Raw genomic sequence first — 56,394 nt, 5'->3', positions numbered from 1 at the left:
GGGCGCGCTGGGCCCGGCGGAGGCGGTTCAGGGCTGCGACGGGGACGCTGGCCATTGGTCCCGTATGCCCAGGAGTGGGGTCGGGTATGCGGGGCGGTGGGCTCTGGCCGGGATCGTGGGCGGTGGGCTGCGGCCGGGTTCTCGGGAGCGGGGTCAGCCCCAGCCGAGTTCGTGGAGGCGTTCGTCGTCGATGCCGAAGTGGTGGGCGACTTCGTGCACCACGGTGACGGCGACCTCGTGGACGACGTCCTCGGTGGTCGCGCAGTGGCGCAGGGTCGGGCCCATGTAGATGGAGATCCGGTCGGGGAGGACCCCGGCGTACCACTCGCCGCGTTCGGTGAGGGGTGTGCCTTCGTAGAGGCCGAGGAGTTCGGGGTCGGAGGGGTCGGGTTCGTCCTCGACGAAGACGGCCACGTTGTCCATGACCCGCGTCAGTTCGGGCGGAATCCGGTCCAGGGCCTCGCTCACCAGCTCTTCGAACGTCTCGCGTGTCATTTCCAGCACATGCCTATTGTCCGGGACGAACGCGGGTTCGGGGCGGTGACGGGGTCGGCAGGTCGGGGATCAGCGCGGCGACGCGTTCCAGCTGCTCGCGCTGGGTGCGTAGGTTCAGGGCGGCGGGGCGCGTGACGAGGTGGCGGGCGCCCGCGGCGACGTACTGGTGGAGGCGTTGTGCCACCTGCTCCGCGGTGCCTGCGGCGACGGCCTGGATCTTCTCCAGTTCGGGGAGGGGCATGCCGTAGGTGGCTCGGACGTAGTCGTCGAGTGCGGCTCGCGCGGTGCGGGGGTCGTCGTCGATTCGTACGGTGACGAAGAGCGCCGGGGTGATGGCCTCCGGGCTGCGGTCCGCCGCTTTCGCCGCCTCGTGGATGTCGTGCAGGCCCCTCGTGTAGTGGGCGGGGTCGGGCGGGTAGGGGAGCCAGCCGTCGTAGAGGCGGCCGGTGCGGGCCAGGGCGGTGGGGGTGGCGCCGGCGAGCCAGACGGGTGGGCCGGTGGGGCGGGTGGGGCGCAGGGCGGGCGGGAGGTCGGTGAAGTGGTGGAACTCGCCGTGGAAGCTGTCGGCGCCCTGCCAAAGGGCCCGCCAGAGCCGGACCGTCTCGTCGAGGCGGGCGAAGCGGCGGGGCCAGGGGACTTCGGAGAGGTCGTAGAGGGGGCGTCCGAAGCGGCCGGGGAAGCCGGCGCCGACGGCGAGGGTGAGGCGGCCGTGGGAGAGGAGGTCGATGGAGGCGAGGGTCTGCGCGGTCTGGACGGGGCGGCGCAGGAACGGGAGCAGGGCGCCGGTGCCGAGGGTGGCTGTCTCGGTGGTGGGGGCGAGGGCGGCGAGCAGGGTGAGGGCTTCGATGCGGGGGGTGATGAGGGAGTCGTTGACGAAGAGGGAGGTGAAGCCGAGGTGTTCGGCGGTGCGGCCGAGGGCGATGAGGTCGCGCGGGTCGTCGTCCTTGGCCCATTGGGCGGTTCCGGTGGGGAGCAGTACGCCGATGTCGAGGGGCTTGTTCATGGGCCCGATGGTCGTCGGCTGCGGGTATGGCCTCAATTCCCTGCACGGAATGGCCGGTTGGGGCGGGGCGTCGTAGAACTGGGGCGTGGACTTTTCCCAGGTGCTGCGTGAGCGTCGTACGAGTCGTCGGCTGAGCCAGCTGGAGGTGGCGTCGCGGGCCGGTACCACTCAGCGGCATGTCAGTTTCATCGAGTCGGGGCGGTCGGTGCCGGGGCGGAACATGGTCGTGCGGCTCGCCGAGTCGCTCGAACTGCCGTTGCGGGAGCGGAACGAGCTGTTGTTGGCGGCCGGGTTCGCGCCGGTGTACGCGGAGAGTTCGTTGGCGGGGCCGGTGCTGGCTCCGGTGCGGACGGCGATCGGGCACATCCTGCGCGGGCATCTGCCGTATCCGGCAGTCGTGGTGGACCGGGAGGGCCGACTGGTCGACGCCAACAGCGCGTTCGGGGTGATCACGGAGGGCGCGGCGGCGGAGCTGGTGGGGCCGGGGGCGAATGTGTACCGGCTGGCGTTGCATCCGGACGGGGTGGCGCCGCGGATCCTCAACCTGGCCGAGTGGGCACGGCACATCGTGGCGCGGCTGGGCGGGTTGCCGGAGTTGCGGGCCGAGTTGGCCGGCTATGTGCCGGAACTGGGTTCGTCGGAGGGGCAGTTGGGGTTCGCGGTGCCGTTGCGGCTGCGGTCGGCGTACGGGGAGTTGCGGCTGATGACGACGGTGACGACGTTCGCGACGGCGGTGGATGTGACCCTGGCGGAGCTGAAGTTGGAGGCGTTCCTGCCGGCGGACGCGGCGACGGCGGAGGCGTTGGCCGCTGCCGCCAGGCCGGCTGGGGATCAGGCTCCGGGGAACATGTAGTCGGTATGGATGCGGCCGTCGGTGTCGAGTGAGAGCAACTCCAGTCCGCCGCCGACCACTTCGCCGTCGGCGACGGTGATCGTGTCCCAGTGGAAGCGGACCAGGTCGTCGAGGCGTACGGCGTCGGTGCGCGCCCGGAAGGTGAACTCGCCGTTCTCGACGAAGCGTTGGTAGCTGCGGGTGACGCGGGTCTCGATGGCGTCGTATCCCTGGGCCCGCAGGGTGGGGTGGTCGAAGCCGAGGTCGGCGGAGAGTTCGCGGATCTCGGCGGGCGGCTGGAGGACGTGGGTGGCGTCCTCGGCCCAGAGGCTCTCGATCGCCGTCCGGCGGCGGGCGGGGTCGGGTTCCGTCCACTGGGCGATGTAGCGGGCGGCGAGGTCTTGGGGGTCGGTCATCCGTGGCTCCTTGGGGCGCTGCGGTCGCTTCGGGGCCGATCGTGCTGCGGGCGGGTTCGGGGGGCAATTCCCGGCCAGGAATGGGCGACGGCGGTGGGGCGCGTGTCTTCCGGTGGGCGGCGGGAGTTGAGAGGGCGACTCCTTTTTCCGCCCTCGGAGGTGGCCCCGTGCGCCCCATGTACGTACCCGTCCGTCTGGCCGCAGCGGTCGCCGTCGTCGCCGCTGCCGCCGGCTGTATGAGCGTGGGCGACGACGCGGGCGGCGGTGCCAAGCCCTCGCACTCGGCCGGGCGGCACGCCGGTGAGGTGCCCGACGGCGGTTCGGGGGCGCCGGGGGGCGGGCTCGGGTACGGCGGGTCGGCGGGGGACGGGAAGCGCGGGCACGGGAAGCCCAAGCCCGGTGAGTCGGCGTCGGGTTCGGCCTCGCCGTCGGCGCCGGGCGCGGTGAGCCCGTCCGCGTCCGCCCCGCCGAGACCGGGTACGAGCGCCAAGCCGGGCGCGCCGACCACGGCCGCGCCGCAGCCGACCCCGTCGCGGACACCGCCGCCCCCGGACCCGACGCCGAGCCAGCAGCAGCCGTCCCCGGACCCGACCGTCGCGGAGCCCTCGTCCTCGGCGCACGAGGACCCGGCTCCGCAGCTGGTGGACCGTGAGCCGGCGCCGGCGGCCGGGTCACCGGCCTAGGCCCTGTCGTCAAATTCCCGTCTGCCTCGCGACGCCATGCACGCTCCCCCACTGCCTAAAGGGCGTGGGAGGTGCCCCCACTCGCCGCACCGGGCGCAGACCCAGGTACGTCCAGTACGAGGGTCCACGCCCGGCACGGCGAGAGCACGCACCCGACGCCGCGAGGCCGCCCTCCGGGCGGCGACGGGAATTTGACGACAGGGCCTAGGGGCGGGTGTGACGCACGTCAAGGAGAGCTGGTTTGCGTTGGGGGGTGGTAGGTGCGTAAGGTGGTAGATCGTTTGATCCCATTGCCCGGCGCCACTGTAGAGCGCGCCGTGTGGCGCGTACTCTCCCTTGCCGTGGCGGACCGCATTGAGGCGGTCGATAGCGAATCACGGAGTTGACGGGCGCGTGCCGACGGAGACTCCGGAAGGTTTCGCATTCGCATGTCCATTTCCAGTACTGATCACGTCGTCATGCCCGAGAACGAGGGCACCGAGACGGCCGTAGACGCTGCCGCGGAGGCTCCCGAGGTGACGTTCGCGTCCCTCGGTCTCCCCGAGGGCATCGTGCGCAAGCTCGCGCAGAACGGCGTGACAGCCCCCTTCCCGATCCAGGCGGCGACCATCCCGGACGCCCTGGCCGGCAAGGACATCCTCGGCCGTGGCCGCACCGGCTCCGGCAAGACCCTCTCGTTCGGTCTGCCGCTGCTGGCGACGCTGTCCGGCGGCCGCACCGAGCGCAAGCGCCCCCGCGGCATCATCCTCACCCCGACCCGCGAGCTGGCGATGCAGGTCGCCGACGCGCTCCAGCCCTACGGCGACGTCCTCGGCCTGAAGATGAAGGTCGTCTGCGGCGGCACGTCCATGGGCAACCAGATCTACGCCCTTGAGCGCGGCGTCGACGTCCTCGTCGCCACGCCGGGCCGCCTCCGGGACATCATCAACCGCGGCGCCTGCTCCCTGGAGGACGTGCAGATCGCGGTCCTCGACGAGGCCGACCAGATGTCCGACCTGGGCTTCCTGCCCGAGGTCACCGAGCTGCTCGACCAGATCCCGGCCGGCGGCCAGCGCATGCTGTTCTCGGCGACCATGGAGAACGAGATCTCCACGCTGGTCAAGCGCTACCTCAAGGACGAGGTCACGCACGAGGTCGACAGCGCGCAGGGCAACGTCACGACGATGTCCCACCACATCCTCATCGTGAAGCCCAAGGACAAGGCGCCGGTCACCGCCGCGATCGCCTCCCGCAAGGGCCGCACGATCATCTTCGTCCGCACCCAGCTGGGCGCCGACCGCATCGCCGAGCAACTGCGCGAGTCCGGCGTGAAGGCCGACGCGCTGCACGGCGGCATGACGCAGGGCGCCCGCACGCGGACGCTGGCGGACTTCAAGGAGGGCTACGTCAACGCGCTCGTCGCGACCGACGTCGCCGCCCGCGGTATCCACGTCGACGGCATCGACCTGGTCCTGAACGTGGACCCGGCCGGCGACCACAAGGACTACCTGCACCGCGCGGGCCGCACCGCGCGTGCCGGCCGTACGGGCACCGTCGTCTCCCTCTCCCTGCCGCACCAGCGCCGCCAGATCTTCCGGCTGATGGAGGACGCGGGCGTCGACGCCGGCCGTCACATCATCAACTCCGGTACGGCCTTCGAGCCCGAGGTCGCCGAGATCACCGGCGCCCGTTCGATGACCGAGGTCCAGGCCCAGTCGGCGGGCGACGCCGCGCAGCAGGCCGAGCGCGAGGTCATTCAGCTCACCAAGGAGCTGGAGAGGGCCACCCGCCGTGCCGCCGAACTCCGTGAGGAGTCCGACCGGTTGGTCGCCCGCGCCGCGCGCGAGCGGGGCGAGGACCCGGAGGTCGCGGTGGCCGAGGCCGCCGCGGCCGTCGTCGAGGCGGCGGCCGCCGAGCCGGTCGCCGAGGCGCCGGTGCGCGAGGAGTCGTCGTACGACCGTCCGCGCCAGCAGCGCGACGAGCGGGGCAACTATGAGCGCCGTGACCGTCGTGACGACCGTCCGTCGGGTGGTTTCCGTCGTGACGACCGTGGCGGCAACGACCGCAGTGGCCGTTCTTTCGAGCGTCGTGACGAGCGCCCCTCCGGTGGGTTCCGCCGCGACGACCGTGGCGGCAACGACCGCGGTGGTGACCGTGGCGGTCGTTCTTTCGACCGTCGTGACGAGCGCCCCTCGGGTGGTTTCCGTCGGGACGACCGTCCCTCGGGCGGCGACCGCGGTGGCCGTTCTTTCGACCGTCGTGACGAGCGCCCCTCGGGTGGTTTCCGTCGGGACGACCGCCCCTCGGGCGGCGACCGCGGTGGCCGTTCCTTCGAGCGTCGTGACGACCGTCCGTCCGGTGGTTTCCGTCGGGACGACCGCCCCTCGGGCGGCGACCGGGGCGGCTTCCGTCGCGACGACCGTCCCGCGACCGGTCACCGGGGCAGCGACCGTCCCTTCAACCGCGACCGCCAGGGCGACCGCCCGGGCTTCCGCACCGGCGGCCACGACCGTCCGTCCGGCCACCGGGGCACGACCGGCACGGGTACCGGCACCGGAACCTTCGGCCGCCGCGACGACAAGCCGCGCTGGAAGCGCAACGGCTGAGGTCGTGCGACCTGAAGCCGGCTGACGTGAGCTGACGTAGTGGAGTGGCCCCCACCCGGAGATCGGGTGGGGGCCACTTCGCTCTGTGCGGGGATGTTTTTTGGCCACTTCGAGTCCTTATCGAGTCCTTAAGTGATGCATGTCACGTCCCCGCCGGGGGAATCGCTGGGGGCATGACAGATGACGCCATAGCGAGTGGGCTGTCAAAGGGAGATGCCCCCGGTCTCTCCGACGAGGAACGGCTTGCCCAGCTCGGCTACACGCAGGTTCTCGCCCGCCGCATGTCGGCGTTCTCCAACTACGCGGTCTCCTTCACGATCATCTCGGTCCTGTCGGGCTGCCTGACGCTTTACCTCTTCGGCATGAACACGGGCGGCCCTGCCGTGATCACCTGGGGCTGGGTGGCCGTAGGCCTGATGACGCTGTTCGTCGGCCTGTCGATGGCCGAGATCTGCTCGGCCTACCCCACGTCGGCGGGCCTCTACTTCTGGGCCCACCGCCTGGCGCCCCCGCGCAGCGCGGCGGCCTGGGCATGGTTCACGGGCTGGTTCAACGTCCTCGGCCAGGTCGCGGTGACCGCGGGCATCGACTTCGGCGCCGCGTCCTTCCTGGGCGCGTACCTGAACCTCCAGTTCGACTTCAAGGTGACACCGGGCAGGACGGTGCTCCTGTTCGCGGCCATCCTGATCCTGCACGGCCTGCTGAACACGTTCGGCGTGAAGATCGTCGCGCTTCTCAACGACATCAGCGTGTGGTGGCACGTGGTGGGCGTCGGCGTGATCGTCGGCGCGCTGGCGTTCGTCCCCGACCACCACCAGTCCACGACCTTCGTCTTCACGAAGTTCGTGAACAACACGGGCTGGGGCAGCGGCGTGTACGTCGTCCTGCTGGGCCTGCTGATGGCGCAGTACACCTTCACCGGCTACGACGCCTCCGCCCACATGACGGAGGAGACCCACGACGCGTCGACGGCGGGCCCCAAGGGCATCGTCCGCTCCATCTGGACGTCGTGGATAGCGGGCTTCGTGCTGTTGCTGGGCTTCACGTACGCGATCCAGTCCTACAACGCGGAACTGAAGTCGCCCACGGGCGCGCCCCCGGCCCAGATCCTCCTGGACGCGCTGGGAGCGACGAGCGGGAAGCTGCTGCTCCTGGTGGTGATCGGCGCGCAGCTCTTCTGCGGCATGGCGTCGGTGACGGCCAACAGCCGCATGATCTACGCCTTCTCGCGCGACGGCGCCCTGCCGTTCTCCCGCGTCTGGCACACGGTGAGCCCGCGCACCCGGACCCCCGTCGCGGCGGTCTGGCTGGCGGCGGCGGGCGCACTGCTCATGGGCCTGCCGTACCTGATCAACTACACGGCCTACGCGGCGGTGACATCAGTCGCCGTCATCGGCCTCTACATCGCCTACGTCATCCCGACCCTGCTGCGGCTCGCGAAAGGCGACGACTTCCAGCGCGGACCGTGGCACCTGGGCCGTTGGTCGCGGCCGATCGGTTTGGTGTCGGTGATCTGGGTGGCCGTGATCACGATCCTCTTCATGCTGCCCCAGGTCTCCCCGGTCACCTGGGAGTCCTTCAACTACGCACCGGTCGCGGTCCTGGTCGTACTGGGCTTCGCGGCGGCCTGGTGGGCGGCATCGGCCCGGCACTGGTTCCTGAACCCGGAACACGTGCGCACGAGGGCGCGGGAGGCGGCGCGGGCGGGGGCGCCCGAACCGGTAGATCCGTAACACTCCGGACCCGCCCGCCCGCCTTCCCCCATCCGGCACGGCCGTGTCCCCGATACCCGATCGGAGACACGGCCACGTCCCGCTATGCTCGGGGAGGCAACATCGCCTGGGCCCTTAGCTCAATTGGCAGAGCAGTGGACTTTTAATCCATTGGTTGTGGGTTCGAGTCCCACAGGGCCTACCGGTGGTGGGCGGGGGTCGTGGCCTCTGGCCTGCTGTGCAGCGTCCGTTTCGGCTTCGGTCGGGGCGGGCGCTGCTTTGGGTTCGGGGGCTCGGGCGGGCAGCTCCAGCACTTCCTCCCAGCGGTAGCGGTCCGCTCCGCCGTCGGCCTTCGGCCGGTGAGGGGTGGGTGGTCCGCGCCTGGACCGGTGAGCAGGGTCTTGGTGTTCGGTGATCCTGGTCCAGAGCCCGCCTGCCTGGATCTTCGTCACCGGATACCCGTCACGCCCGCTACAGCACGCACTTCGAGTGGTTGCCAGCGCTCGACGCGGCGGGCGAACTGCTGCGCGCGCCGACCGGCGGCCGGCGTGCCGAGGAACGGACCGTGTTCGTCGGCGACAGGGGCCGGGACATGAAGGCGGTCGTACGGGACTGGGTCACCCCCGTGGCGCGGCTGTCGGACGGGATGCCTCGCGGACCCAGAGGCCACGGGCGCCCAGGGTGCACCAGGGTCCCGCCGACCTCCTCGGACACTTGGACATCTGCGTCTTCGCCGACCGGGAGCAGCGGCTGCGCACCGGCGCGGTCAGCTGGTGGTGAGCATGCCTGCGCGGAGTTTGGCGAGGGTGCGGCTGAGCAGGCGGGAGACGTGCATCTGGGAGACGCCGAGGTGTTCGCCGATCTGGGACTGGGTGAGTTCGTCGACGAACCGCATGTGGATGATGCGCCGTTCGCGGTCGTCGAGTTCGGCGATCAGGGGGGCCAGGGCGTTGAAGTCCTCGACGAGTTCGAGGGCGCCGTCGTCGAGGCCGATGAAGTCGGCCAGCGCGGTCTCGCCGTCGTCGCTGGAGCCGATGGCGGCGTCGAGGGAGGTGGAGTTGTAGCCGTTGGAGGCGAGACGTGCTTCGTTGACCTCTTCCTCGCTGAGGCACATCAGCTGGGAGAGTTCCTTGACGGTGGGCGTGCGGCCGAGCCGGCTGCGGAGCTCTTCGGTGGCTTTGGCGAGCTGGACGCGGGCTTCCTGGAGGCGTCGGGGGACGTGGACGGCCCAGGAGGTGTCGCGGAAGAAGCGCTTGATCTCGCCGGTGATGTAGGGGATGGCGAAGGAGGTGAACTCGACTTCGCGGGTGAGTTCGAACCGGTCGATGGCCTTGATCAGCCCGATCGTGCCGACCTGGACGATGTCCTCCATCTCGTCCTGGCTGCGGCTGCGGAACCGCCCAGCCGCGTACCGGACGAGCGTGATGTTCATTTCGATGAGGGTGTTGCGCGCGTACTGGTACTCGTGCGTGCCCTCTTCGAGGACGGCGAGCTGGTCGAGGAACAGCCTGGTCAGCTGACGGGCGTCCTTGGGGGCGACCTGCGAAGGGTCAGCGATCTCCGGCAGCACCCGGGTCTGTGCGTCTGCCGTCTTCGTCACCGTCATGTCAGGCCCCTCCCACGTGATCCGGACTCGGTACCGCCAGTTCGTTGTCTGGCGACAATGATTGGCCTACCCGGGTTCGTGGAATGCATGCCAGGTGATTTCGGAGCGGGTCCGCCGACTGCCGTCGGACCGGGTGCTCCGGCCGCCCGGGTCGCGTCCCTGACGCTCCCTCGTGGATGTGGACTTCGGTGCTGCCGTCGCCCGGACTGCAGAAGTGGGGCCGGCCGGAGTGTCTCCGGCCGGCCCCACTTCCGGGCTGCTGTGAGGTCAGACGACTCGCTGGGTCTGGTAGTAGTCGGCGACCTGCTCGTGGTAGCCGGCGTCGCCGACGTGCTCGTCCTTGTCGAACTCGGGGGACTCCCTGATCTGGTCCCTCGTGAGACCGACGTAGATCTTGCGCTCGGCCTGGTCGACCGTCTTCACGGTTCCGGCGGGCAGCAGGACGTGCTTGCCGAAGATCCACACACCGGTGTCGACGACGAGGTAGGAGGAGTTGACGTCGTCCGAGTGCTTGTCGACCTTGCCGATGCCACCGTCGGTGGCCTCGACCTTGTATCCGATCAGGTCCGTGCCTGTGGTGTGGCCGGTGGTCGGCTGGTAGCCCCAGATGTTGTCACTCATGGAGAACGGCTCCCTCATCGAGATTGTTTGTTGCTCTCGCATTTGAACTACGAAGTCGGGCAGGCGTCATCGAATTCGGTGACACCTCTTGGATGTCTCTTCGATGCCTCTTGAGATCTTCAGAAATCCGAATGCCCCGGCCGGCTGGTCCCACACATTCATATCGGGAAGAAATGGGAACGGAACAGGGGTGGGCCCGACACATCGGTGTCGGGCCCACCCCTGTCGGGTCTCAGGACGTGATGGGTGTCCGCCTACCAGCGGTACCAGCGGCCACGCTTGCCACCGCTTGCCGCAGGGCGGATCACGAAGCCGAGAACCCACACGATCAGCACGATGACGGCTATCCACCACAGGGCCTTGAGTGCGAAGCCGGCACCGAAGAGGATCAGGGCAAGCAGAAGAACAAGAAGAATAGGAACCATTGTTATCGACCTCCGGCCCTTCGTGTGCCCTGTGGAGCGATCTTCACTCCTGCGGATTTTATGTGTTCCTTGGGCGGCCCCGAAGCTGCTGGGATTCCGTTCGGCAATCGCCCGGTTTGAAGGTGGGACTCGTGCTGTCCGGCGTCCGCGACGCTCCACCGGCAGGCAATACGCGTGGCGTGCGTGACGAGTTCGGCTGCGGCTGGTCGAAGGCTTGCGCCGGTGGGGGCCGTGCCCGGGGGCGGTCACGCCGGTCGAGAGGAGCCGTGGGTGCGCAGCCTCACGCGGCGTCACTGGGGGTCGGCTTCCGCAACCCGCACCGTTTCCACGTGTCGGCGTTGCCGGGCGAGGAGGGCGCTTACGGTTTTGCCGCCGGCTGCCTGGCGGGTGACGGTGGTGGCGTCCGGGTGTGCGGTCAGGTCCCGGGTGTTTTCGCGTGTGTGGGCTACGGGTGCCGCGGAGCGGGCGGTTGCGACGTTGACGCTCATGGTGTTCATCGGGTCTCCCCGGTCTCTGGATCGTCGATGTCCGGTTCTGCCTGCCGTGTCTCGTTCCTCCCCGGCCTGTGACCCGTCCTGCGCCGGTCGCTGTTCGAGGTTGATTGCCTGTCTGTCGAACGCGCGGAAATCTGTGTTTGTCGGAGTAGACATTGGGGTGGGGGCGTGATTATGGTTCTCTCGTAGCCCAGAGAGACAGCAGGGCCTGGCAGACACGAACTGCCGGGCAGAGCAGTATCCGCAGGTGCAGTTCGCAGGACGGTGCGGTGGTGGAGTCGCGAAGCCAGAGCGGTTGCAGGACGGCGACGCGGCTGGCGACCGGACCGGGTGGCCCGCAGTGATCAGGGGCTGCCGTGAGCAGGACCGCAGTGCGCAGTACCCCGCTTGTCAGCAGTTGATCCCAGAGGGAAGAACGGAGGAAGCGAGCGCCATCAGGATCGCCCGGGCCGGATCTTGAACCCGGGTACCGCAGGACATCGATAGTGAGGTGGTCTCCGGTCAAGCAGTCGCGATCCCAGCAGCCCCGGCAGCATGCCGGTCGGGTCTGCGGAAACAGAAGGCCGGCGCCCTGTCAGGGTCGGCAGATGGTGTAGCAGTTCCTTCGGGGCCTTGGTGCCGTACGGCACCAAGGCCCCTCGACGCGTTCCACAGAGAGGTGCAAATGGCAACAGAGAGGTGCAAATGACAGCAGACGACTCGTTCGGCCGTATCGACGACGACGACTACCCCGCCTACACGATGGGCGGAGCCGCCGAGCTGCTCGGCGCCACGCAGGGCTTCCTGCGCGCTCTGGGCGAAGCCCGCCTGATCACTCCGCTCCGCTCCGCCGGCGGCCACCGCCGCTACTCCCGCTACCAGCTGCGCATCGCCGCCCGAGCCCGGGAACTCGTCGACCACGGGACCCCCATCGAGGCCGCCTGCCGCATCATCATCCTCGAAGACCAGCTCGAAGAAGCCAAGCGCATCAACGAAGAACACCGCAAAGCCGCCGACGCGCAGCGCGGGGCGGACGCCTGACCCGCCGGCGGGGAAGCCGACGGCAGGATTCCCCGGGCGGCCTCACACAGCGCTCGGCAGAATGGCGGCCTGTCCCGCCCGGCAGTACGAGCCGCCGGGCTCCGGCGATGTCGTCGGCCGAGCCCTGTCACGTTCCGACCGGCCGTCCGCGCGGCGGCCGACTCGCAACTCGCGCGGCCTTCTCCGCATCCCGCATCCCACATCCCTGACCGCTGAACCCGGGTACAGTGCCGTCCGCCGCCCGCCCCGCAGGTCCAGGAACGGGACGGGTCGGCGTGCGCATCGAGGCCGATGGACGGGTCAGAGGAAGCGCCGTATCGGCAGGACGGCCGTCTCCCTGACGCGTTGGAGCAGCGCGCGTCGCTTCCACCGTCCGGCACTGATGAGTTCGCTGTGCTCAAGGTCTTCCGTGAAGTGCCGGTCCAGCGTCGCGGTGAACGTGGGGTCCAGCACGGCGAGCATGACCTCTTCGTCGTGGTCGAGGGAGCGACGGTTGAAGTTCGTCGAGCCGATGAGTGCCGTGGCCCTGTCGACGGTGACGACCTTGGTGTGGAGCATGGTCGGCTGGTAGTGGTAGATCTTCACCCCGCATGCGGTGAGCTCCTCGTAGTAGCGCTGGCCCGCGAGTTGGCAGACCCGCTTGTCGGTGTACGGGCCCGGCAGCAGGATCTCCACCTCGACCCCTCGGCGGGCCGCGGCGCACAGCAGCCCGATGAAGTACGCGTCGGGTGCGAAGTAGGCGGTGGCCAGCCGGAGCCTCTCCTCCGCCGTCTCGATCATCACGCGGAACAGGGTCTGCATGTCCTGCCAGCCGAAACTGGCCGAACCCCGCACCACCTGCACCACGGCATCGCCCCGGGGGACGTGGTCGGTGAACCGGTCCCGGTCGTCGAAGAGTTCGTCATGGCACTCGGCCCAGTTCTGGGCGAAGGCGGCGGCCAGCCCGTCCACGGCGGGTCCGCGCACCTGGACGTGGGTGTCGCGCCATTCCTCCGGGCCGCGCGCGTCGCCGCACCATTCCTCGGCGATGCCGACGCCGCCGGTGAAGGCCGTCTCCTCGTCGACGACAAGCACCTTGCGGTGACAGCGATGGTTCTGCTTCAACGGAGACAGATACAGCGGCTTGCGGAACCAGGCCACCTGCACCCCGGCCCGCTCCATCGCCTCCAACTGGTCCTTCTCGATGAGCCGGCTCCCGAAGCCGTCCAGCAGCAGCCGTACTCGCACTCCTTCGCGCGCCCGCTCCGCGAGCGCGTCGGCGAACTGCCGGGCGATGTCCCCCTTCCAGTACACGAACGTCATCATGTCCACGGTGTGGCGGGCGGAACGGATCCCGCCCAGCATGGCGCCGAAGATCTCGTCCCCGTTGCGCAACGGGAACAGCGCGTTGCCTTCCGTGGCCGCGATCCCTATGAGCCGCTCCAGCCGGCGTCTGGTGCGCCGGGCCCGATCGTCGAGGACGCCACCGACGTCCGCCGCGCCGCCGGGCTCCTCGGAACTGACGGTTCCCGCCGTTTCGGCGGCTGCGGCGGCTGTGTTCTGCGTGTTCGGCATGGCTGCACCTTTCCTGGACACCGAGCCGGGAGACAGAACCCGGATGCCCTCGTACTTCGCGGGCATCCGGAACGGCATGGCTACTGGATCGGCAACGGCACGCGGGCAGGGACAGGCCCACCGTGCGGCGAACAGCAAGACGGTCGCGGCGGCGGCCCGCGCGGGCTTCGTCGCCCGCGGGGTCATCTACGTACTGATCGGCGTCCTCTCCCTGCGGATCGCCTTCTTCGGCGGGGGTGAGCAGGCCGACCGGGGTGGCGCGATCGCCGAGATCGCCCAAAAGCCCTTCGGCACGGTGCTGCTGTGGCTGCTGGGGATCGCTCTGGCCGGGATGTCCCTGTGGCGGCTGTCCGAGGCCGCCTTCGGGCAGGCGGGCCCCGACGGCGACAAACCGGGCAAGAGGGCGATGGCGGCGGGCCGTTTCGTCTTCTACGGATTCGTGTCGTACTCCGTTCTCTCCTACGCGGCCGGGGACAAGGGCAGCGGAAGCGGCAGTTCCGACAAGAACTCCCAGGACGTCACGGCGAAGGCGCTGGACTGGCCCGGCGGGCAGTGGATCGTCGGCATCGCCGGTGCCGCGGTGACCGCTGCCGGCCTGTGGATCGCCGTCCGGGCCCTCCTGCGCAAGTTCGAGAAGCACCTCAAGATGGCGGAGATGTCCCCGAAGACGCGTCAAGTCGTCACCTTCCTGGGCGTGTCCGGCGGCACGGCCCGCGGCATCGTATTCGCCACCGCGGGAGGCTTCGCCATCACCGCGGCCGTCCAGCACAAGCCCGGCAAGGCCAAGGGCATGGACAACACCCTGCGAACATTCGCCGACACCCCGGCGGGCCCCTGGCTGCTGACGGTCATAGCGATCGGCCTCATCGCCTTCGGGGTCTTCTCCTGGGCCAACGCACGCTGGCGCAAGATCTGACAGCAACAGAACACAGCCCGCACCGGGCGAGGGCGGCTGCGACGGCTTCGCCTACCTCGCCCGCGGCGTCCTCTCCAATCCGAGCGCCCTCGGCGAGGCAGCCGCCCGTTTCAAGTCGGCCGACGCGAGCACGTCCTGAGGGTCGGTGGAAGAAGCCGCCCTCTTCTACGAGGGCAGAAGAACCGACGGACAGACGGACGACGGCATACAGACCCCTGGTCGTCGCTCCACCGGCCGAAGGCCCGATTACGGACTACGAGACGATGAGCGATCATGTTGCGACGAAGGCCCACGCCTGGAAGCCTTCCGCACCGGCCCACCACAGGGGGTTGGCGGCGGTCCAGGCCCTGACGACGCGGCTGCGGGACGAGGTCGTCGGTGGCCTAAACCTCTTCCGCTCCGACGTCGGCCCCTTCGAGCCGGCAGGCACACTCATCGCCCAGGCCCTCGCCTACGCCCACAACCGCCGCCTGTCCGACCTGGCCCGCACCTTCATCGACGGCATCGAACCCCTCAACGGCCTGGTCGTCCGACCATCCGCGACCCATCCGCGACCGAACTCCGACGCACCCCGGTCCGCCGTCATCAGCAGGCCGTGCTGCGGGCGGCCGGTGGCACCGTCGCTCGGTCATCCGGTCATCACCGACTCGCGAACTGACGGCATCCACGGCGGAGTTCGGGAACTCCTTGTGCCACCTGCGGGTTCCGTACGGTGCGAGACGGCGCGGTCAGGCGATCCCGGTGCCGCGCACCAGCAGCAACGCCACGTCCACCGCCGCCACGGCGACCGCCGCCGCGAACGCCGCCCGCTCCCGGCGGCGGCCCAGCACCGTCCCCGCCACCGCCACCAGGCCGGCCACCGCCAGCGCCGCCACACCCCACCTGCCGGGTGGTCCGGCGGGCCCCAGTGCCAGCACCGCGGACGCGGCCACCAGCGGTACCGGCAGCAGCAACCGCGCGCCGTCCGGGCCCAGCCGTTGCGGCCAGCCCCGTACGCCCGTCGCCAGATCCCCGCGGATGTCCGGCAGCACATCGCCCAGATGCGCGCCGACCCCCAGCAACGCCCCGGCGGTGACGACCCACCAGGCCGGCCACGGCTGCCCGGCCAGCCCCAGCGCCACGAACGCCGGGAGTGCGGCGAAACCCACCGCGTACGGTGCCCAGGACCATGCCGTCGCCTTGAGCCGCAGGTCGTACGCCCACGCAGCCGCCACCCCGGCCAGGTGAACGGCGCCCGCCCACAGGCCACATGCGAACGACAGCGGCACGCACAGCGCCAGCGCGGCGTACGCGGCCACCCACACCTCCGTCACACCGACCGTGCCGTCGACGACGGGTTTGCCACGGCGGCCTGCGGCGATGTCCCGGCGCGCGTCGAACGCGTCGTTGCACCAGCCGACGGACAGCTGCCCGGTCAGTACGGCGGCGGCGGTCAGGACACAACGCGCGGCGCCCTGGCCGGCCGTGACGGCGAGCGCGGTCACCAGAGCGGTGACCGCCACGACGGGCCCGGGGTGGCACGATCCGGCCAGGCCGACCACGCGGCCGGCCCAACTCGCCCCGGGGCCGCCGGTCGTCAAGTGCTCGGGAGTGCCCACCCGGCCGATCGTAGGCGCCCCGGGGCCACCCGGCTGGAGCACGCGCGCTCCGGGGCGAACGGCCGGACGGGCGATCCGTGGTGTCGAAGTCCCGGTCCGGGGAACACGTGGGGAGCGACTCACTCCAGTCGCCAACCGGACGGGAACCACATGACGCGGATCGCCGCCGTTCACGGTGCCCTCGCACCACACCGTCGCAGCCAGCCCGAGATCACCGACATGGTGGCCCGCACCTGCCTGCCGGAGGGCACCGACCGCCGGGTACTGGACCGGCTCCACCGCAGCGCGAAGGTCGGCTCCCGTCACATGACGCTGCCACTCGAACGGTACGGAGAACTCGACGGATTCGGCGCCGCCAACGACGTCTACATCGCCGCCGCCACCGACCTGGGCGCCAAGGCCGTCCGGGACGCACTGCACCTGGCCGGTCTGTCCCCGGGCGACGTGGACCTGCTGGTCTTCACCTCGGTCACCGGTGTCGCCATCCCCTCGATCGACGCCCGCCTGGTCGGCCGCCTCGGACTGCGGCCGGACGTCAGACGGCTCCCCCTGTTCGGCCTGGGCTGTGCCGGAGGCGCCGCCGGCCTGTCCCGTGTGCACGACTACCTGCTGGGCCGGCCCGACGACGTGGCGGTGCTGCTGTCCGTCGAACTGTGCTCGCTCACCTTCCAGCGCGACGACGCCTCCATGGCCAACCTGGTCGCGACCGGACTGTTCGGCGACGGCGCCGCCGCGGTCGTCGCCTGCGGCGCGAACCGTCCGCGCCGCCCGGACGAGACCGCCGGCCCGACGATCGTGGACACCCGCAGCCATCTGTACCCGGACACCGGGCGTGTCATGGGCTGGGACATCAAGGACACCGGCTTCCAGATCGTCCTCGACCCGCAGGTGCCCGATGTCGTACGCCGTTATCTCGCCGACGACGTCGAGGGGTTCCTCGGCGACCACGGGATCAAGCAGAAGGACGTGACCGCCTGGGTCTGCCACCCCGGAGGCCCCAAGGTCCTCGATGCCGTCGCCGAGGCGCTCGACCTGCCCGACGACGCACTCGACGTGACCTGGCGTCACCTGGCCGACGTGGGCAACCTGTCCTCGTCGTCGGTGCTCCACGTACTGCGCGACACCCTGTCCGAACACCGCCCGCCACCGGGCACCCCGGGCGTGCTGCTGGCCATGGGGCCCGGCTTCGCCTGCGAACTGGTGCTGCTGCGCTGGTAGTTCGGCCGCTCGAAGACACGAAGGACACAAGGGACTCAAGGACACATGATCTGGTACGGACTGCTGGTGGCCGCCGTCGCCGCCGAGCGCGTCGCCGAACTCGTCGTCGCCCGCCGCAACGAACGGTGGAGCACCGCCCGCGGCGCGACCGTCGCCGGACAGGGCCACTACCCGGCGATGGTCGCCCTTCACACCGGCCTGCTGGTCGCCTGCCCGGCCGAGGTCTGGCTGGGCGACCGGCCCTTCGTACCCGCCCTGGCCTGGCCGATGCTGGCCGTGCTGGTGGGCGCGCAGGCACTGCGGTGGTGGTGCATCCGCACCCTGGGCCCCCGTTGGAACACCCGGGTGATCGTCGTGCCGGGGCTGCCGCTGGTGACGAGCGGCCCCTACCGGTGGCGGTGGCTGCGGCACCCGAACTACGTGGCGGTCGTCGCCGAGGGCGTGGCGCTGCCGCTCGTCCACACCGCCTGGGTCACCGCGGCCGCGTTCACGGTGCTCAACGCCGCCCTGCTCACCGTCCGCATCCGCTGCGAGAACCAGGCCCTGGCCGCCGCGACCGCCGCCGCGCCCGCGTGATCGACGTCCTGGTGGCCGGCGGCGGACCCGCCGGGCTGGCCGCCGCCGTCCACGCCGCGCTCGCCGGCCTGGAGGCTGTCGTCGTCGAACCCCGGACCACGCCCGTGGACAAGGCCTGCGGAGAAGGAGTCATGCCCGGCGGTGTCGCCGCGCTGCGCGCTCTGGGCGTCGAGGTCGGCGGCCGCGAACTGCGCGGCATCCGCTACGTGGACGGCCCCACCCGCGCCGAAGCGTCCTTCCGCGACGGCAGCGGACTGGGAATCCGCCGTACGACACTGCACTCCGCCCTGCACCGGCGCGCCCTCGACCTCGGCGTGCGCATGCTGCCGGGAAAGGTCGGCGAGGTGCGCCAGGCCGCGGACACGGTCACCGCCGCCGGAACCACGGCCCGCTGGCTGATCGCCGCCGACGGCCTGCACTCCCCGGTGCGCCGTGCGCTGGGCCTGGAACTGCCGGGCCGCCCCCACGGCCGCTACGGACTGCGCCGCCACTACCGCGTCGAACCGTGGACGGACTTCGTCGAGGTCCACTGGTCCCGGCACGGCGAGGCCTACGTCACACCGGTCGACGACGACCTGGTGGGCGTCGCCGTCCTCAGCCGGAACCGCCGCGGCTACGACGAACACCTGGCCGACTTCCCGACCCTCACCGCGTCCCTGCGCGGCCCGACCGCAACGGAGGTACGCGGCGCCGGGCCCCTGCGACAGCGGGTGCGGCGCAGAGTGGCAGGCCGCGTCCTGCTCGTCGGCGACGCCGCGGGCTACCTCGACGCCCTCACCGGCGAGGGCATCGCCCTCGCGCTGGCGACGGCCGGGGCAGCCGTCCGCTGCCTGGCCGCGGACCGCCCGGACGCGTACGAGCGCGCCTGGGCCCGGCTGACCCGACGCCACCGAGTGCTGACCGGAGCCCTGCTGTCCGCGAGCCGCCGTCCTGGCACCGCCCGCCTCATCGTCCCCGCGGCATCCCGGATGCCCCCGCTGTTCTCGGCCGCGGTCCACGCGCTGCAGTAGCGGACCGGCGTCGGCCTGTCGGTACACGACCGGCCCGTTCGAACTCCGGTTGCAGCACGGCCGGTTGACCGCGAGCAGCCGGTCGGCTGTCAGTCGGCCCGTCCCGCCCCGTAGTCGCAACTCCCCTTGGTGTCACGGCGGTCGGAACGATCCGTCCACTCACCAGGAGGGGGCGTCATGGTGGCGCGCAGCGGGAGCCCTCGATGCGCAGTGCGCCGAGTTCCCCGACGCGGGTGAGCGTGGCGCGGACGATCCGCTGAAGGGTGTCCGCGCCGACCGCCTCCGTCCCTCCCCCCGGCGAGAGCCGGGGCCAGTCGTCCGGATCCGCCATGAGGAAGCGCCGCAGGGCGGGGGCCTCCACCGACTGCGGCGGCTCGGACACGATCGTGGGCTCCCTTGCGGGGAGGAGAGGCGAACCGGACATCCGGCCGGCGCCGGTTTCCGTGGTGCGGCGGCCACATCATCACCGCCCGGCCGGGCATACGGCGTGCCCCAACGCCCCGCGGGAGCCGCTCTGTTGTCGTCCCCCGGTCAGCTCGCCGCCGGCTTCGTCGCGCGGACGACGGCCGAGTGCATGCCGTCCGCGACGGGGTGCGTCGGGGTGATGTCGACATCGGTGAAGCCGGCGGCTTCGAGTCCGGTGCGGTACTCGGTGAAGGACAGCGCGCCGGCGATGCAGCCGACGTAGTCGCCGCGTTCCGCGCGCTGTGCGGGGGTGAGGGTGTCGTCGGCGACGATGTCCGAGACGCCGATACGGCCGCCGGGCCGCAGGACGCGGAAGGTCTCGGCGAAGACGGCGGGCTTGTCGACGGACAGGTTGATCACGCAGTTGGAGATGACCACGTCGATCGTGTTCGCGGGCAGGGGGACGGCCTCGATGGTGCCCTTGAGGAACTCCACGTTGGTGGCGCCCGTCCGCTCCGCGTTGCCGATGGCGAGGGCGAGCATCTCCTCGGTCATGTCCAGCCCGTACGCCTTGCCGGTCGGACCGACGCGGCGGGCGGAGAGCAGGACGTCGATGCCGCCGCCGGAACCGAGGTCCAGGACGCGCTCGCCCTCGCGGAGTTCGGCTACGGCGGTGGGGTTGCCGCAGCCGAGGGAGGCGGCGACCGCTTCGGCGGGGAGGGCGTCCCGGTCGGCGGTGGGGTAGAGGGCGGAGCCGAAGCTCTCGTCGATCTCGACCGGCTCGGGTCCGCAGCAGGCCGTGCCGCCCTCGGTGACCTTGAGGGCCGAGGCGGCGTAGCGCTTGCGGACGGTTTCGCGCAGGTCGGTGGAGTGTTCGGTCGTCGTGTCGGCCATGACGTCGCTCCCGGTGGAGTTGGTGGGCCAGCTTGTATTGACGTTCGTTGATGCAAGCTTGCGCCTTGTATCGAAAGACGTCAACATAGAGGTATGTCGAAACAAGAGCTCGGGGCCCTTGAAGTGATCGGTCAAGGCGCCGCGTGCTGCCCGGGCCTGGCCACCGCGCCGCTGGACGACGAGCGCGCCACCGAGCTGGCGAAGGTGTTCAAGGCGCTCGGCGATCCCGTGCGACTGCGGCTGCTGTCGATGATCGCCTCGCGGGAGGGCGGCGAGGTCTGCGTGTGCGAGATGACGCCGTCCTTCGACCTGTCGCAGCCGACGATCTCCCACCACCTCAAGCTCCTGCGGCAGGCCGGCCTGATCGACTGCGAACGCCGTGGGACGTGGGTGTACTACTGGGCGCTGCCCGGCGTCCTGGACCGGCTCGCGGCGTTTCTGACGACGGCGCGGACTGCGGAAGGCACGCACGCGTGACCGCGTCCCTCGGTCGCCGTGTCGCCGCCGAGGCGATCGGAACCGGACTGCTGGTGACGGTCGTCGTGGGCTCCGGCATCCAGGCGACGGAACTGTCGCACGACGTCGGCGTGCAACTGCTGGCCAACTCGCTCGCCACCGTCTTCGGCCTGGGCGTACTGATCACGCTGCTCGGGCCGGTCTCCGGCGCGCACTTCAACCCCGTTGTCACCCTGGCCACTTGGGTCGCCGGCCGTCGTGACGGCACCGGGCCGGGGCCGTGGGAGGTCACCTCGTACGTTACGGCGCAGATCGGCGGGGCGATCGCGGGCGCGGTGCTGGCGGATGCCATGTTCGCCGAGCCGTTGGTGCGGTTCTCCGGCCACGACCGGTTCGCCGGCCATCTCTGGCTGGGGGAGGTCGTCGCCACGGGCGGGCTGATCCTGCTCGTCCTCGGACTGGAGCAGGTCGGCCGCGCCTCCGTCGCCCCGGCGGCCGTGGCCTCCTACATCGGGGCCGCCTACTGGTTCACCTCCTCGACCTCCTTCGCGAACCCCGCCGTCACCGTCGGCCGCGCCTTCACCGACACCTTCGCCGGGATCGCGCCCGGCTCCGTCGCACCGTTCGTCGGGGCCCAACTGCTGGGCACCGTAGTCGGGTTGGCCGCCGTGGCCGTCGTATGCGGGAGCTCTGTCCGTACGGCGGAAGCCGTCGTTCCGCACGGTGATCCCGAACCCGAACTCACCCCTTCCTGACCGCAAGGACACCTGCCATGCCCATGAGTTCCGCCGGCCCACGTCCGTCCGTGTTGTTCGTCTGTGTCCACAACGCCGGCCGTTCCCAGATGGGCGCGGCCTTCCTCACCCACCTCGCCGGTGACCGGGTCGAGGTGCGGTCGGCGGGCTCGGCACCCGCCGACGCGGTCAACCCGGCGGTGGTGGCGGCCATGGCGGAGGTGGGGATCGATGTCTCCGCCGAGACGCCGAAGGTGCTCACCGTCGAGGCCGTGCGGTCCTCGGACGTCGTGATCACGATGGGCTGCGGGGACGCCTGCCCCGTCTTCCCCGGCAAGCGGTACCTGGACTGGCAGTTGGACGATCCGGCGGGCCAAGGCGTGGACGCCGTACGGCCCGTCCGCGAGGAGATCGAGCGGCGGGTGCGCGTTCTGCTGGCCGAACTCGGAATCGCCGCATGACCCTTCTCGTCGCCGCCGTCATCGTCCACGACAGGGCCGAGGGCCGGGTCGTCCTCATCCAACGGGGTCCGAAGGCCAAGTTCGGCCGTGGCATGTGGGACCTCCCCGTCGGCAAGAACGAACCCGGCGAGCCCGTCACCGAGACCGCCGTGCGCGAGCTGTACGAGGAGACCGGGATCGTCGTGGCGCCGGAGACCCTGAAGGTCGTGCACCTCATCCATGCCGCCAGGGGAGTGGACGCACCGCACGGCTTCCTCACCGTCGTCTTCGTCGCCGACAAGTGGTCCGGCGAGCCCGAGAACCGCGAACCCCTCAAGCACGCGCAGGTCCGATGGGTCCAGGTCGACGCCGTACCCGAGGAGTTCGTACGAGGAAACGGGCAGGCCCTACGTCAGTACCTAAACGGCGTCGAACCGCAGGTGTCGCCGTACGAGTGGGAGTAGGCGGCGCGCCTCGCGGACTGTCGGTGGGGCCGGTTAGCCCTCAGGTGTGAACCGGACCGGCTCCGCCGTGGCTGAAACCGGACTCCGAGTCCCCGTACGGGCATCGGGCTCGTCGCGTGGAGAGGTGTCTCGTTGGGTGAGTCCGGCGCATCCCGGGCCCATCCGGCCATGTATTTCGGTCACATCCTGCGCGGTCGTCGGCACGGTCGCGTCTGCGGCGCCGGCCGGTCCGCTCAGTGACGTACTCGGCCTGCCATCTCGGTCTCGGACGCACTGCCCGGACCGGGCTGGGCTGTCGCGGCGCTGTTGCTGCCCGCGGCCGGACTGGCCGTCGGCACCCTCTTCGGCAGCCGCGAGGTCCTCCGCCGGGACCCTTGTCTCACGGCACGGGCGTACTAGGGGGCCTGTCCGGCGGATCCTGTCGCGGACGCGGGGTCTGGCACGCCCTCCCTCACTGCCCCAAAGGCGTGGGGGAGACCCCCAGCGGCGTTGTCGTCGGTCGCCGACGTCCCCCAGCCTTCGGCCGGGAGGTGCCCCCACGGCGTCGCCTCCCTCCTCCGCCTTGCAGTTGGACGCAGCAGCCCCCGCCCACCGGCGCTGATCAGGCGCTGTCCGGACAGGCCCTGTCCGACCTGCGCCGGTCGACGGCGCCTCCTACAGCGCCGACCGCACCGCCCGCAGCACCGCGTCCGCCATCCCCCGCTCCCCGCGCGCATTCGGATGCACCGGTGCCGCCGGATTCTCCGGTGCGAGCGGTTCGATCCAGCGGGTGTTCTTCGCGGTGCAGGCGTTGTGGCCGGTGGAGGGGGTGTATGTGTCGACGTAGCCGACCCCCGCCTCCGAAGCCCGTTGGCGCAGCGCGGTGTTGAGCTGTTGCTCCTTCTCGCGGAGGTAGGTCACGTCGCCCGGTGCGAGGGACATTCCGCGGCCGCAGTCGGCGCTGTCGGCCGGGAGGATCGCCGGGTAGGAGACGACGTAGACGCGGGCCTCGGGGGCGCGGCGTTTCACCTCGGTCAGGATTCGGGTGAGCCGGTCGCCTGCCGCGGTGGGTTGCTTTTCCACGGTGTCGGAGCCGGCGTCGGCGTCGCGTGCGCAGGGTGCGTTCTCGGTGAAGTACTTGCCGCTGCCGGTGAGTTGGTACAGGGCGCCCATGGTGACGCAGCGTTTGATCAACTTGCTGAAGCCGATGTCGTTGCCGCCGATACCGACCGTCACCAGGCGGGTGTCCGACGAAAGTGCCCTGAGCTGGGGCGGGTTGGTGCCGTTGTCGGTGTGCTGGGCTGCCGTGAGGTCGGCCGTGGTGGCGCCGCTGCAGCTCACATCGCGGAACTTGCCGCCCTTCAGGCCGAGTTCGGCGGCCACGAGGGCCGGGTAGTTGCCGGCGGAGCGGTCGCAGCCGGCGGGGGTTCCGGTGGGGTCGGTGATGCCGGGGCCCGCGGTGTAGGAGTCGCCGAGGGCGACGTACGGGCCCTTGGACGTGGTCGAGTAGGTGACGCCGGTGCGGTTGTCGTTGCCGTCGCGGGTGACCAGGACCACTGTGAGCAGCGTGCCGCAGGCGAGGAGCCCGGCCACCCCGGCCTGCACTGAGGTTTTCATCGAAGTGCCCTCTCTTGCTGTCTCTGGCTGGTGAGTTGTGGACTGTGGACGTCCGCGGGCCCGGCGGCGGGCGGGGGGAGTGCCCCGTCGCCGGGCCCGGGACTTGCGCCGGGTCCCCGTCCCCACGGGATCCGGGCGCCGCGGGGCCGCCTCCGCTCTCGGCGGCCCCGGTCTGCGCGGTCCCTGCGGCTACGGGACCGGTGTGAGGTGGACGGTCGGGGTGTCGGTGGGGCGGTCGGTCACCGGTGCCGGGACCTTGCGGCTCAGGGCCTCGCCCTCGACGTCCATGCGGGGCAGGATCCGGTCGAGCCAACTCGGCAGGTACCAGGCCTTGTCGCCGAGGAGGGACAGGACGGCCGGCACGATCGCCATCCGGACCACGAACGCGTCGAACAGGACCGCGATGGCCAGCCCGAAGCCGATCATCTTGATCATCGAGGCGCCCGCGCCGATGAAGCCCGAGAACACCGCCATCATGATCAGCGCGGCGGCCACGACCACCCGGGCGCTGTGCCGGAATCCCGACACCACCGCCTGGCCGGGCCCGTCCCCGTGGACGTACGCCTCGCGCATCCGGGAGACCAGGAACACCTCGTAGTCCATGGCGAGTCCGAAGACGATGCCCACCAGGAAGATCGGCATCAGGCTCATGATCGGGCCGGTCTGGTCGACGCCCAGCCAGGAGGCCAGGTGCCCTTCCTGGAAGACCGCGACGACCGCGCCGAGCGCCGCGAGGACCGAGAGGAGGAAGCCGAGCGCCGCCTTCAGCGGGACCAGGAGCGAGCGGAAGACCAGGAGGAGCAGCACGATCGCCAGGCCGACCACCAGGATCAGGTACGGGATCAGCGCGTCCTGGACCTTCTGCGCCACGTCGATGTTCAGCGCGGTCGTGCCGGTGACCTCGAAGCTCGCGCCGGAGGCCTGGGACTCGATGCCCGGCCGTTCGTCGCGGATGGTCTGGACGAGCTGCTTGGTCTTCTCGTCGGTGGGGCTGGTGGCGGGGGTCGCGGAGAACACCGCAGTGTCCCCGGCCGAGTTGAAGCGGGCCGGTGAGACGGAGACCACTCCGTCCGTGGCCGCTATCTCCTTCGAGATCGTGGCTACGGCGGTCTTCGCGTCCCCCGCCTTCTTCGCGTCCACGACGATGGTCAGCGGGCCGTTGAAGCCGGGGCCGAAGCCCTCGGCGAGGTCGTCGTAGGCGCGGCGTTCGGTGGTGGCGGTGGATTTGGCCTCGTCACCGGGCATGCCGAGCTGGAGGCTGAGGGCGGGCAGGGCCATCGCGCCGAGGCCCACGACGCCGAGCAGCAGGACGGGGATCGGGCGGCGTACGACGATCCGGGCCCAACGGCTGCCGCCGTTCTCGCCGTTGCCGCGCTTGGCCTTCTGCTTGCGGTCGCGGCGGGAGAGGACGGCGTTCGGCCAGAAGCCGAGGACCGCGGGGACCAGGGTCAGGCAGATCAGCACCGCCAACAGGACCGCGCCTGCCGCCGCCAGGCCCATCTTCGTCAGCATCGGGATGCCGACCACCGAGAGTCCGGCGAGCGCGATCACGACGGTCAGGCCGGCGAAGACGACCGCCGAACCCGCCGTACCGGCCGCGAGCCCGGCCGCTTCGCGAGGCGCGTGGCCCTTGGCCCGCTCCTCCCGGTAGCGGGAGACGACGAACAGGGCGTAGTCGATGCCGCAGGCGAGGCCGAGCATCGTGGCGAGGGTGCCGGTGGTCTCCGAGAGGCCGAAGGCGCTGCCCAGGGCGAGGATCGCGGACATGCTGATGCCGACACCGAGGATCGCGGTGAGGAGCGGAAGCCCCGCGGCGGCCAGTGAACCGAAGGTGATGAGCAGGACGATCGCGGCTATCGCGATGCCGATGGCCTCGGCGCTGCCGCCCGCCGCGGGCTGGGTGGCGAGCGCGTCGCCGCCGACCTCGACGGTCAGGCCCGAGTTCCGGGCCGTGTCGATGGCCCGCTCCAGATGGGTCTTGGCGGCGCCGGTGAGGTCGTCGGCCTTCACCTTGAAGGTGACGGTGGAGTACGCCGTCGACGCGTCCTCGCTCACCGCCTTCGCGGCGAACGGGTCGACGGCGGAGGCGACTTGGGAACCGTCGGCCGCCTCGGTCACCAGCTTCTCGATCGCCGCCCTGTTCTCGGTCGCGGTGACCTTCTCGCCGTTCGGGGCGACGAAGACGATCCGCGCGCTCGCGCCGTCGGCCGCCGTGCCCGGGAAGCGCTGCTCCAGCAGGTCGAACGCCTTCTGCGACTCGATGCCGGGCATCGTGAAGCCGTCGTCGGGGGCGGCGGGGGCCTTGGTGGCGGCGAATCCGACGGCGCCGAGGACCGCCACCCACAGGAGGGTGACGAACCAGCGCCACCGGAAGGCCACGCGGCCCAGGTGATAGAGGAGAGTAGCCATGGCTGGGGAAGGCCTCCACGTCGGCGGTCGGTCGAGATCCGGATCGAGTTCGTGATCGTGGTCTCAACACTTCCGCCGACGGCCCTCCGTCACGAGGGAGTGCCCTCCCGAATCGATGGTGTAGCCCGCTACACCATCCCCCTGACCATGAGGCTCAGCCCACGTTCAGTTCCGTCAGCCGCCCCAGCGGGAGCGTGTGGTGGGTCTGCAGGACCTTCGCGCGCAGGTACCGGACGTTGTGCGGGGTGGTGAACACCCCGGTCGGGACGCGGCCGTGGACATCGATGCCGAGGCCGCGCAACTGGTCGGCCTTGTCGGGGTTGTTGGAGAGCAGGTCCAGGGAGGTGATGCCCAGGGCCTGGAGCATCTGGGCGGCGGCCGTGTAGTCGCGGGCGTCCTCGGGGAGGCCGAGTGCGGCGTTGGCGGCGTAGGTGTCGAGGCCCTGGTCCTGGAGGGCGTACGCGTCGAGCTTGTTGTAGAGGCCGATGCCCCGGCCCTCCTGGCGCAGGTAGAGCAGGACACCGCCGCGGTCGGCGATGCGCTCGACGGCCTCGCGCAGCTGGGGTCCGCAGTCGCAGCGGGCGGAGCCGAAGACGTCTCCGGTCAGGCACTCGGAGTGCAGGCGGACCAGCGGGGTGGTGCCGGGGGCCGGATCGCCGAGGACGACGGCGAGATGTTCCTGGCCGTCGGTCAGGCCGTGGAAGGTGACGAGTTCGGCGTCGATGCTGTAGCCGTCGTGGAAGCGCAGCGGTACCCGGACGCGGGCACGCGGGGTGGCGGCGGGGAAGTCGGGCATGCGGGTCTCCCAGTCCGAAGGGTGAGGTATGGATGTGCTTCAAAACTGAAACACATCCACGATCACGGACACTACCGCATGCTTGAAATTTGAAGCAACAGATTTGTGTGACGAGTCACGAACACTGGGGCGTGGAGCGGCGGCGCCACGGCACGTCCTCCGGCGTCTCCAGCGCCCGCAGGATGCCCGTACTGATCTCCTCCAGCTGTCCCACCTGCTCCGGGGTGAGATGGTCGAAGATCGCGGCGCGGACGGTCTCGACATGGCCCGGCGCCGACGCCACCAGCACGGCCATCCCCTCGTCGGTCAGCACGGCCGTGCTGCCCCGCTTGTCCGACGGACAGCCCTCCCGCCGCACCAGCCCGTCCTTCTCCAGCCGGGTCACGGCGTACGTCAGCCGACTCCGGGTGATCTTCGACTTCTCGGCGAGGTCGGTCATCCGCAGCCGGTGGTCCGGTACGTCGGAGAGGTTGGCCAGGATGGAGTAGTACAGGTGGGGCATGCCGGCCTCCTGCTGGAGCTGCCGGTCGATCGCGTCCTCCAGGAGGTTCGTCGCGGCGATGTACGCGCGCCAGGCGCGCTGCTCCTCTGCGGTGAGCCAGCGAGTCGTCATGCCCCCAGTGTAGGTTTGTTTCAAACTTGAACCAAGACCCACCCGCCTCCCAGAGAGAGCGCGTCGATGTCCCTCCCGTACGTCCTGCTGTCCGCCGCCGTCTCCCTCGACGGCTACCTCGACGACACCGGCCCCGACCGGCTGCTCCTCTCCGGCCCCGCCGACTTCGACCGCGTCGACGAGGTCCGGGCGTCCGTGGACGCGATCCTCATCGGCGCCGGCACGATCCGCGCGGACAACCCGCGGCTGCTCGTGAACTCCCCGGAGCGCCGCGCGGCCCGCATCGCGGCCGGCAAGCCGGAGTACCCCCTCAAGGTCACGGTCAGCGGCTCCGGCGACCTGGACCCGAGCGCCAACTTCTGGCACACGGGCGGCGACAAGCTCGTCTTCACGACGGACAAGGGGGCGGAGCGAGCCCGTCAACTCGGCCTCGCCGCCGACGTTTTCGCCCTCGGCCCCGAAATCGACTGGCGCCTTCTCCTTGAACACCTGCACTCCGTCAGGGGAGTCGACCGCCTGATGGTCGAGGGCGGCGGCACGATCCACACCCAGCTCCTCCAGCAGGGCCTGGCCGACGAACTCCAACTCGTCCTGTCCCCCCTCTTCGTGGGCACCCCGGACGCCCCCCGCCTGTTCGGCCCGGGCGCGTACCAGTCCGGCCGCCTCCGCCTGCTGGAGACCCGCGCCATCGAGGACGTGGTCCTCATGCGCTACGAACCCACCGCCCCCGGCACCGGCGACCTCCCCGCCGCCGCCGACCACCACTGGCTCGCCCTCGCCTGCGACCTGGCCGCGGACTGCCCGCCCTCGGAGACGGCGTTCAGCGTCGGCGCGGTGGTGGTGGCCGAGGACGGCACGGAACTGGCCCGCGGCCACTCCCGCGAGGCAGGCGACCCGGTGGTCCACGCGGAGGAGGCGGCCCTCGCCAAGCTGGACCCGGCGGACCCCCGCCTCCCCACCGCCACGGTCTACACGAGCCTCGAACCCTGCACCCACCGCGCCTCCCGCCCCAAGCCCTGCGCCCGCCTCATCCTCGACGCGGGCGTACGGCGCGTGGTGACGGCCTGGCGCGAGCCGGACACGTTCGTGACGGGGGCCGACGGGAGCGGGATGCTGGCGGCACGGGGGGTCTCCGTGGTCGTACTCCCGGAGTACGAGGAGCGGGCGAAGGCGCCGAACCGTCATCTGGTGGGCTGAGGCGGGACACCTGCCTTCCCCCCGCTATCCGGCCACCGGCCCAGAACCGGGACGAGTTCGGCGGCCGTGGCTCCGGAGAACTCCTCGGAGTCGGTCAACTCGGTGCTGCTGTCCGGCAGTTGGCCGAGCGTGAACGAGTGTCTGCCGGGGACCGTGTCGAGGGACGGTACCGGGTGCCACCGCGCGTACCGCGCGTACCGGTTGAAATGGTCGAACTGGTCGAACGCCACGAGCACGTGCCGTACGGCCTCCACCGGAGTGGAGATCGTGGTCACCGCGGTGACCACGACCGGCTCCTCGCGGTGCCCCGCGCCGGTCCGCTGCTCACGGAACCAGGACGATCCGGCCGCGCAGACCGCCCCGGGCCAGCCGGGCGTGGGCCTCGGCGGGCCTGCGCCAGGGGATACACCTCGGCCACGCGCGGTGTCAGCACGCCGACCTCGGCGAGCGCGGAGAGATACGCGAGCCGGGGCGCGTCGGGACCGGCGGCGGTGTGGCGCACCACCACGCCCCGCTCCGGCGCCGGCAGCACGTCCAGCCGCACGCTCACATAGACCCCGCCGTCCCGGGCGGCCGCCATCGCGGGTGCGCCCAGCGCCGCCGCGTCGAGCACGCCGTCCACGCCGCCGGGCACCAACTGCCGTACCGCCGCGCCCGGTTCCTCGTCGCGGGACACGAACCAGGTGGCGCCGCGAGAGCGCAGATACTCCTCGTCCTCGGGCTGCCCCTGCGCGACGATCCGCACGCCCCGGGTCCGGGCCAGCTCCAGGGCGTAGCCGCCGACGGCCCCGACGGCGCCGGTGGCCAGCAAGGTGTCGCGGGGGCGCAGCGGGAGGTGGTCCAGGGCCAGTGAGGCGGTCGTCGTGTTGAGCGGGATCGTCGCTGCGAGCGTCGGGTCCATGCCCTCGGGGGCGAGGGAGTTGAGGTCGGTCACGAGGTATTCGGCCTGGGCCTTCGTGGGGCGCAGCACGGGGGCGTCGAACACGATCACCGGGGTGCCGACCTCAAGGAGCACACCCGGGCCGACGGCGTCGATCGTCCCGGCGGCTTCCAGCCCGAGACCGGTGTGGTCGACCCCTCCGGCATAGGCCCGAAGAACCCCGCCCACACCGCGGAGTCGGCGGGATTGAGCGCGGCGGCGGCGACCTTGACGCGGACCTCCGGGGGACCCGGTTCCGGGAGCGGGACCTCCAGGACCTCGACGACCTCGGGTCCCCAGGTCTTCCTGACGAGTGCGGCGCGCATGATATTCACTCTTCAGTTTGCGAAATGGAATAACTCAAACGGTAGGCGCGTTGCGATCGATTCGTAAGGAGGCACTTTCAAGTGCGTTACACCCCGGCGTCGCAGCGGGTCCGTGCCTCGTCGACCTCGCCGGTCTTCTCGGCGGCCCGGTCGCGCACCTGGGGCAGCAGGCCGTAGAGGCCCTGCCCGAGCGGGGTCGGTTCGTAGTCGACGCGTGCCGGTACGGACGGTGTGACCGTCCGCCGCACCATGCCGTCGCGCTCCAGCATGCGCAGGGTCTGGGTCGGCATCTTCTGGCTGACGCCCGGGATCTCCCGGCTGATCTGGTTGTACCGCATCGCCTCGCCGTGGGACCCGGGGGTGCACATCGTCAGGCTGGCCCACCGGTTGCTGATCGTCGAGAGCAGAGCCGCCGCGGGGCAGTCGCGCATGTACGCCTCGTACGCCTTCGTGCTCATCGTCTCTTCCGTCGGGGCAACGCACTCAAAAGTACCTACTTACGAATCGATCGTAACTCACCCGGTATGCAGAGAGTTGTTATTAGCAAATTCAAAGGCATCCTTCCCGGGTGGGTGTCCGATCGGCCCATCAGATCCTGCGGTCCGCCGTCCGCCGGGTCACGCTCGCAGGGAACCGGTGCGGACAACGGCGGAGGTAGGGCACATGAGGGCAGTGCGGCGGCGCTCGGCGGCCGTGATGGGCGCGTCCGTGGTGATGGGGCTCGTCGCCTCGTGCGGGGCGGCGGACACCAGTACGCGGACCATGGCGAGGGCGCTGCCCGCCGACGCGGCGTTCACGCACCCCGGAGTGCTGGTCAGCAGGGCGCAGCTGGACGCCGTACGGAAGAACGTGGCGGCCGGGAAGCAGCCCTGGCTGAAGGCGTACTTCGGGATGCGGGACAGCAAGTACGGGTCCTACAAGTACACGGCGAAGCCCTACGCCGACGTCGACTGCCCCTGGAACGGCAAGGCCGCGCACGGGTGTGTCGAGGAGCGCGAGGACGCGATCGCCGCGTACACGCAGGCCCTGCTGTTCAGCATCACCGGGAAGCAGCAGCACGCGCTCAAGGCGCGGGAGATCATGGACGACTGGTCGGCGAAGATGAGGGAGCACACCTCCGAGGACGCCGGGCTGCAGACCGCGTGGGCCGGGTCGACCTGGGCGCGGGCGGCGGAGATCGTGCGGTACGCGCCGGGAGCCGGATGGCCGGCGGACCGGGTCCAGCGGTTCGCGACCATGCTGCGCACCGCCTACCAGCCCGAGGTGACGAAGGACCTGCCGGACTACAACGGCAACTGGGACCTCGCGATGACCGACGCCGCGATCGGTATCGCCGTCTTCCTCGACGACCACAAGGCCTTCGACGCGGCCGTCGCCCGCTTCCGCGACCGCGTGCCCGCCTACTTCTACCTGGAGAAGGACGGCAAGGTGCCGCTCACCCCGGCCCGCTCCACCGTCACCACCCCGCAGAAGCTCACGACGTACTGGTTCAAGCAGACCACCTTCAAGGACGGCATCGCCCAGGAGACCTGCCGCAACTTCAAGCACGTCGGGTACTCCCTCGCCGCCACGGGGCACATCGCCGAGACCGCCTGGCACCAGGGCGTCGACCTCTACAGGGACGTCAAGGACCGGCTCTCCGCCGCCCTCGACTTCCACGCCCGCTACCAGCTGGGCGAGGCCGCGCCGGCCTGGCTGTGCGGCGGCAGGGTCGACCGGAACATGGGCCCTGACCTGGAGGTTCCGCTCAACCACCTGGAGAACCGGCTCGGCATGAAGGTGCCCGCCGCGCACAAGCTCGCCGAGACCACCCGGCCGGCCGGCAGCGACGACCTCTTCGTCTCCTGGGAGACCCTCACGCACGCCGATAACCCCGCCGACTGAAACGTGTGTGACATCGGACCCCGCGGATGGCGTATAGTTGGGAACACAACGGCGCGGGGTGGAGCAGCTCGGTAGCTCGCTGGGCTCATAACCCAGAGGTCGCAGGTTCAAATCCTGTCCCCGCTACTCAAGGCCAAGGGCCGGAATCCAGAACATGGATTCCGGCCCTTGGTGTTTCTCCGGCCCTTGGCTTTTTCCCGCCCCGGTCGGCCCACCCCGCTCGCCGCCCGCCCCCGGCCAGGAAAGACTGGACACGTGGAGGAGGAGGGTCCGTATGTGCGAGCCGGCGGGCGTCTGCCCGGCGATCCCGTGCCCGACCCCGGCCTCGGCCCCGACGAGGGACGGCGGACCGCCCGCGTCCTGGCCCTCGTCCGCCGGCTGCCCGCGCTGCTGCTGATCGTCGGGGCCTGCTACGACTACCTCACCCCGCAGGACTTCACGGCGGCCCCGTTCTTCACCGCCGCCCCGCTCGTCGCCGCCCCGCTCTACTCCCGGCGCGACACCGTCCTCACCGGTCTGGCCTCGCTCGCCCTCGTTCTCGTCGTCCACGTCAGACTCGGCATCGTCCTGCGCATCGACGCGGTCACCGAGGTGGCCACCGTGGCCACGGTCGCCGTCCTGGCCGTCCTCATCAACACCCTCGTCCGCCGCAGCAGCGAACAGCTCGCCTCCGTGCGCGAGATCGCAGAGGCCGCCCAGCGCGCCGTACTGCCCGAACCGGCCGAGCGGATCGGCGGGTTCGAGATCGCCGCGCGCTACGAGGCGGCGCAGGAGGGCGCGTTCATCGGCGGCGACCTGTACGCGGTGCAGGACACCCCGTACGGCGTACGGCTGGTCGTGGGCGACGTACGCGGGAAGGGCATGGGCGCGGTCGCGGCCGTGGCCGTGGTGATCGGCGCGTTCCGGGAGGCCGCCGAGCAGGAGACCACCCTGGAGGCGGTCGCGCAGCGGCTGGAGCGGGCGCTGGCGCGGGAGGGCACCCGGCGGGACGGGCTCGACGCCTTCGAGGGGTTCACCACGGCCGTCCTCGCCGAACTCCCGCACGGCGACGGCGTCCTACGGATCGTCGACCGGGGCCACCCGCCGCCACTGCTCCTGTACCCGGACGGCGCCGTGGACACCCTGCTCGTCAAGGAGCCCGCACTGCCCCTGGGGATGGGCGAGTTGGGGTTCTGGCCCGACCGGGCCGAGGAGTTCGCGTTCCCCGGCGGCGCCACGCTGCTCCTGTACACCGACGGCCTGTCCGAGGCCCGCGACTGCCACGGCGTGTTCTACGACCCCCGGGAGCGGCTGGCCGGGCGGACCTTCCGCAGCCCCGAGGCGCTGCTCGGCATCCTCGCCAAGGAGGTGCGCCGCTATGCCGGGGGCGGGATGACGGACGACATGGCGATGATCGCCGTACGCCGTCCATGACCGGTCAACTCACCCGTTTTTCGCCGGTCATGGGCTCTTCGTCCAGCAAGGAAAGGTTAATGATCAAGCGAACGGGCTTGGAAACGGGCGCCCGTGTCTATTAACGTTCGATAACGCAGCACGGTCGTCCCAGCCGTCACAAGAGACAGCTCCGTGCGCACGCGCCGAATTCCGCAAGGGAACCGGGGAACCACCACCTTGGGGTGAATCGCTCGTCAACAGCCGTGGGAACACGGCAGGTTGACGCGCGTAGGAGACCTTCCTGCTCCGAACCCGTCAGCTAACCCGGTAGGCGAGAAGGAAGGAAAGGAGCACGCCCACGTGGCGTCCAACCAGGCTGCCCCAGAAGCCCCGTTCGTCTACGGCGGTTTCCGCCCCGACGAGGGCCCCTGGGAGGAGTGGAACCCCAGCGCGGAGTCCGTCCTTCCCAACCGCGGCAAGCACCGTGTCGCCAAGCAGCGTGGTGGCGGGGGATTCGCCCGCAGCTCCACCGTCCTGGGCGTCGGTGTCATAGCCGCCGTGAGCGCCGGCGGGATGGCCAGCGCCAACACCGGCAAGCCGCCCGTCTCGATCTCCATGCCCGACCTGCCCTCCGTGGGCCATCTGCTGGACGACTCCTCCAGCACTCCCAAGGGCTCCGCGACCGCGCTCAGCAGCATCGGCGTGACCACCACCGAGACCGCCAAGGGCACCTCGGACGCGGGCGAACTGCTGCGCAACCGGATCATGGAACAGGCCGAGCTCCAGCAGCTCCAGGTCGACGGCAAGTCCCAGGCCGCCGCCGAGGCCGCCGTCGCCAAGCAGGTCGACGCCGCCGCCGCGAAGGCCGAGCAGGCCGCCGCGCAGAAGGCCGCCGACGCGAAGAAGGCCGCGGAGGCCGCCGCCAAGAAGAAGGCCGAGACCGCGAAGCTCGCCGCGCTCGCCAAGCAGTACACGCTGCCGGTCGGCTCGTACACGATCACCGGCACCTTCGGCCAGGCCGGCTCCATGTGGTCCTCCGGCTACCACACCGGACTCGACTTCGCCGCCCCCACCGGCACGCTGATCAAGGCCATCCACAGCGGCACGGTCACCGAGGCGGGCTGGGCCGGGGCCTACGGCTACCGCACGATCCTCACCCTCGACGACGGCACCGAGCTCTGGTTCTGCCACCAGTCCTCGATCAACGTCAGCGTCGGTCAGAAGGTCTCCACCGGCGAGGTCATCGGCCGCGTGGGCGCCACCGGCAACGTGACCGGACCCCACCTCCACCTTGAGGTCCACCTCAACGGCGCGGCCACCGCCAGCGACCCGGCGCCCTGGCTGCGCAGCAAGGGCCTCAACCCGTAAGACCCCGGATACCCCCGGGGCATCCGCTGGAATATCCGGTTCCGGTCCGGCTGTTGGCGTAGGGCCTGACTTCCCTTCGCAAGCCGGGCCGGTCCGACCTGGAGATCTTTCCGCTGAACCTCGGCGGCAACGTGTTCGGCTGGACCGCCGACGAGGCGACCTCCTTCGCCGTGCTCGACTCGTACGCCGCCGCGGGCGGCGACTTCGTCGACACCGCCGACTCCTACTCGGCGTTCGCCCCGGGCAACCAGGGCGGCGAGTCCGAGACCGTCATCGGATGGGGGTCCCCCGGTCGAGCGAAGTCGAGACTGGGGGAGGACCAAGGCCCGCGGCAACCGCTCCGACGTCGTCATCGCCACCAAGGTCAGCCGGCATCCCGACTTCCCGGGACTGCCCGCCGCGAACATCAAGGCCGCCGCAGACGCCTCCCTGCGCCGCCTGGACACCGACCACATCGACCTCTACTTACACCCACTTCGACAAGGTCGAGGTGCCGGTCGAGGAGATCGTCGGCGCGCTGGACGAGCTGGTGAAGGCCGGCAAGGTGCGGTACATCGCCGCCTCCGACATCACGCCCGAGCGCCTCCAGGCCTCCCTCGACTTCTCCGACCGCGAGGGCCTGGCCCGCCATGTCGCGATCCAGCCGCACTGCAACCTCGTGTCCCGCGACACCTATGAGGGCGAACTGCGCGACATGGCCGAGCGCAACGGCCCGGCGGCCCTCCCCTACTTCGCCCTCGCGGCCGGCTTCCTCACCGGCAGGTACCGGCCCGGTACGGCCGTGGACAGCCCGCGGTCCGGGCGCGCCGCGCAGTACCCCGAATCCCGAGCGCGGCCAGAAGGTCCTGACAGCCCTGGACGAGGTCGCACAGGCCCACGACGCCTCCGTCGCGACGGTCGCGCTGGCCTGGCTCGCCGCCCAGCCCACGGTCGCCGCACCGATCGCCCCCGCCAGGAGCGTGGAGCAGCTGCCCGACCTGCTCTCCGTGGCCGAACTGGCCCTCACGGACGCCGAGATCGAGCAGCTGACGCGGGCATCGGCCTGAGGGTCGTCAGAACCGGTACGGGTTGTACGCGGGATACGGCGCCGTGTTCCCGTACACCCCGTACACCGGCCACGGCGGCACCACCACCGGCACCGGCGGCGCGATCCGCCGCGCCGCGTACTCCAGTGCGGGCCGCGCCACCTCCCGCCGCTGCCACAGCTCGTGCAGCAACTCCCTTTCCCGTACGGCGAAGTCGGCGCCGGCGCGGCCCCGCGCGGCGCGGTGGCGCAGGAACGCCAGGGAAGTCGCGCAGGCCTCGTAGCGGGCCACCGAGCGGGCCGCGGGGCGGCCGAGGTGATGGCCGGCGTAGTCGCGGGCCAGCCGGCGGGCCTTCATCGAGCCGAGTACGAACGGTTCGACGGGGGTCAGCCAGCCCGCGAGGACGTAGACGGGCAACTCCTCGCGCACGGCGCGCAGTTCGCGCTGCCGGGTCCAGACCGCGAGCCAGGTCAGCAGGCCGAACGCGGGCACCATGAACAGGCCGTAGACCTCGAAGAAGCCGTACTGGCCGAAGGTCGAGGAGCCGTTCCAGACCGCGTGCATGCCCATCGCGAGCAGCAGTCCGGTCAGCGGTACCAGGACGCGCCGGACGTGCTGCCGGTCGGGGGAGAGCGCGGCGATGCCGAAGCCGATGCCGGTGAGGACGGTGAACAGGGGGTGCGCGAACGGGGACATGACGATGCGCACGAAGAAGGTCGCCGCGGTCACGGAGGCGAAGCCGCGGTCGCCGGTGAGCTGGTCGGTGCCGAAGGCGGTGCCGAGATAGAGGATGTTCTCGGTGAACGCGAAGCCGGTCGCGGTGACCCCGGCTATCACCACGCCGTCGACGATCCCGGTGAAGTCCCGTCTGCGGAACAGGAAGACGAGCAGGACGGCCGCAGCCTTCGCCGACTCCTCCACGATGGGGGCTATCACCGTCGCGCCGAGGGTGTCCGCGCTGGTCGGGTCGGCGGTCGCGGTCGCTATCCATCTGGTGGCGAAGCTGTTGGCGACGATCGCTATCAGCGCGGCGGCGCAGGCGCCCCAGGCGAAGGAGAAGAGGAGATTCCGCCACGGGCCGGGGTCGACCCGGTCCAGCCAGCGGAACGCGGCGACCAGCAGCGGCACGGGCAGCACGGCGAGGCCGAGACCCACCAAGAACCCTTCCGTGCCGGTCTGTTGGCGCACCAGGGCGAGGATGACGAGCCCGGAGAGCGCGAGCAGGGTGATCAGCGCGCCGTAACGGACCCCGTTCCGGTGCCACCAGTGCCCGCGCTGCACGTGGCCGGGCACACCACCGGCCGGGTGGCCGGGGTGTGGGGGGTACGGCGAAAACGTGGCCACGGCATCGACCCTAACGAGGTAAGGGCACGGCCCGCGAGGGAGCCTGGCGTCAGCGCTGGTCGTCGTGGGGTACGCGACGGAACAGCAGATCGTTCACGACATGTCCCTTGTCCAGTCCCTGCCCCTCGAAACGGGTCAGCGGCCGGAAGTCCGGACGAGGCGCGAAATCACCGTCGGGTTGGCTGTTCTCGAAGTCCGGGTGCGCGCTCAGCACTTCGAGCATCTGCTCCGCGTACGGCTCCCAGTCCGTCGCGCAGTGCACGGTCGCACCGGGCTTGAGGCGGGACGCGGCGAGCGTCAGGAACTCCTCCTGGATCAGCCGCCGTTTGTGGTGCCGCTTCTTCGGCCAGGGGTCGGGGAAGTAGACGCGCAGCCCGTCGAGCGAGTCCGGGGCGAGCATCTCGCGCAGCAGGATGATCGCGTCCCCGTTGGCGACCCGGATGTTGGAGAGCCCGTGGTGGTCGGCGAGGCCCAGCAGGTTGCCCTGGCCCGGGGTGTGCACGTCGGCGGCGAGGATGTTCGTCGCCGGGTCGGCGGCGGCCATCTGAGCGGTCGCCTCACCCATCCCGAAGCCGATCTCCAGTACGACGGGGTTGTCGTTCCCGAACAGCTCCCCGAAATCGACGACCCGCTGCCCGTCGATGTCCAGCCCCCACTTGGGCCACAGCCGCTCCAGGGCATCGGCCTGCGCCGTCGTCACGCGACTCCGGCGCGGCTGGAAACTCCGGATGCGGCGCTCGAAGTGCGAACCGGCGGGGTCGGGCTTGGGGCCGTCGGGGAAGCGGGGTTCGTCCCTGCGGGTGCGCTGTGCGGGCTGGGCGGGGGGGTTGGGGGTGTCAGACATGATGCGGTGATTTTACGGGGCGTGCGCATGGGCGTCCGCGTGGCTTGTGCCATCTCGCGTGTGCGGGTGCGCTGCGGCTGGTCGCGCCCACGCGGCGGAGCCGCACATGTCACAGCCCCGCGCCCCTAGGGGGTTGCCTTTCGCGGAGTTTCAAGTGGGAGGTGTTTTTCCTGGCCCAATACGGCAAGCGCCCGCCGGGCCACCTCTCTGCCGATCGGCAGAGACGCGGTAGCCGCCGGGCTCGGGGCGTTGAGTACGTGTACCGCGCGCGGACCCTCCTTGATCAGGAAGTCGTCGACGAGGGTGCCGTCCCGGAGGACGGCCTGGGCGCGTACTCCGGCCGGCGAGGGCACCAGGTCGTCCGCCGTCACGGCCGGGAGCAGCCGCTGTACGGCACTGGTGAACGCGCTCTTGGACACCGACCGCCGCAGCTCCCCCACCCCGTACCGCCAGTGCTGCCGCGCCATCCGCCACACCCCGGGCCAGGCCGCCGTGGTCGCGATCTCCCGGGGGCGTACGACACCCCAGCCGTAGCCCTCGCGGGCCAGCGCCGGCACCGCGTTCGGTCCCACGTGCACGCTTCCGTCGATGCCGCGCGTGAGGTGCACACCGAGGAACGGGAACGCCGGGTCCGGCACCGGATACACCAGACCGCGCACCAGCTCGGGCCGCGTCAGCGTGTAGTACTCGCCTCGGAACGGCACGATCCGCATCCCGGGGTCGTCACCGGTCAGCCGGGCCACCTCGTCGCACTGCAGGCCGGCGCAGTTCACCAGCACGCGCGCGCGGACCACGTCACCGCCCCCGGCACCGTCCGCCGTCCGGACGGCGACACCGCGGTCCGGGCGCCGGTCGACATGGGCGACGCGTGCGCCGTAGCGGATCTCCGCGCCGGAGGCCTCGGCCAGGTGCCGGGCGACCGCGACGTAGTCACAGATCCCGGTCGTCGCGACCTCTATGGCGGCGAGGCCGCGCACCTCCGGTTCGTACTCGGGGATCTGGGACCCGCCGAGTTCCCGTACCGGAATGCCGTTCTCCCGGCCGCGCTGCACGAGCGCGTGCAGGCGGGGCAGTTCGGCGCGCTCCGTGGCGACGATGAGCTTGCCGGTCACGGCGTGCGGAATGCCGTACTCCGCGCAGAACTTGACCATCTCGGCGGCGCCCCCCACGGCATACCGCGCCTTGAGCGAGCCGGGCCGGTAGTAGATCCCGCTGTGGATCACTCCGCTGTTCCGCCCCGTCTGATGCCGGGCGGGCCCCGCCTCCTTCTCCAGCACGGTCACCCGCGTCCCCGGCGCGGCGCGGCCGATCGCATACGCGACCGACAGCCCGACGATCCCACCCCCGACCACGAGCACATCACAGTCGTACCCGACCACCGCGCACCACCTCCCGCATCCGATAGTGCACTGCACCACTGACAGCCACTTCAAACGCCGGGAGGGCTGCACGCGCCCAAGGGGCGCGGGGAACTGCGCGACCAGCCACAGTGCACCCGCACTCGCAAGACGGCACAAGCGACGCAGACGACTAGGCGGGCGCCATCAACAACGGCCGAGCCCGCTCCCGCAGCTCAACAACCCGAGGCTCGTCCCCATACGGCTCCAGCCGATGCAGAAGATCCTTCACATACTCCGTAGTCCGAGCAGAAGAGATGCGCCCGGCGACCTCCACCGCCCGCACCCCCTGCTCACAAGCCGCGTCAAGATTCCCCGACTCCAGCTCGGCAACCGCGGAAACCACCAGCCGCAGCCCGTGCGACCGCACGAACTCCTCGGTCGGCTTGGACAAGGCCTGCTCAGTGAATCGCCGCACCTGCCGAGGCGCCTTCAGATCCCGGTAGCACTCGGCCGCGTCGGCGGCGAAGCGGTCGTAGCCGTAGAAGCCCAGCCAGGACGGATCGTTGTCGCCGTCCCGGGACCGCTCCAGCCACCCCTCGGCCGCCTTCAGCGCCGCCCCGGCCGCCTGGGCGTCCCCCGCCTTCGCATGGGACCGCGCCTCGACAAGCCGGAAGAAGCTCATCGTGCGGGCAGTGGCGAGGCCTCTGTTGCGCTCCAGGGCCGCCTGCGCGAGGTCGACACCCTCGTCGCCGAAGCCCCGGTAGGTCGCCTGCAGCGACATCGACGCCAGGACGTAGCCGCCGAGCGGTACGTCCGCCGCCGCGCGGGCGAGCCGCAGCGCCTGGATGTAGTACCGCTGCGCCGCCTCCTGCTGCCCGGTGTCGAAGGCCATCCACCCGGCGAGCCGGGTGAGTTCGGCGCTCGCGCCGAACAGGGCTCTGCCGACCTCGTCGGAGTACGAGCCAAGCAGCAGCGGTGCCGCCTCCACCCGCAGGCACTCCGGCACCATCGACGAACGCCAGTCGCCGCCCCCGTACTTGGAGTCCCAGCGCCTGGCGTCCTCCGCGGCCTCCCGCAGCTTCTGCACATCGCTGTGGCCGACTTTCAGCGGTGCCCCGGAGCCCTCCGCGGAGTTGGCCTCGCGCGCCACCGAACTGTCGGCCGGGGTTATCAGCCATCGTGAGGCGGGCGTTGCGTATGCGCTGACTGCGAACGACCCGGCGAGGGACTGCCAGATGCCGCCGGAGCCGGCCCGGCGGCCGGCGAGGTCCAGGCGGTACAACTCCGTTGCGGAACGCACGGCTTGACCGACGTCCCTGGGGAATGCGAGGCCCACTTCCGGCGCGGGATCCGCGTCCGCCAGGCCGATCTCGTGGAGCGGCACCGGGCGGCCGAGCTTCTGGCCGATGGCGGCCGCGATGAGGTGAGGGGCGGCGCCCTGGGGCACCATTCCCTTCGACACCCAGCGCGCCACCGACGTCTTGTCGTAGCGAAGTGTCAACCCGCGTTGAGCGCCAAGATCGTTGACGCGACGCGCGAGTCCTGCGTTGCTGATTCCCGCGAGGGCGAGAACGGTGCCGAGTTTTTCGTTCGGCCCGCGTTGCTCCCTGGACATGCGCCACCCCTCGACACAGACGGCTGCCGCGCTGGCATAACCATGCGGCATTCGTAAACCCAGCGTAGTTCGCCGCATCCCAAGCGTTAAGGGGCATTGTTCCGGTTGGCGGGATTGTGGTCCGTACGCGAGTGCGGGGTTTGCACGGAGGGTTGCGACGTGCCCCCGCCGTGTGGCCGTGCGCCCGTGTGTGCGCTCTTCTCCGGCCATCGCGGGAGCGCTTCGATGGATCGTGCGTGGGTCGGCCCGCTGTACTGGATCCAGTGGGCTGGGGGACACCGCCGCCTACATCCCCGCGGGCGGCGGACCGGTCCGGGAGGCGTACTCCGCCTCCCGGACTGTGCGCGGTACGAAGCGGTGCGCACGGCATGTACGGAGCGTGCGCGAGCCTGTGCTCGTAACACCGATTTGGCCGAAAATCGCCCCTGCCTCTCGGTGCCGAATACCGCTCCTACCACGGGAGTTGAGGGCGCGTTAGGGGTTTTGGGGGAGCGTATCGGGGGCGCATTCGCGTCGCGGACGTAGGGTCGTCCTTGTCCGGTTGTCCCTCGTCCAGGGCGTCTTCACGCGATCTCAAGCGGCTTCTCCGGCCCTCCGGAAGGCGTCCTTCATGGCAGCATGGTGCCCAGTTCGTGCGGTGCACTGGTTGTCCACAGCCTGTGGAGGCGTCGATGCGGTGGTTGGTGGGATGGAGCAGTACCGCCGCTGGAGCCGCCGCGATCGGTTCGGCGGGGGCTACCGGACTCGACGGTGAGACGGTGCATCCGGTGGGGTCCCAACTCCTGTGGGGAGACCCGGATCCGCTGTGGGCGGTCGGCGACTGGCGGCCCGACGAGGTGCGGGTCGTGAAGGTCGACGCGGAGACCCGGATCGCGGTCCTCGGTACGTGCGGTGCGTCCGACGAGGAGCTGCGCCTCAGCCTGTTCTCCGCGCGCGGAGGGGCGCTTCGGCATCTGACGGCCTGGTCGGGGAGCTACACGGCGGTCGTCAAGGTCGGCCGCCGCACCATGGTCTGCGGCGATCTCGCGGGCGCCAAGCCGGTGTTCTACACCCCCTGGGCCGGCGGTACGGCCTACTCCACGGCCGCGCTTCCGCTCGCCGACCTCATCGAGGCCAACCTCGACTTCGGGCACCTGGCGGCCCTCCTCGCGGCCCCCGATGTGCCCGCCGCGCTGCACGACTCCACGCCGTACGACGGCGTACGTCGCATTCCGCCGGGGCATGCGCTGATCCTGCGCGCCGGGGCGCGTGAGATCGCCGGGTACGAGCCGGTGGCCTCCCTCGCCGTCGCCGCCGCGGCCGTCGACCCCGACAGTGCGGTGGACGCCGTACGAGACGCACTCGTCGACGCCGTGCGTGCGCGCCTGTCCGCGCCCCGGCACGTTCCCGACATCGACCCGGGGCCGGTGCCCGGCATGGGGCCCGCCGAACGGCGTGCCGCGCGCGGGATGCCCGTCCCGGGGATCGGCGCCGACCTCTCCGGTGGGTCCGCCTCCGGGACGCTGGCCCTGCTCGCCGCCGGACTGCCGGGGGCGCCGGGCACGGTCCTCGGGCACGGCACCGGCGCGGGCGAGCGGCTCCTCGCCGTCACCTTCAACGACCTCGCCGTCCGCGGACGCGAGTCCGAGGTGGAGCGCGCGGGCACCCTCGCGGCCAACCCCCGCCTGCACCACGTGGTGGTGACCGGCGGCGAGGACGTCCTGCCGTACGCCGAACTCGACGGCCCCCTCACCGACGAACCCGGCCCCTCCCTGATCACCGCCGCCCGCCACCGCGCCCGGCTCGCGGCGGGCAGCGCCGACCACTTCACCGGCTACGGCGCCCGCCAGGTCCTGGACGCGCACCCGGCCCGCCTCGCCGACCTCCTCATGGACCGCAAACGGCGTCATCTGGTGCGCCCGGTGGCCGCGTTGGCGAAGGCGGACGGTTCGGTGATGGTCCCCGGGCGCGTGTACGGCGCGGCCCGGCGGCTGGCCCGCACCCCGTACGGCGCCGGGCTCGAAGTCCTCGCCGACCGGCTGATGAACCAGCGCTTCGACGAGCCCGGCGGCGCCGTCGGGGCCTCCCTCGCCGCGCTCACCTGGGCCAGACCGGGGCCCGCGGCACGTTGGCTGACCGGTGAGGCCCTAGCTGAAGTATCGGTTCGCCTGCAAGGGGCGCCCAGCCGTCAGGGCCAGGGAGTCGGCCCGGGACAACGCCCCGGCGACTTCCGCGCGCGGGCCGCACTTGCCAGACACGCGGGAGACCTGCGCGTCCTCGAACAGGCCGCCGAGATCCGCTCCCAGCGGCTGCACATGCCCTTCCTCGACAACCAGGTGGTCCGGGCCTGCCGGACCCTTCCCGAGGCGCTACGGGTCCAGCCAGGGGCACGCGCGGCCATCCTCCGTACGGTCCTGGAGGGCGCCGGCGTCGGCGACCTCCCGCCCGGCTGGGGCGCCCCCTCCCACGCGTCGGCGGCAGCCGCGTCCCGTACCGGCCTCCGGGTCGCCGCGGACTCCCTGATGGCCCTCTTCGACACACCCCTGCTGGCACAGGCCGGCCTGGTGGAGGCCCGCGTCGTCCGCAAGGCGCTCCGCGCGGCGGCCCAGGGCGAACCGCTGCCCCTGGACGGCCTCGCGGACCTGGTCTCCCTGGAACTCTGGCTGGGCCGCCTCCTCGCCCGCCGGGGCACCTGCTGGACGGGAACACCGGCACGCGCGCGTGCGGTACCGGCCGGGATCAGGCCGCAGCGGGGGGCACTGGCCTCCGGCGGGGGAGCGGGTGTGGGCTGAGCGTCGCGCGTGCGGGGGTGGCTTGGGTGTTCTGACACGGTGACCTGGGCGGCGCAACCGGTGCAACGGGAGTTGTGGCTCGGGCGGTTGTCGGCTCGCCGGGGGCGTGTTGGACGGGAACACTGGCACGGGTGCGTGGGGTACCGGGGGGAGTGGGCTGAGCGGCGCGCGTGCGGGAGCGGTTTGAGTGTTCCGACACGGCGACTTGGGCAGAGCGCCGGCGCAACTGGAGTTGTGGCCCAGCCGTCTCCTCGACCGCTCGGAGGACCTGCTGGACGCGAACACCGGCACGCGCGCGTGCGGTAGCCGGCGGGAGTGACCTGAGCGGCGCGCGGGCGGGAGCCGCTTCAGCGTCCCGTCGTGACGGTCTCGGGCAGCGCACCGGCACAAACCGCTCCAACTGCGGGCCCCGCCCGCAAACGCCGTGACCTTGCACCCCGCGCCCGGCGACAATGGCCCGGTGCGGTACGGAATCCTGGGCAGTACCCGGGCGGAGGACGAGCGGGGCGCTGTCGTGGCGCTCGGCGGTGCGCGGCTGCGCGCGCTGCTCGCCGCCCTCGCCCTGCACCCGGGCCGGATCGTCCCCTTCGGCGCCCTGATCGACGAGGTGTGGGCGGACGAGCCTCCCCAGGACGCCCCGGCCGCCCTCCAGGCCCTCGTCGGCCGGCTGCGCCGTACCGTCGGCAAGGACGCGATCGTCTCCGAACCCGGCGGCTACCGGCTCGCGGCGACCCGGGACGACGTGGACCTGCACGTCTTCGAACGGCTGGTGCGCCAGGGCACGGCCGCCCTGGAGCGGGGCGAGGCGACCGCCGCCGCCCGCGACCTCGGCGAGGCGCTCGCCCTGTGGCGCGGGCCGGCCCTCGCCGACCTCCCCGACCGGTCCGCCGCCGCCCGCCCGGACGCGCTGCGCGAGGAGGCCACCCGCGCGCGGGCCGAGGCCGACCTGCTGCTGGGCCGCGCCGCCGACGCCGTACCTGAGCTGAAGGAACTGACCGCGGCCCACCCGTACGACGAACCGCTGCACGCCCTCCTCATCCGCGCCCTGCGCGACTCGGGCCGGGGGGCCGACGCCCTCGCCGCCTACGAGACCGCCCGGCGCGCGCTCGCCGACGGCCTCGGTACCGATCCCGGGCCGGAACTCCGGGCCCTGCACGGCGAGTTGCTCAAGCCACCGCCTACGGCCCACCGCGCCCGGCAGCCGGAACGCAGAGGCGACCATTCCGCCCGGCAGCCGGAGCACAACGGCAACCACCCCGCCCGGCACTCCGAACGCGACGGCAACCTGCGTCCACGGCTTACCTCTTTCGTGGGCCGGGAACCCGAGATCGCCGCCATCCGTTCCGAAGTGCACAGGGCCCGCCTCGTCACGCTCACCGGACCGGGCGGCTCAGGGAAGACCCGTCTCGCCGAGGAAGCCGCCGCCGGGCTACCGCAGGCGTGGCTGGTCGAGCTCGCCCGGCTCGACCGGCCGGAGGCGGTGCCGGGCGCGGTGGTCAGTGCCCTCGGTCTGCGCGAGACCGTACTGATGACCACCGAGCTGGCGGTCCCCCAGGACGACCCTGTAGCCCTGCTGATCGAGTACTGCGCGGCGCGCAGCCGACTCCTGATTCTTGACAACTGCGAACATGTCATCGGCGCGGTGGCCGACCTCGCCGAGACCCTCCTGACCCGCTGCCCGGGGCTCACGATCCTCGCCACCAGCCGTGAACCCCTGGGCGTCCCCGGCGAGTCGGTGCGCCCGGTCGAACCCCTCGTCCCCGACCAGGCACACCGCCTCTTCGCGGAGCGCGCCGCCGCCGTCCGCCCCGACGCCGAGACCGTGCTCCAGGACACCGAAGCGGTGACGGAGATCTGCCGGCGCCTCGACGGCCTGCCCCTGGCCATCGAACTCGCCGCCGCCCGGCTGCGGTTGCTCACCCCCCGCCAGATCGCCGACCGCCTCGACGACCGCTTCCGCCTCCTCACCTCCGGCAGCCGCACGGTACTGCCCCGCCAGCAGACCCTGCGGGCCGTCGTCGACTGGTCCTGGGACCTGCTCGACGAGCACGAGCGGACCCTGCTGCGCGAGGTCTCCGTGTTCGCCGGCGGCTGGGACCTCGCGGCGGCGGAGAGTGTGTGCACCGGCCCCGCGGCGGACCTGATCGGCGCCCTCGTCGACAAGTCCCTGATCGTGGCCACCCCGGGGGAGGCCCACGACGGCATGCGCTACCGCATGCTGGAGACCATCCACGAGTACGCCGTGGAGCGCGCCGCCGAGACCCCGGAAGTGCGGACGGCGGCCGAGCATCGGCACCGGGCCTGGGTGCTGGCCCTCGTCGAGGAGGCCGAGCCGCTGCTCCGCTCCTGGGAGCAACTCCCGTGGATCGCCCGCCTGGAGACCGAGCTCGACAACATCCGCGCGGCCCTCGACCGGACCGTCACCGCGGGCGACGAGGCGGAGGCGGGTGCGCTGGCCCTCGCCGTCGGCTGGTTCTGGTGGCTGCGCAACTACCGCCGCGAGGGCGTCGACTGGACCGAGCGCATCCTCGGCCTCATCACCACCGGGGCCGCTCCGGACTCGTTCGGGGCTTATCTCGAAGCCCCGGACGCGGACACCGACCACCCCCTGCACGCCCAGCGGATGAACCTCCGGATGCTGCACCTCTTCCTGGGCGCCGAATCAGGAGCCCTGGACCACCTGCCGAACGGACTGCGGGACGAGCGGCTGCGCCGGTACGTCACGCTGGTGCAGGCCTTCTTCGCCGGCGGAGGCCCGGACGCGGCCCGTATGCCGGGGCTCGCCTGGCCGTTCACCGCCTACTTCCTGCGCGACACCATGGACATCCGGGACGTCATGGACGTGGCGGTCGCCAACGCCCGTGCGTACGGCGGGGATTGGGAGATCGCCGTCATCATGATGTTCCGCACGCACATGGTCGTCGACTCCCCGGGCGGCATGGCGGGCGTCGACGACGACCTGGCGGAACTGCGCGAGCTCTGCCGCCGCGTCGGAGACCGCTGGGTACGGGCCCAGGTGTCCAGTGCGGTCGGCGAGGCCGCCATGGGCCGCGGCCGGTTCGAGGAGGCCAAGGCGGCGTACGAGGAGGCGCTCGCGCTCGCCTACGAGGTCGGCGCCCACACCGAGACGCCGTTCCTCATCGCCCGCCTCGCCGAGCTGGCCTTCCGCGCGGGTGACCGCGAGAGCGCGATCGAGGGCCTGGACGAGGCCACCGAGGCCTCCGACCGGCACGGGGTCGCGGACGCCCACGCGTTCATCCAGCTGCTGCGCGCGCACATCGCACTGGAGGACGGGGACGTGACCCACGCCCGCGCGCTGTGCGAACAGGCCCGTGAGGAGAGCGGACACGGCACCCCGCCGCCCCAGTTCCGGGTGGCGCTGAACGCGGTCGGAGCCCTGGTCACGGCCGCCGAGGCCGGTCCCGAGCGCGGGCTGGTGGCGATGGCCGCCGCCCTGCGCGAGGCGGTGGAGCTGCGCTGCGCCGAGGTGGTCATGGCGAGCCTGGTCGACCACGCGGCGACACTGTTCGCCGAACTCGGCGAACTCCCGCCCGCCGTAAGGCTGTTCGCGGCGGCCGACCGGTTGCGCGGCGGTCATCCGCGCCCCATGCCGGAGCGCGCGCGGACCGAGCGCATCGAGGAGACCGCCCGCGCCGCACTGGGCCCCGGGCGCTACGCCACCGAGCGCGCCCGGGGCGAGTCCCTCACCGTCGCCGAGGCGCTGACCGAGCTGCCCTCACCCGCGCCGGGCCCTACTGGCAGGTGAACTTCGACTCCGCCCAGTCGGCGAGCGCCAGGTCGTCGAAGGAGCTGCGCGGCTCGACCACCAGCCGAACGGTCTTCCGTCCGGCCAGGTTCACATGGACCGGCACCGCAGGGTCCCCGCCGTCGATCTCCCCGGAGCTCCACAGCCGGACCCCGTCGGCGTACACCGAGAAGTAGATCCTGCCGAGCCCGAGCATCATGTCGTCGACGCCGACCGACGCGTCGTAGGAGACGCACTGCCGGTTGAGGTCGATGGCGACGGAGGAGCGGCCGTGCACGGTGACCCCGTGGGTGTAGCGCGTGCCGCCGATCGAGACGCCGTAGCGCTGCCACACCCAACTGCTGTCGCCGAGCCGGATCTCCGGGGCGGTGCCGTCGCCGTTGACGTTGTAGGAGAGCTGGCTCACCTGGAAGATCGTCGGCGCAGGTGGGGGCGTCGGGGGCGGTGTCGGGGTGGGCGTGGGCGTCGGCCGGGGGGTCGGTGTCGGCGTCGGGGACGCCTTCGGGGCCGGGGTCGGTGTCGGCCTGGGCTTGGGCGCGGGCGACGGGGTCGGGCTCGGGGTGGGGGTCGGTTCTGGGGCCAACACCGCCGGTTCCGGGGCAGGTTGCTTCTTCGGGGGCGTGGGTGTCGGCGGCTCGGGCTTGACGACGGGGGAGGAGGACGGGGCCGGCTTCGCCTCGGGTGTCTTCGCCGGACTGTCGTGGTTGGCCAGCGCGAACGCCACCACCGCCACCACACCCGCCGCGACCACACCGGCGGCGATGCCCGCCTTCACCGGCGCCCCGAGCCCCTCGGAGGCCGCCGTGCCACCGGCACCGGCCCCGCCCGAAGAGCTGCCACCGGCCGCGGCGGACGCCCCGGCGGCGCCCGCCGCGCCGGACGAACTCCCGCTCGCCGCCGCGGCAGCGCCCGCTGCACCGGCCGCGCCCGCTCCCGCGCCGCCCGCGATGAGCGCGACCGCCTTGGCGTACCCGGCGGCGCCGAACCAACCGATGACCGCGACCGGGACGACCGCCGGGATGCCGCTGGCGACCTCCTCGATCTGCAGCGCGGCCAGCCGGCACTTGGCGCACTCCTCCAGGTGCTTGCGCAGCCCACGCTCGGCACGCGTACGCAGCCGGCGGCGGGCGTAGGTGCCGAGCTGGTCGGCGTAGCGCGCGCACTCCTCGTCGTCGGTGAGGGTGGCGCTGACATGGGCCTGCAGATAGGCCTGCTTGAGGCCCTCACGGGCCCGGCTGGCCAGCACGCGCGTGCCGTTGGCGTCGAGCCCGAAGAGCGTGGCGACCTCGCTCGGAGACTCGTCCTCCACCTCGGTGTGCCACAGCACGGCCTGCCACCGCTCGGGCAGCGACCGGAACGCCCGCATGGCCATCGACTGCTCGGCCTCGTGCATCGCCCGGACATCGGCGCCCAGATCCAGTGTGTCGTCGTCGGACACCTCGGACACGCGCGCGGACTGCGCGGCGAACACCGCGAAGTCGTCGACGAGTTGCTCCCGCTTGGCCGACTTCGTCCAGTTCGCGGCGACCCGCCGGACGGAGGTCAGCAGATAGGCGCGTACGGCGTGCTCGGGCCCGGAACCGCCGCGCACCGCCTGGAGCATGCGGGCGAAGACCTCCGCGGTCAGGTCGTCGGCGGTGTGCGCGTCCCGGCAGCAGGTACGGGCGTAGCGGCGCACGGCGTCCGCGTGGCGCCGGTACAGCTCCTCGTACGCCGTGTCGTCACCGGCGCGCATCCGCTCGATCAGCGAGGCGTCGGCCGTCGGCATCTCCAGCGGCGGCGGCAGGACGCTGCCCTCGCGCTGCGCCGGGACGCTGCTCTCGCCGGGACCGGCGTCCTGGGGGACGCCACTGGGCCCGCCCTGGCTCGGCACCTGTGGTGAGGTCAGCCCACCGGCCTCCGGATCACCGTCACCCAGTGACTCGTCCCGCCCGTCAACGCTCATCGCGGAAAGCCCCCGCCGCCTGCCCAACCAGTCCCGAACACCGGGTCAGCGTAGCCATATTGGCTTTTGTTCAGGACCCCGTCGCACGGACCATCCACTCGTCCGTGGGGACTTCCCGCAATGCAGTACTAGCGTTCACCCCTCCGGGGAAGGCTCAACTCTCGCCCCCGGAAAGGGAGTTGGTACCGATGACCGAAATGCCCGGAATTGCTTCCGGGCATCACTCGGGGCGCGGGCCGCGCAGCGCCCACGCACCACAGTCACCTATTCGAGTCACCCGCGAACGGGCCTCCCGACCCCGAGGAACCGGCCTCACAGGGGCCGCGACCGCAACCCCTCCAGCAGGATGTCCAGCAGTCGCGCCGAGGCCGCCGCCTGCTGCGCCGCGTCCGGCAGCGAGGGCGCCGCCGTGGCGATCACCAGCAGCACGTCCGACACCGACACGTCCGGCCGCAGCTGACCCGCCGCCCGCGCCCGGTCCACCAGCTGTCCGACGACCTCCAGCAGCGCCGCCGCCCCGGCGTCGTCGACCACCGACCCCAGGGACCCCGCCGACTCCTCCGGCACGAGCCGCAGTTCACCTGTGCCCGGCTGCGTCCGCTGCTGCGGCACCCGTGCCTCGTCGAACAGGGAGCCCTCGGCGCCCTCGTCGGCGACGCCCACCCGCAGCACCTGCGGCGGCAGCAGCCGCCCGGCGCCCGAGGCCACCGACGTCCGCAGGAAGCGCGACAGCGCCGACCACGGCTCGTCCTCCTGGCCGAGCGCCGAACGGGCCTGGTCCGTCAGCCGGGAGGTCTCCTCCTCGGCTATCCGGCGTACCAGGACGTCCTTGCTCGGGAAGCGCCGGTACACCGTGCCGACACCGACCCGTGCGCGCCGCGCCACGTCCTCCATCGGCGCGCCGTAGCCCAGCTCGCCGAAGACCTCACGCGCCGCCCGCAGTACGTGCTCAAGATTGCGCTGTGCGTCCACGCGCAACGGCGTCGTGCGCGAGCTGTCCCCGCGTCCGTTTCCCGCCGTCGCACCGACCGCGCCGCCGGATGCGACGGCAGACGCGGATGTCCAATGAGAGTCCTGAATATGCATACACGTTCCCCCGGTTAATGACGTCTCCCCCCGGAGACTCCCCGCCATTGGCAGCCGGAGCATCGTGAGACAAGCCCGGTTCACGAACCACGCTTCTCGCGGGCTCGTTGAGCGCATCCCCCTTCACCCCGTCGACACACGAACATAGTTGAGCGGGGGTCAATTCAGAAGGGGCAGGTTCCGCACGGAGCGCCCCCCGATCGGAGTACGGGTCGCATACATCCCGATTGCGCCCCCGAACGTCACCCCGATCACCCCCACTGACCTGCACACCTGCCCCGCACTCCGGCAATTCCGGCGCCCGCGCGCGGCCTCCCCGCCCGGTCACACAATTTGTCGAGCCTGTGGACAAACTCCAGCGCCGGGTGCGTCATGGGATGGTGAAGGAACGCGCGCGCATTCTCGTTGTCGGTGGCGGCTACGTCGGGATGTACACGGCCCTGCGCCTTCAGAAGAAGTTGAAACGTGAAATCAGGCGCGGGCAGGTCGAGATCACCGTCGTCTCCCCCGACCCTTACATGACTTATCAGCCGTTTCTCCCCGAGGCCGCCGCCGGTTCGATCTCCCCCCGCCATGTCGTCGTCCCGCTGCGCCGCGTCCTCGACCGGTGCCGGGTCGTCATCGGCGAGGCCACCGCCATCGACCACGCCAAGCGCACCGCGACCCTCAGCACCCTCGCCACCGAGGAGGAGGGCACCGGCACGGAAGAGCTGTCGTACGACGAACTCGTCCTGGCACCCGGCTCGATCGTGCGCACCCTCCCGATCCCCGGTCTCGCCGAGCACGGCATCGGCTTCAAGACCGTCGAGGAGGCCATCGGCCTGCGCAACCACGTCATCGAGCAACTGGACATCGCCTCCTCCACCCGCGACCCCGCGATCCGCGACGCGGCCCTGACCTTCGTCTTCGTAGGAGGTGGCTACGCGGGTGTCGAGGCGCTCGCCGAGCTGGAGGACATGGCCCGCTACGCCGTGCGCTACTACCACAACGTCCAGGCCGACGACATGAAGTGGATCCTCGTCGAGGCCTCAAACCGCATCCTCCCCGAGGTCGGCGAGGAGATGGGCACCTACACCGTCACCCAGCTCCGCAGACGCAACATCCAGGTACTCCTGGAGACCCGCCTCGCCTCCTGCGGCGACCGCGTCGCCGTACTCGACGACGGCCAGCGCTTCCCCACCCGCACGCTCGTGTGGACGGCCGGCGTCAAACCCCACCCGGTCCTCGCCGCCACCGACCTCCCGCTCAACGCGCACGGCCGCCTCAAGTGCACCGCCGAGCTGACGATCGAGGGCGCCACGCACGCGTGGGCCGCGGGAGACGCGGCGGCCGTCCCCGACGTGACCGCCGACGCGCCCGGCACCCACACCGCCTCCAACGCCCAGCACGCCGTCCGCCAGGCCAAGGTCCTCGGCGACAACATCGCGCACTCGCTGCGTGCCGAGCCCCTTGAGACGTACGCCCACAAGTACGTCGGCTCGGTCGCCTCCCTGGGGTTGCACGAAGGTGTCGCGCAGGTCTACGGACGGAAGCTGAAGGGCTACCCTGCCTGGTTCATGCACCGCGTCTACCACCTCAGCAGGGTGCCCACCTTCAACCGCAAGGCCCGTGTGCTCGCCGAATGGACCCTGGCGGGGCTCTTCAAACGGGAGATCGTCTCCCTGGGTTCACTCGAACACCCGCGAGCCGAGTTCGAACTCGCTGCCGGTGGGAAGCCTCCGCACGACCCGAAGGGGTCGAACTGACCGGACCGAGGAACTCCACGAGCGGCCCCGGCGTCTGACGAATATCGGCCCGGTCCGCAACACTGCCAGACTGGTCCCCGACTTCGGACGGGCCCGCGCCCGCCCGTCCCACCCAAGAGGCTCTCCCCACTGTGCTGCATTCCCCGGCGACCGATGTGCGGCCCCCACCGCGCGGCCCCCGGACCCCCGGCAGGGTCCGGAACGGGCCGACGACACCTACACGAGGCAAGGATTCGTGAACTTCACGCGCTGGAGCGCCCGGCTCCCCGGAACGCAGCGCCGCGCCGCAGCGCGGACCGACCACCAGGTCACCCCGGACCGCCGGGGCGAGGGCTCCGTCCCCGCGGCCCGCGCCGAGCAGCTCACCGACGAGCCGCCGCCCGTCCCCGCCGTCGACGACCTGCCCGTCCGCGAGGTCCTCGACCGCGTCCCGGCCCTCGTCGCCCTGGTGCACGGCCCCGACCAGCGCATCGCGTACGTCAACGACGCCTACGTGGCGGCCTTCGGCGACCGCCCCCTGGGCGCACCGGCCCGCGGAGCCCTCCCCGAGCTCGACGAACTGGGCCTGCTCCCGCTTCTCGACCAGGTCCTGCGCAGCGGCAAGCCCCGCACCCTCAAGTCCCGCAAGGCTCCAGGCGGCCGGTCCTACACGTTCACCTGCACCCCGGTCGCCGAGAGCGCCGACGGCGGCGAGGGCGGCGTCCTGATCTTCGCCACCGACGTCACCGACCACGCCGAGGCCGCCGAACGCCTGCGCACCAGCGAACGCCGCCAGCGCGAAACGGCGGTGACCCTTCAGCGCTCCCTGCTCCCCCAGGAGCTCGAAGAGCCCGACGACCTGCGCATCGCTGCCACCTACCAGCCCGGCGGCACCGAGGCCGCGGTCGGCGGCGACTGGTACGACGTGATCACCCTCGGCGGCGGCCGGACCGCCCTGGTCATCGGCGACGTCATGGGCAGGGGAGTCCGTGCGGCGGCCGTCATGGGCCAACTCCGCACCGCGGTCCGCGCGTACGCACGCCTCGACCTGCCCCCGCACGAGGTCCTCCAGCTCCTGGACGGCCTCGCCACGGAGATCGACGCCAACCAGATCGCCACCTGCGTGTACGCCATCTTCGACCCGAACGAGGGCCGCCTGGTGTACGCCTCCGCCGGCCACCTCCCGATCCTCGTCCGCGACGAGACGGGAGAGGTCCAGCGCGCCGACGAACCCACCGGCCCCCCGCTCGGCACCGGCGGCTGGATCCACTCCTCCGGCTCGATCCCGCTCAGCCCCGGCTCCACGGCGGTCCTCTACACGGACGGCCTGGTGGAACGCCGGGACGAGGACCTGGACGAGGGGATCGCCTCCCTGGAGCGCGCGTTGGCCGGCGCCACCGGCACCCCCCAGGTCGTCTGCGACCGCCTGGTCCGCTCGCTCGGCGTCACCGCCGACCACGACGACGACGTCGCCGTCCTGGTCGTCCAGCACCCGACCCGCACCGGCCACGACGGCGACCTCTTCCGCAACGCGGCCCTGGAGCTCCTCGGCGGAGTGGAGGCGGCCCCACGCGCGCGTGCCTTCGCCTCCGGAGTCCTCACCAGCTGGCGCTTCCCCACCGAACTCCACGACCTGGGAGTCCTGGCCGCGAGCGAACTCGTGGCCAACAGCCTCCAGCACGGCACCCCACCCATGCGCCTACGGCTGCGCCGCACCGACCGCCGCCTCATCGTCGAGGTGACGGACGGCGACGACCACCTCCCGCGCCGCCGCCGCGCGGAACCCGCAGACGAGTCCGGCCGCGGCATCGCGATCGTCGCGACGATCGCCACCAACTGGGGCTCCCGCCGCACCCCCGGCGGCGGCAAGGCCGTCTGGTGCGAGTTCGTACTCCCCAAGACGGCCCCGGTATGACCTACGCGTCCGCGCCCACCGGCTCGACAGCCCCCCGAGCGACGACCAGACTCCCCTTGGCCCGCCAAGGCTGATCCTGTACGGCGGTCAGCTGCCGCCCCAGCCGCACGGCGAGCACGCTGATCCCCAGCGAGAACACCAGGAACGTCACGACATACGGCCCCGGCAGCGAGGCCCCCAACGGCCCGCCCACCGCGGGCCCGACGGCCAGCGCGAGCTGCTTCACCAGGGCGAAGGCCGAGTTGTACTGCCCGGCCATCCCCTCCGGCGCCAGATCTGCGACCAGCGGCGCGACGGTCGGCGACAGCATCGCCTCACCAAGACCGAACAGGGCGTACGTCGACACGAAGGCGGCCGTGGCCATCTCCTGACTCCCGTGCCCGAGCCCGGCATACCCGGCGGTCACCCACGCCAGCGCCCAGATCAGCCCGACACCGGCGATCACCCGGGACCGCCGCCGCCGCTCGACGAACTTCAGCACGGCGAACTGCGCGACCACGATCATGGCGGTGTTCGCGGCCAGCGCCGTCCCGAGCGCGGACGTGGAGATCCCGGCAGCCTCGACCCCGTAGGCACTCAGCCCCGACTCGAACTGCCCGTAGCACGCGAAGAACATGACGAAGCCGAGCACGCTCAGCTGCACCATGGCCCGATTGCCGAGCAGTTGCTTCCAAGCACCCTTGGCCGACTGAGAGGGAGCGTCACCGATCGCGGGCGAGTGCGGCATGCGCACGGTCGCCATCACCCCGGCGAGCACCAGGAACATCGCCGCCTCGATCCCGAACAGCAGCGTGAACGACGACGCGCTGGTCGTGTCGACCAGATGACCCCCGATGAGCCCACCGACACCGAGCCCGAGGTTCTGCAGAAAGAACTGCATGGCAAACGCCCGCGACCGCGTCTCGGCCGTCGAACACTCCACGATCATCGTGGCAAGCGCCGGCTGCATCACGGCCTGCCCGGCCCCGAGTGCCGCGGCCGACACCAGCACCGCCCCCGCACTCCCCGCCAGCCCCAGACTCATCGACCCTACGGCGGCCAGAACCAGGGCGACGATCAGAACCGGCCGTGGGCCACGCCGGACGATGGCCCGCCCGGCGAACGGCAGCACGATCAGCGCGGCCACGGCGAAGACGGCGAGGACGAGCCCCGCCGTCATACCCCCAAGACCCCGCACCTGCGCCACATAGACGTACAGGTAGGGGACCGTGAAGCCGAGCCCGAACGCGCTGAGTGCGTTGCCCACGTGGATCCGGCGCATCGCTGCGCCCATCGCCCTGGTCACGTTCACCTCAATCAACTAGTTAGACCTGAAGACTTAGAAGCTAAAGAGTACATAATCAAGGACTTCAAGGCAAAGGAAGCGCGTGCCATACTGCGCGCATGGCCGACACCAGCGGCGTCCCGGAGCCGACGCTCGACGAACAGATCGCCGCCTATCAGCGTGAATTCCGGGACCTCGACCCCCAGGTCGAGAAGATCGTCTCGGCCCTGGGCCGCCTCAACCGCCGCATGAACGTCGCCTACGGCCGCCAGACCGCGAACCTCGGCATCAGCAGCGCCGACTGGGAGGTCCTCAAGGCCCTGGTCCTGGCCGGCGACCCCTACCGGATGGGCCCCAGCGACCTCGCCAAGCGCCTCGGCCTCACGCCGGCCGCGATGACCCACCGGATCGACCGCATGGTCGCCGAGGGACTGGTCACCAGGGAGCGCGACGAGTCCAACCGCGTCCGCGTGATCGTGGAGCTGACCCCCGAGGGCCGCGGCAAGTGGCTGGAGTCGATGCGCATGGCGACGGTCTTCGAGGAGGACCTGCTCCAGGACCTGTCACTCGAGGAGCGCACAGTCCTCGGCGAGGTCCTCACCCGGCTGCTCCGTAGGGTGGAGCACGCGCAGCCGGACGCGGGCGGGCGCCTGAGCGACCTGGACTGACGGGCCTGCGGCCCGCCTCCGACTCGCCCAGGAAAAGATCTTGACAGGGGTAGTTGACACACCTCTCGCCGATCCGTAAAGTTCTTCGGGTTGCCGCCGAGCCGTAACGGTTCTCCGGTGGCACCTCCGCCGCGACAGCGGCAACCCAAACCATCCGCGCGATCTCCCAACGGGATTGATTTCGGCGTGCCCGAATTCAATTCGATTTGGGCTCGGCTGTGTTCGATCAGGTCACTGGACCTCGATTGGAACTCCGCCGGGGGAATCGGCTAAGGTTTGAGACGTCGGAACGGCCCAGCGGCCGGGATGGCAGCCCCTTCTGACTGGGAGTCAGGCCCGAAAGGATCTGATAGAGTCGGAGTCGCCGGAAAGGGAAACGCGGAAGCGGGAACCTGGAAAGCACCGAGGAAATCGGTACCGGAAACGGTCTGATAGAGTCGGAAACGCA

49 protein-coding genes, 2 tRNA genes, 2 pseudogenes and 1 riboswitch (1 of these 54 only partly in view) are annotated in these 56,394 nt (G+C 71.3%); of the genes and pseudogenes, 25 read left to right on the top strand and 28 right to left on the bottom strand.

The window, feature by feature from the left end:
• The 3 genes from AB0I51_RS16875 to AB0I51_RS16865 all read right to left on the bottom strand — a co-directional run.
• Window positions 1–55, bottom strand: partial view of a metallophosphoesterase gene (locus AB0I51_RS16875; RefSeq protein WP_362975724.1) — the start only. The gene continues 1,508 nt to the left of window position 1, outside the view; the window shows 55 of its 1,563 coding nt (coding positions 1–55); its start codon is at window positions 53–55; the stop codon falls past the left edge of the window.
• 98 nt (window positions 56–153) lie between these two features.
• Window positions 154–504 (bottom strand): metallopeptidase family protein, encoded by a 351-nt coding sequence (locus AB0I51_RS16870; protein ID WP_362975722.1) that lies wholly within the window; start codon window positions 502–504, stop codon window positions 154–156.
• Between the two features lie 4 nt (window positions 505–508).
• Complete coding sequence (locus tag AB0I51_RS16865; protein ID WP_362975720.1) at window positions 509–1,498, bottom strand: LLM class flavin-dependent oxidoreductase; 990 nt, start codon at window positions 1,496–1,498, stop codon at window positions 509–511.
• A gap of 85 nt (window positions 1,499–1,583) precedes the next feature.
• Here AB0I51_RS16865 and AB0I51_RS16860 point away from each other — a divergent pair, with 85 nt between their 5' ends.
• The gene (locus AB0I51_RS16860; RefSeq protein WP_362975718.1) at window positions 1,584–2,351 is read left to right on the top strand and encodes a helix-turn-helix domain-containing protein; all 768 of its coding nucleotides are present in this window, start codon (window positions 1,584–1,586) and stop codon (window positions 2,349–2,351) included.
• On the opposite strand, the gene AB0I51_RS16855 is transcribed toward AB0I51_RS16860, so the two are convergent.
• The gene (locus tag AB0I51_RS16855; RefSeq protein WP_362975716.1) at window positions 2,330–2,746 is read right to left on the bottom strand and encodes a hypothetical protein; all 417 of its coding nucleotides are present in this window, start codon (window positions 2,744–2,746) and stop codon (window positions 2,330–2,332) included. The genes AB0I51_RS16860 and AB0I51_RS16855 overlap by 22 nt on opposite strands.
• Before the next feature lie 176 nt (window positions 2,747–2,922).
• On the opposite strand from AB0I51_RS16855, the gene AB0I51_RS16850 reads away from it, so the two are divergent.
• The 4 genes from AB0I51_RS16850 to AB0I51_RS16835 all read left to right on the top strand — a co-directional run bounded on the left by AB0I51_RS16850 (window position 2,923) and on the right by AB0I51_RS16835 (window position 7,928).
• Window positions 2,923–3,429 (top strand): hypothetical protein, encoded by a 507-nt coding sequence (locus AB0I51_RS16850; RefSeq protein WP_362976034.1) that lies wholly within the window; start codon window positions 2,923–2,925, stop codon window positions 3,427–3,429.
• A gap of 428 nt (window positions 3,430–3,857) precedes the next feature.
• A complete protein-coding gene (locus AB0I51_RS16845) occupies window positions 3,858–6,014 on the top strand; it encodes a DEAD/DEAH box helicase (protein ID WP_362975714.1) in 2,157 nt (718 codons plus the stop codon).
• A gap of 173 nt (window positions 6,015–6,187) precedes the next feature.
• The gene (locus tag AB0I51_RS16840) at window positions 6,188–7,747 is read left to right on the top strand and encodes an amino acid permease (RefSeq protein ID WP_362975712.1); all 1,560 of its coding nucleotides are present in this window, start codon (window positions 6,188–6,190) and stop codon (window positions 7,745–7,747) included.
• Between the two features lie 108 nt (window positions 7,748–7,855).
• Window positions 7,856–7,928: transfer RNA gene (locus tag AB0I51_RS16835), tRNA-Lys, on the top strand.
• 94 nt (window positions 7,929–8,022) lie between these two features.
• Here the strand turns inward: AB0I51_RS16835 and AB0I51_RS16830 are convergent.
• The 5 genes and pseudogenes from AB0I51_RS16830 to AB0I51_RS16810 all read right to left on the bottom strand — a co-directional run.
• A pseudogene (locus tag AB0I51_RS16830) lies at window positions 8,023–8,091 on the bottom strand (flavoprotein); the annotation flags it as partial.
• 401 nt (window positions 8,092–8,492) lie between these two features.
• Window positions 8,493–9,332, bottom strand: coding sequence for an RNA polymerase sigma factor SigF (locus AB0I51_RS16825; RefSeq protein WP_362975710.1), 840 nt, complete (start codon window positions 9,330–9,332; stop codon window positions 8,493–8,495).
• 267 nt (window positions 9,333–9,599) lie between these two features.
• Window positions 9,600–9,953 carry a PRC-barrel domain containing protein gene (locus AB0I51_RS16820; protein ID WP_362975708.1) on the bottom strand — a complete coding sequence of 118 codons (354 nt, stop codon included), beginning with the start codon at window positions 9,951–9,953 and terminating at the stop codon, window positions 9,600–9,602.
• 254 nt (window positions 9,954–10,207) lie between these two features.
• Window positions 10,208–10,378 (bottom strand): hypothetical protein, encoded by a 171-nt coding sequence (locus AB0I51_RS16815; protein WP_057605601.1) that lies wholly within the window; start codon window positions 10,376–10,378, stop codon window positions 10,208–10,210.
• A gap of 290 nt (window positions 10,379–10,668) precedes the next feature.
• Complete coding sequence (locus AB0I51_RS16810) at window positions 10,669–10,875, bottom strand: hypothetical protein (protein ID WP_362975706.1); 207 nt, start codon at window positions 10,873–10,875, stop codon at window positions 10,669–10,671.
• A 681-nt stretch (window positions 10,876–11,556) separates the two neighbouring features.
• On the opposite strand from AB0I51_RS16810, the gene AB0I51_RS16805 reads away from it, so the two are divergent.
• A complete protein-coding gene (locus AB0I51_RS16805) occupies window positions 11,557–11,892 on the top strand; it encodes a MerR family transcriptional regulator (RefSeq protein WP_362975704.1) in 336 nt (111 codons plus the stop codon).
• Window positions 11,893–12,192: 300 nt separating this feature from the next.
• Here the strand turns inward: AB0I51_RS16805 and AB0I51_RS16800 are convergent, their stop codons facing one another.
• Entirely contained in the window at window positions 12,193–13,446 is a 1,254-nt protein-coding gene (locus AB0I51_RS16800) for a phospholipase D-like domain-containing protein (RefSeq protein WP_362975702.1), read from the bottom strand.
• Between the two features lie 76 nt (window positions 13,447–13,522).
• Between AB0I51_RS16800 and AB0I51_RS16795 the strand changes: the two genes are divergently transcribed.
• Window positions 13,523–14,362, top strand: coding sequence for a DUF1206 domain-containing protein (locus tag AB0I51_RS16795; RefSeq protein WP_362976032.1), 840 nt, complete (start codon window positions 13,523–13,525; stop codon window positions 14,360–14,362).
• A gap of 728 nt (window positions 14,363–15,090) precedes the next feature.
• On the opposite strand, the gene AB0I51_RS16790 is transcribed toward AB0I51_RS16795, so the two are convergent.
• Complete coding sequence (locus AB0I51_RS16790) at window positions 15,091–15,960, bottom strand: UbiA family prenyltransferase (protein WP_362975700.1); 870 nt, start codon at window positions 15,958–15,960, stop codon at window positions 15,091–15,093.
• A gap of 150 nt (window positions 15,961–16,110) precedes the next feature.
• On the opposite strand from AB0I51_RS16790, the gene AB0I51_RS16785 reads away from it, so the two are divergent.
• Genes AB0I51_RS16785 through AB0I51_RS16775 form a run of 3 tightly spaced genes read left to right on the top strand, consistent with a single transcriptional unit; the run spans window position 16,111 to window position 18,764 of the window.
• On the top strand, window positions 16,111–17,178 hold the full coding sequence (locus AB0I51_RS16785) for a 3-oxoacyl-[acyl-carrier-protein] synthase III C-terminal domain-containing protein (protein WP_362975698.1): 1,068 nt from the start codon (window positions 16,111–16,113) through the stop codon (window positions 17,176–17,178).
• 45 nt (window positions 17,179–17,223) lie between these two features.
• Window positions 17,224–17,754 (top strand): isoprenylcysteine carboxylmethyltransferase family protein, encoded by a 531-nt coding sequence (locus AB0I51_RS16780; protein WP_362975696.1) that lies wholly within the window; start codon window positions 17,224–17,226, stop codon window positions 17,752–17,754.
• Window positions 17,751–18,764 carry an FAD-dependent monooxygenase gene (locus AB0I51_RS16775; protein ID WP_362975694.1) on the top strand — a complete coding sequence of 338 codons (1,014 nt, stop codon included), beginning with the start codon at window positions 17,751–17,753 and terminating at the stop codon, window positions 18,762–18,764. Before AB0I51_RS16780 ends, AB0I51_RS16775 begins: the two co-directional genes overlap by 4 nt.
• Window positions 18,765–18,939: 175 nt before the next feature.
• On the opposite strand, the gene AB0I51_RS16770 is transcribed toward AB0I51_RS16775, so the two are convergent.
• Together AB0I51_RS16770 and arsM are read right to left on the bottom strand one after the other, a co-directional pair.
• Window positions 18,940–19,146: a hypothetical protein gene (locus tag AB0I51_RS16770; RefSeq protein WP_362975692.1), complete on the bottom strand. Its 207-nt coding sequence runs from the start codon at window positions 19,144–19,146 to the stop codon at window positions 18,940–18,942.
• 149 nt (window positions 19,147–19,295) lie between these two features.
• On the bottom strand, window positions 19,296–20,063 hold the full coding sequence (gene arsM / locus AB0I51_RS16765) for an arsenite methyltransferase (protein ID WP_362975690.1): 768 nt from the start codon (window positions 20,061–20,063) through the stop codon (window positions 19,296–19,298).
• Window positions 20,064–20,156: 93 nt separating this feature from the next.
• Between arsM and AB0I51_RS16760 the strand changes: the two genes are divergently transcribed.
• From AB0I51_RS16760 to AB0I51_RS16745, 4 genes are read left to right on the top strand one after another with little or no spacing between them, the layout of a single operon-like run.
• Complete coding sequence (locus AB0I51_RS16760) at window positions 20,157–20,540, top strand: metalloregulator ArsR/SmtB family transcription factor (protein ID WP_362975688.1); 384 nt, start codon at window positions 20,157–20,159, stop codon at window positions 20,538–20,540.
• Window positions 20,537–21,274, top strand: coding sequence for an aquaporin (locus tag AB0I51_RS16755; RefSeq protein WP_362975686.1), 738 nt, complete (start codon window positions 20,537–20,539; stop codon window positions 21,272–21,274). Before AB0I51_RS16760 ends, AB0I51_RS16755 begins: the two co-directional genes overlap by 4 nt.
• 17 nt (window positions 21,275–21,291) lie before the next feature.
• Window positions 21,292–21,714 carry an arsenate reductase ArsC gene (locus AB0I51_RS16750; RefSeq protein WP_362975684.1) on the top strand — a complete coding sequence of 141 codons (423 nt, stop codon included), beginning with the start codon at window positions 21,292–21,294 and terminating at the stop codon, window positions 21,712–21,714.
• Window positions 21,711–22,157: an NUDIX domain-containing protein gene (locus AB0I51_RS16745; protein ID WP_362975682.1), complete on the top strand. Its 447-nt coding sequence runs from the start codon at window positions 21,711–21,713 to the stop codon at window positions 22,155–22,157. Before AB0I51_RS16750 ends, AB0I51_RS16745 begins: the two co-directional genes overlap by 4 nt.
• A 654-nt stretch (window positions 22,158–22,811) precedes the next feature.
• Here the strand turns inward: AB0I51_RS16745 and AB0I51_RS16740 are convergent.
• From AB0I51_RS16740 to AB0I51_RS16725, 4 genes are all read right to left on the bottom strand, one after another.
• Complete coding sequence (locus AB0I51_RS16740; RefSeq protein ID WP_362975680.1) at window positions 22,812–23,753, bottom strand: SGNH/GDSL hydrolase family protein; 942 nt, start codon at window positions 23,751–23,753, stop codon at window positions 22,812–22,814.
• A 189-nt stretch (window positions 23,754–23,942) separates the two neighbouring features.
• Window positions 23,943–26,162, bottom strand: a complete 2,220-nt coding sequence (locus AB0I51_RS16735; RefSeq protein WP_362975678.1) for an MMPL family transporter — start codon at window positions 26,160–26,162, stop codon at window positions 23,943–23,945.
• Between the two features lie 154 nt (window positions 26,163–26,316).
• The gene (gene ribA, locus AB0I51_RS16730; protein WP_362975676.1) at window positions 26,317–26,958 is read right to left on the bottom strand and encodes a GTP cyclohydrolase II; all 642 of its coding nucleotides are present in this window, start codon (window positions 26,956–26,958) and stop codon (window positions 26,317–26,319) included.
• Between the two features lie 115 nt (window positions 26,959–27,073).
• Window positions 27,074–27,571 carry a MarR family transcriptional regulator gene (locus tag AB0I51_RS16725; protein ID WP_362975674.1) on the bottom strand — a complete coding sequence of 166 codons (498 nt, stop codon included), beginning with the start codon at window positions 27,569–27,571 and terminating at the stop codon, window positions 27,074–27,076.
• Window positions 27,572–27,637: 66 nt separating this feature from the next.
• Here AB0I51_RS16725 and AB0I51_RS16720 point away from each other — a divergent pair, with 66 nt between their 5' ends.
• Window positions 27,638–28,768, top strand: a complete 1,131-nt coding sequence (locus AB0I51_RS16720; protein ID WP_362975672.1) for a dihydrofolate reductase family protein — start codon at window positions 27,638–27,640, stop codon at window positions 28,766–28,768.
• Here AB0I51_RS16720 and AB0I51_RS16715 read toward each other — a convergent pair.
• From AB0I51_RS16715 to AB0I51_RS16700, 4 genes are all read right to left on the bottom strand, one after another.
• Window positions 28,753–29,055: a hypothetical protein gene (locus AB0I51_RS16715; RefSeq protein WP_362975670.1), complete on the bottom strand. Its 303-nt coding sequence runs from the start codon at window positions 29,053–29,055 to the stop codon at window positions 28,753–28,755. The two genes, AB0I51_RS16720 and AB0I51_RS16715, sit on opposite strands and share 16 nt — an antisense overlap.
• On the bottom strand, window positions 29,040–29,753 hold the full coding sequence (locus tag AB0I51_RS16710; protein ID WP_362975668.1) for a zinc-binding dehydrogenase: 714 nt from the start codon (window positions 29,751–29,753) through the stop codon (window positions 29,040–29,042). Before AB0I51_RS16710 ends, AB0I51_RS16715 begins: the two co-directional genes overlap by 16 nt.
• A gap of 2 nt (window positions 29,754–29,755) precedes the next feature.
• Complete coding sequence (locus AB0I51_RS16705; RefSeq protein WP_362975666.1) at window positions 29,756–30,013, bottom strand: hypothetical protein; 258 nt, start codon at window positions 30,011–30,013, stop codon at window positions 29,756–29,758.
• Window positions 30,014–30,099: 86 nt separating this feature from the next.
• Window positions 30,100–30,471 carry a helix-turn-helix domain-containing protein gene (locus tag AB0I51_RS16700; RefSeq protein WP_362975664.1) on the bottom strand — a complete coding sequence of 124 codons (372 nt, stop codon included), beginning with the start codon at window positions 30,469–30,471 and terminating at the stop codon, window positions 30,100–30,102.
• Between the two features lie 205 nt (window positions 30,472–30,676).
• Between AB0I51_RS16700 and AB0I51_RS16695 the strand changes: the two genes are divergently transcribed.
• The 5 genes and pseudogenes from AB0I51_RS16695 (at window position 30,677) to AB0I51_RS16675 (ending at window position 35,685) form a co-directional block, all read left to right on the top strand.
• Complete coding sequence (locus tag AB0I51_RS16695; RefSeq protein ID WP_362975662.1) at window positions 30,677–31,897, top strand: alginate lyase family protein; 1,221 nt, start codon at window positions 30,677–30,679, stop codon at window positions 31,895–31,897.
• A gap of 52 nt (window positions 31,898–31,949) precedes the next feature.
• Window positions 31,950–32,023 (top strand) — tRNA-Met (locus AB0I51_RS16690).
• A 129-nt stretch (window positions 32,024–32,152) separates the two neighbouring features.
• The gene (locus AB0I51_RS16685) at window positions 32,153–33,310 is read left to right on the top strand and encodes a PP2C family protein-serine/threonine phosphatase (RefSeq protein WP_362975660.1); all 1,158 of its coding nucleotides are present in this window, start codon (window positions 32,153–32,155) and stop codon (window positions 33,308–33,310) included.
• Window positions 33,311–33,462: 152 nt separating this feature from the next.
• Window positions 33,463–33,620, top strand: a riboswitch (cyclic di-AMP (ydaO/yuaA leader).
• An 11-nt stretch (window positions 33,621–33,631) separates the two neighbouring features.
• The gene (locus AB0I51_RS16680) at window positions 33,632–34,639 is read left to right on the top strand and encodes a M23 family metallopeptidase (RefSeq protein WP_362975658.1); all 1,008 of its coding nucleotides are present in this window, start codon (window positions 33,632–33,634) and stop codon (window positions 34,637–34,639) included.
• A gap of 65 nt (window positions 34,640–34,704) precedes the next feature.
• A pseudogene (locus tag AB0I51_RS16675) lies at window positions 34,705–35,685 on the top strand (aldo/keto reductase).
• 6 nt (window positions 35,686–35,691) lie between these two features.
• Here AB0I51_RS16675 and AB0I51_RS16670 read toward each other — a convergent pair.
• From AB0I51_RS16670 to AB0I51_RS16655, 4 genes are all read right to left on the bottom strand, one after another.
• Window positions 35,692–37,008 (bottom strand): PrsW family glutamic-type intramembrane protease, encoded by a 1,317-nt coding sequence (locus AB0I51_RS16670; protein WP_362975656.1) that lies wholly within the window; start codon window positions 37,006–37,008, stop codon window positions 35,692–35,694.
• A 49-nt stretch (window positions 37,009–37,057) separates the two neighbouring features.
• Window positions 37,058–37,852: a tRNA (guanosine(46)-N7)-methyltransferase TrmB gene (gene trmB, locus AB0I51_RS16665; protein ID WP_362975654.1), complete on the bottom strand. Its 795-nt coding sequence runs from the start codon at window positions 37,850–37,852 to the stop codon at window positions 37,058–37,060.
• A gap of 125 nt (window positions 37,853–37,977) precedes the next feature.
• Window positions 37,978–39,231, bottom strand: coding sequence for an L-2-hydroxyglutarate oxidase (gene lhgO / locus AB0I51_RS16660; RefSeq protein ID WP_362975652.1), 1,254 nt, complete (start codon window positions 39,229–39,231; stop codon window positions 37,978–37,980).
• A 151-nt stretch (window positions 39,232–39,382) separates the two neighbouring features.
• Entirely contained in the window at window positions 39,383–40,807 is a 1,425-nt protein-coding gene (locus tag AB0I51_RS16655) for an MFS transporter (RefSeq protein WP_362975650.1), read from the bottom strand.
• Between the two features lie 671 nt (window positions 40,808–41,478).
• Between AB0I51_RS16655 and AB0I51_RS16650 the strand changes: the two genes are divergently transcribed.
• Entirely contained in the window at window positions 41,479–43,578 is a 2,100-nt protein-coding gene (locus AB0I51_RS16650; RefSeq protein ID WP_362975648.1) for an asparagine synthase-related protein, read from the top strand.
• 460 nt (window positions 43,579–44,038) lie between these two features.
• A complete protein-coding gene (locus tag AB0I51_RS16645; RefSeq protein WP_362975646.1) occupies window positions 44,039–47,344 on the top strand; it encodes a BTAD domain-containing putative transcriptional regulator in 3,306 nt (1,101 codons plus the stop codon).
• On the opposite strand, the gene AB0I51_RS16640 is transcribed toward AB0I51_RS16645, so the two are convergent.
• Together AB0I51_RS16640 and AB0I51_RS16635 are read right to left on the bottom strand one after the other, a co-directional pair.
• A complete protein-coding gene (locus tag AB0I51_RS16640; protein WP_362975644.1) occupies window positions 47,331–49,289 on the bottom strand; it encodes a sigma-70 family RNA polymerase sigma factor in 1,959 nt (652 codons plus the stop codon). The genes AB0I51_RS16645 and AB0I51_RS16640 overlap by 14 nt on opposite strands.
• Before the next feature lie 312 nt (window positions 49,290–49,601).
• A complete protein-coding gene (locus tag AB0I51_RS16635; protein WP_362975642.1) occupies window positions 49,602–50,375 on the bottom strand; it encodes a helix-turn-helix domain-containing protein in 774 nt (257 codons plus the stop codon).
• Between the two features lie 377 nt (window positions 50,376–50,752).
• On the opposite strand from AB0I51_RS16635, the gene AB0I51_RS16630 reads away from it, so the two are divergent.
• Both AB0I51_RS16630 and AB0I51_RS16625 read left to right on the top strand, forming a co-directional pair.
• Window positions 50,753–52,120: an NAD(P)/FAD-dependent oxidoreductase gene (locus AB0I51_RS16630; RefSeq protein ID WP_362975640.1), complete on the top strand. Its 1,368-nt coding sequence runs from the start codon at window positions 50,753–50,755 to the stop codon at window positions 52,118–52,120.
• A 235-nt stretch (window positions 52,121–52,355) separates the two neighbouring features.
• Window positions 52,356–54,014 carry a SpoIIE family protein phosphatase gene (locus AB0I51_RS16625; RefSeq protein ID WP_362975638.1) on the top strand — a complete coding sequence of 553 codons (1,659 nt, stop codon included), beginning with the start codon at window positions 52,356–52,358 and terminating at the stop codon, window positions 54,012–54,014.
• A gap of 1 nt (window position 54,015) precedes the next feature.
• On the opposite strand, the gene AB0I51_RS16620 is transcribed toward AB0I51_RS16625, so the two are convergent.
• Window positions 54,016–55,299, bottom strand: a complete 1,284-nt coding sequence (locus AB0I51_RS16620; RefSeq protein ID WP_362975636.1) for an MFS transporter — start codon at window positions 55,297–55,299, stop codon at window positions 54,016–54,018.
• 98 nt (window positions 55,300–55,397) lie between these two features.
• On the opposite strand from AB0I51_RS16620, the gene AB0I51_RS16615 reads away from it, so the two are divergent.
• Window positions 55,398–55,946, top strand: coding sequence for a MarR family transcriptional regulator (locus tag AB0I51_RS16615; protein WP_362975634.1), 549 nt, complete (start codon window positions 55,398–55,400; stop codon window positions 55,944–55,946).
• Window positions 55,947–56,394 lie beyond the last annotated feature (448 nt).

The sequence above is a fragment of the Streptomyces sp. NPDC050549 genome (assembly GCF_040655035.1).
In the GTDB taxonomy this organism is placed as follows: domain Bacteria; phylum Actinomycetota; class Actinomycetes; order Streptomycetales; family Streptomycetaceae; genus Streptomyces.
This window is presented reverse-complemented; position numbering and strand designations above follow the sequence as displayed.

What these genes read in the sequence shown, in the direction of transcription:
- AB0I51_RS16865 (WP_362975720.1), bottom strand. Translation starts at nt 1,498, where the DNA reads ATGAACAAGCCCCTCGACATCGGCGTACTGCTCCCCACCGGAACCGCC.
- AB0I51_RS16855 (WP_362975716.1), bottom strand. Translation starts at nt 2,746, where the DNA reads ATGACCGACCCCCAAGACCTCGCCGCCCGCTACATCGCCCAGTGGACG.
- AB0I51_RS16850 (WP_362976034.1), top strand. Translation starts at nt 2,923, where the DNA reads ATGTACGTACCCGTCCGTCTGGCCGCAGCGGTCGCCGTCGTCGCCGCT.
- AB0I51_RS16845 (WP_362975714.1), top strand. Translation starts at nt 3,858, where the DNA reads ATGTCCATTTCCAGTACTGATCACGTCGTCATGCCCGAGAACGAGGGC.
- AB0I51_RS16840 (WP_362975712.1), top strand. Translation starts at nt 6,188, where the DNA reads ATGACAGATGACGCCATAGCGAGTGGGCTGTCAAAGGGAGATGCCCCC.
- AB0I51_RS16825 (WP_362975710.1), bottom strand. Translation starts at nt 9,332, where the DNA reads ATGACGGTGACGAAGACGGCAGACGCACAGACCCGGGTGCTGCCGGAG.
- AB0I51_RS16820 (WP_362975708.1), bottom strand. Translation starts at nt 9,953, where the DNA reads ATGAGTGACAACATCTGGGGCTACCAGCCGACCACCGGCCACACCACA.
- AB0I51_RS16815 (WP_057605601.1), bottom strand. Translation starts at nt 10,378, where the DNA reads ATGGTTCCTATTCTTCTTGTTCTTCTGCTTGCCCTGATCCTCTTCGGT.
- AB0I51_RS16810 (WP_362975706.1), bottom strand. Translation starts at nt 10,875, where the DNA reads ATGAACACCATGAGCGTCAACGTCGCAACCGCCCGCTCCGCGGCACCC.
- AB0I51_RS16805 (WP_362975704.1), top strand. Translation starts at nt 11,557, where the DNA reads ATGACAGCAGACGACTCGTTCGGCCGTATCGACGACGACGACTACCCC.
- AB0I51_RS16800 (WP_362975702.1), bottom strand. Translation starts at nt 13,446, where the DNA reads ATGCCGAACACGCAGAACACAGCCGCCGCAGCCGCCGAAACGGCGGGA.
- AB0I51_RS16795 (WP_362976032.1), top strand. Translation starts at nt 13,523, where the DNA reads ATGGCTACTGGATCGGCAACGGCACGCGGGCAGGGACAGGCCCACCGT.
- AB0I51_RS16785 (WP_362975698.1), top strand. Translation starts at nt 16,111, where the DNA reads ATGACGCGGATCGCCGCCGTTCACGGTGCCCTCGCACCACACCGTCGC.
- AB0I51_RS16780 (WP_362975696.1), top strand. Translation starts at nt 17,224, where the DNA reads ATGATCTGGTACGGACTGCTGGTGGCCGCCGTCGCCGCCGAGCGCGTC.
- arsM (WP_362975690.1), bottom strand. Translation starts at nt 20,063, where the DNA reads ATGGCCGACACGACGACCGAACACTCCACCGACCTGCGCGAAACCGTC.
- AB0I51_RS16760 (WP_362975688.1), top strand. Translation starts at nt 20,157, where the DNA reads ATGTCGAAACAAGAGCTCGGGGCCCTTGAAGTGATCGGTCAAGGCGCC.
- AB0I51_RS16750 (WP_362975684.1), top strand. Translation starts at nt 21,292, where the DNA reads ATGCCCATGAGTTCCGCCGGCCCACGTCCGTCCGTGTTGTTCGTCTGT.
- AB0I51_RS16745 (WP_362975682.1), top strand. Translation starts at nt 21,711, where the DNA reads ATGACCCTTCTCGTCGCCGCCGTCATCGTCCACGACAGGGCCGAGGGC.
- AB0I51_RS16740 (WP_362975680.1), bottom strand. Translation starts at nt 23,753, where the DNA reads ATGAAAACCTCAGTGCAGGCCGGGGTGGCCGGGCTCCTCGCCTGCGGC.
- AB0I51_RS16735 (WP_362975678.1), bottom strand. Translation starts at nt 26,162, where the DNA reads ATGGCTACTCTCCTCTATCACCTGGGCCGCGTGGCCTTCCGGTGGCGC.
- ribA (WP_362975676.1), bottom strand. Translation starts at nt 26,958, where the DNA reads ATGCCCGACTTCCCCGCCGCCACCCCGCGTGCCCGCGTCCGGGTACCG.
- AB0I51_RS16725 (WP_362975674.1), bottom strand. Translation starts at nt 27,571, where the DNA reads ATGACGACTCGCTGGCTCACCGCAGAGGAGCAGCGCGCCTGGCGCGCG.
- AB0I51_RS16720 (WP_362975672.1), top strand. Translation starts at nt 27,638, where the DNA reads ATGTCCCTCCCGTACGTCCTGCTGTCCGCCGCCGTCTCCCTCGACGGC.
- AB0I51_RS16705 (WP_362975666.1), bottom strand. Translation starts at nt 30,013, where the DNA reads ATGCGCGCCGCACTCGTCAGGAAGACCTGGGGACCCGAGGTCGTCGAG.
- AB0I51_RS16700 (WP_362975664.1), bottom strand. Translation starts at nt 30,471, where the DNA reads ATGAGCACGAAGGCGTACGAGGCGTACATGCGCGACTGCCCCGCGGCG.
- AB0I51_RS16695 (WP_362975662.1), top strand. Translation starts at nt 30,677, where the DNA reads ATGAGGGCAGTGCGGCGGCGCTCGGCGGCCGTGATGGGCGCGTCCGTG.
- trmB (WP_362975654.1), bottom strand. Translation starts at nt 37,852, where the DNA reads ATGTCTGACACCCCCAACCCCCCCGCCCAGCCCGCACAGCGCACCCGC.
- AB0I51_RS16655 (WP_362975650.1), bottom strand. Translation starts at nt 40,807, where the DNA reads ATGTCCAGGGAGCAACGCGGGCCGAACGAAAAACTCGGCACCGTTCTC.
- AB0I51_RS16650 (WP_362975648.1), top strand. Translation starts at nt 41,479, where the DNA reads ATGCGGTGGTTGGTGGGATGGAGCAGTACCGCCGCTGGAGCCGCCGCG.
- AB0I51_RS16640 (WP_362975644.1), bottom strand. Translation starts at nt 49,289, where the DNA reads ATGAGCGTTGACGGGCGGGACGAGTCACTGGGTGACGGTGATCCGGAG.
- AB0I51_RS16635 (WP_362975642.1), bottom strand. Translation starts at nt 50,375, where the DNA reads ATGCATATTCAGGACTCTCATTGGACATCCGCGTCTGCCGTCGCATCC.
- AB0I51_RS16630 (WP_362975640.1), top strand. Translation starts at nt 50,753, where the DNA reads ATGGTGAAGGAACGCGCGCGCATTCTCGTTGTCGGTGGCGGCTACGTC.
- AB0I51_RS16615 (WP_362975634.1), top strand. Translation starts at nt 55,398, where the DNA reads ATGGCCGACACCAGCGGCGTCCCGGAGCCGACGCTCGACGAACAGATC.